Below are 56,783 nucleotides of genomic sequence, written 5' to 3'. Positions count from 1 at the left end.
GATGTCTTCCTTGCTCAGCACGCCCGAACCTTCGATCTCGGTACGACCGATACGACGGTTGAACTTCATGCGGCCTACGGCCGACAGGTCGTAACGCTCGGCGCTGAAGAACAGGTTGTTGAACAGGGTCTCGGCTGCATCCTTGGTTGGCGGCTCGCCTGGACGCATCATGCGGTAGATTTCGACCAGAGCTTCCAGCTGGTTGCTGGTGGTGTCGATCTTCAGGGTGTCGGAGATGAACGGACCGCAATCAATGTCGTTGGTGTACAGGGTCTCGATACGGACAACCTGCGCCTTGGCGACCTTGATCAGCAGTTCGGTGGTCATCTCGGTGTTGCATTCAGCGAGGATCTCGCCGGTAGCCGGATGCACGATAGCCTTGGCGGTAGTGCGACCCAGGACGTATTCCATTGGAACGTCCAGCTGCTTGACGCCGGCTTTTTCGAGCTGGTTGATGTGGCGCGCGGTGATACGACGGCCTTGCTCAACGATGACTTTGCCGGTTTCGTCATGGATGTCCATGACTGCAACTTCACCACGCAGACGCTGCGGCACCAGTTCCAGGCTGAGTTTCTCGCCGGAAATGTGGAACACGTTGGTGGTATAGAAGGTGTTCAGCACTTCTTCAGTGCTGTAACCCAGGGCGCGCAGAAGCACCGAGGCCGGCAGTTTGCGGCGACGGTCGATACGCACGAACACGCAGTCCTTCGGGTCGAACTCGAAGTCCAGCCAGGAGCCGCGGTAAGGGATGATGCGAGCGGAGTACAGCAGCTTGCCGGAGCTGTGAGTCTTGCCACGGTCGTGGTCGAAGAACACACCAGGCGAACGGTGCAGCTGGGAAACGATCACACGCTCGGTACCGTTGATAACGAAGGTACCGTTCTCAGTCATCAGGGGGATTTCACCCATGTAGACTTCTTGCTCTTTGATGTCCTTGATCGCTTTGTTCGACGATTCCTTGTCGAAGATGATCAGGCGCACCTTGACCCGCAGTGGGACCGCGAAGGTCACGCCACGCAGGACACATTCCTTCACATCGAAGGCGGGCTCGCCCAGGCGATAGCCTACGTACTCCAGGGCAGCATTGCCGGAGTAGCTGATGATCGGGAATACCGATTTGAAGGCCGCGTGCAGGCCGACGTCGCGGAAGTGATCCTTGGATGCTCCCGCTTGCAGGAATTCGCGATACGAATCCAGCTGGATGGCCAGGAGGTAAGGCACATCCATTACGTCCGGCAACTTGCTAAAGTCCTTGCGGATACGTTTTTTCTCAGTGTATGAGTAAGCCATCAGCGTTCCCCAGCTTGGTCACCTGCTTGTTTGGCTTCTCCCGGCGGGAGCAGCCAGAAAATCGTGCAAACCCCTTGGTTTGCGCCACCCACATGGGTGTCTTGCAGCTCGTTATCGGGACCGGCCTGACCGGCCACCAATAACGGAAAAAGGCCGGTGGCATAAGCCACCAGCCATCAGCCTTCGCTCAACGCTCAGGCTGGCATCGCACAGTCGAGATTACTTCAGCTCGACTTTGGCGCCTGCTTCTTCCAGCTTCTTCTTAGCGTCTTCAGCGGCTTCTTTCGAAACGCCTTCAGCTACTACCTGAGGAGCGCCATCGACTTTCTCTTTGGCTTCTTTCAGGCCCAGACCGGTCAGTTCGCGAACGGCTTTGATCACGTTCACTTTCTTGTCGCCGGCTTCAACCAGAACAACGTTGAACTCGGTCTGCTCTTCAACAACGGCAGCAGCAGCAGCTGGGCCAGCAGCGGCAACAGCAGCGGTAACGCCGAAGGTTTCTTCCATTGCTTTGATCAGCTCAACAACTTCCAGAACGGTTTTCTGGCCGATTGCTTCGATGATTTGTTCGTTAGTCAGAGACATGACTTAAATCCTGTATTGGGGTGACAGCCTACGCAGCCATCAAATTAAACGTATGATTTTGAAAGAGTTCGCGTGCCTTAGGCAGCGGTAGCTTCTTTCTGGTCGCGAATGGCTGCCAGAGTACGAGCCAGCTTGCTGGTGGCGCCTTGGATAACGCTCATCAGTCGTGCAATAGCTTCGTCGCGGGTCGGCAGGGTAGCCAACACGTCGATCTGGTTCGCTGCAATGAAATTGCCGTCAAACGCAGCTGCCTTGATCTCGAACTTGTCCTGACCCTTGGCGAACTCTTTGAACAGACGAGCAGCAGCGCCCGGGTGTTCGTTGGAGAAAGCAATCAGGGTCGGGCCTTTGAACGCGTCGTTGAGGATCGAAAATTCGGTGCCTTCAACAGCGCGCTTGAGCAGGGTGTTACGTACAACACGTACGTAAACGCCAGCTTCGCGGGCCTCTTTACGGAGTCCGGTCATTGCGCTTACAGTCACACCACGGGCATCGGCCACGACAGCGGACAGAGCGACTTTGGCAGCCTCGTTGACTTCAGCGACGATGGCCTTCTTGTCTTCGAGTTTAATTGCCACGGGTTTACTCCTGGTTTTTACCGTTTCATCTGGCCGAAGCCGGATGTCGTTTTGGTGTCTGATTCGGTAACGAATCGGGAGCACCATCTGCGTGGGCTGGTGTTTTAAGGCTTGCGCCGCCTACGGTCTTGGATAGCCCCCGCCAGGCAGGGACCCCAATTTTTGCTGGCGGCGCGACTGGTCGCGCCGCCATGTTCTTACACGTTCAGCGAGCTCTGATCGATGACCAGACCTGGGCCCATGGTGGTGCTCAGGGTAACGCGCTTGACGTAGATACCTTTCGAAGAAGCTGGCTTGATACGCTTCAGATCAGCGATCAGGGCCTCAACGTTTTCCTTCAGCTTGCCAGCTTCAAAGCCGACCTTGCCAACGGAAGTGTGGATGATACCGTTTTTGTCGGTACGGTAGCGAACCTGACCAGCCTTGGCGTTTTTCACGGCAGTGGCTACGTCTGGGCTAACGGTACCAACTTTCGGGTTAGGCATCAGGCCGCGAGGACCCAGAACCTGACCCAGTTGACCTACAACGCGCATGGCATCAGGCGATGCGATGACGACGTCATAGTTCAGGTCGCCGGCTTTCATTTCGGCAGCCAGATCGTCCATACCTACACGGTCAGCGCCGGCAGCCAGAGCGGCTTCAGCAGCTGGACCCTGGGTGAAGACAGCAACGCGAACGGTCTTACCAGTGCCGTGTGGCAGCACAGTAGCGCTACGTACGACCTGGTCGGATTTACGCGGGTCAACACCGAGGTTAACGGCGATGTCGTAGGACTCGACGAACTTGGCAGCAGGCAGCGAAGCCAGCAGAGTTGCCGCTTCTTCGAAGTTGTAGGACTTGCCTGCTTCGATTTTTTCGGCGATTGCCTTTTGGCGCTTGGTCAGCTTAGCCATTACACACCCTCCACGTTCAGGCCCATGCTGCGGGCAGAGCCAGCGATGGTGCGTACAGCAGCATCCAGGTCAGCGGCAGTCAGATCAGCCTGTTTAGCTTTGGCGATGTCTTCCAGCTGAGCACGGGTAACGGTACCGACTTTAACGGTGTTCGGACGAGCCGAACCACTGGTCAGGCCAGCAGCTTTCTTCAGCAGAACCGAGGCAGGGGTGCTCTTGGTCTCGAAGGTGAAGCTACGGTCGCTGTAGACAGTGATGATCACTGGAGTCGGCAGGCCGGCTTCTTGACCCTGAGTACGGGCGTTGAAGGCCTTGCAGAATTCCATGATGTTCACACCATGTTGACCCAGTGCTGGACCAACGGGTGGGCTTGGGTTGGCCTGGCCGGCCTTAACTTGCAGCTTGATGTAAGCCTGAATCTTCTTAGCCATGAGCTACTCCAAAATCGGGTACAAACGCCTGATGGCTCCCCGGATGACTTGCGTTTTATCCCAGTGACGACAAAACCCCGCAACACACAGGGCTGCGGGGTTTGGGATGCTTCGTCCGCCTAGACCTTTTCGACCTGGCTGAACTCGAGCTCCACCGGAGTAGAGCGACCGAAAATGAGCACTGCAACCTGCAGGCGGCTCTTTTCGTAGTTAACCTCTTCGACACTACCATTGAAGTCAGCGAACGGACCGTCAATGACTCGAACCACTTCACCTGGCTCGAACAGCGTCTTCGGCTTCGGCTTGTCGCTGCCGTCGGCAACACGACGCAGGATAGCCTCAGCTTCTTTATCAGTGATCGGCGCAGGCTTATCTGCAGTACCACCGATAAAGCCCATCACACGAGGGGTATCCTTGACCAAGTGCCAAGTCCCTTCGTTCATCTCCATCTGGACCAATACATAGCCAGGGAAGAATTTACGCTCACTCTTGCGCTTCTGGCCGTTGCGCATTTCGACGACTTCTTCGGTCGGGACCAGGATCTCGCCGAAACCGTCTTCCATGCCAGCCAGCTTGACGCGCTCAATCAGGGAGCGCATTACATGCTTCTCGTAACCCGAGTAAGCATGCACAACATACCAACGCTTAGCCACGGGACACCTTTAGCCAACGATCAAGGAGACCGCCCAGCCGAGCAGGGAATCAAGACCCCACAGCAGCAGTGCCATAACCAGCACAACAGCCACGACAATCAGCGTGGTCTGGGTGGTTTCCTGGCGGGTCGGCCACACGACTTTACGAATCTCGGTACGAGCTTCCTTCGCAAGCGAAAAGAACGACTTGCCCTTCGCAGTCTGCAGAGCTACAAAGCCCGCGACAGCAGCCAGGACGAGAAGTGCGAGAACGCGATACAGGATTGGAGAGGCGGAGTAGTATTGATTACCCACAACACCAACAACCACCAAAGCCACTACAGCCAGCCACTTGAACAGATCAAAACGCGATTCTTGGGCTTCAGTTTTGGGAGTCATCGAGGAGGATCCTGTAAGAAGAAAGCCATCACACCGAAGTGAAATGGCAGGTCAGGAGGGAATCGAACCCCCAACCTACGGTTTTGGAGACCGTCGCTCTGCCAATTGAGCTACTGACCTGTAACGCTGTATCAGGCCGGCAATTATACCGGCCTGATCAAGTAAATCAACTACTTATTCAATAATTTTTGCTACGACACCGGCGCCGACGGTACGACCGCCTTCACGGATTGCGAAGCGCAGACCGTCTTCCATTGCGATGGTCTTGATCAGGGTAACAGTCATCTGAATGTTGTCACCTGGCATTACCATTTCAACGCCTTCCGGCAGTTCGCAGTTACCGGTCACGTCAGTGGTACGGAAGTAGAACTGTGGACGGTAGCCTTTGAAGAACGGAGTGTGACGACCGCCTTCTTCTTTCGACAGAACGTAGACTTCTGCGGTGAACTTGGTGTGCGGCTTGACCGAACCTGGCTTGACCAGAACCTGGCCACGCTCAACGTCGTCACGCTTGGTACCACGCAGCAGAACGCCGCAGTTCTCGCCAGCACGACCTTCGTCCAGCAGCTTGCGGAACATCTCAACGCCGGTGCAGGTGGTGGTGGTGGTGTCACGCAGACCAACGATTTCCAGCGGATCCTGAACGCGGACGATACCACGCTCGATACGACCGGTAACAACGGTACCACGACCCGAGATCGAGAATACGTCTTCGATCGGCATCAGGAACGGCTGGTCGATGGCACGAACTGGCTCAGGAATGTAGCTGTCCAGAGTCTCTACCAGCTTCTTAACAGCGGTAGTGCCCATTTCGTTGTCGTCTTTGCCTTCCAGGGCCATACGAGCGGAACCGATGATGATCGGAGTGTCGTCGCCTGGGAAGTCGTAGGTGGACAGCAGGTCGCGAACTTCCATCTCGACCAGTTCCAGCAGCTCAGCGTCGTCTACCAGGTCAGCCTTGTTCAGGAAGACCACGATGTACGGAACGCCAACCTGACGGGACAGCAGGATGTGCTCACGGGTTTGCGGCATCGGACCATCGGCGGCCGAGCAAACCAGGATCGCGCCGTCCATCTGGGCAGCACCGGTGATCATGTTCTTCACGTAGTCAGCGTGACCTGGGCAGTCAACGTGAGCGTAGTGACGAATGGTCGAGTTGTACTCAACGTGAGCGGTGTTGATGGTGATACCGCGCGCTTTTTCTTCCGGAGCCGAGTCGATCTTGTCGAACTCAACGATTGCCGAACCGAAAACTTCGGAGCAAACGCGAGTCAGAGCTGCGGTCAGAGTGGTCTTACCGTGGTCAACGTGGCCGATAGTGCCGACGTTAACGTGGGGAAGGGAACGATCAAACTTTTCCTTAGCCATCGATACAATCCTCCGCAGAAGAAATAGTCTTGCGCTGATAAAACAAAGGCAGATATTTTCATATCTGCCTTGTTTATATGGAGCTCTTGAGCGGACTTGAACCGCTGACCTCACCCTTACCAAGGGTGTGCTCTACCAACTGAGCTACAAGAGCGAAACACTTTGTGCAAAACCCAGCAAACTTGGAGCGGGTAGCGGGAATCGAACCCGCATCATCAGCTTGGAAGGCTGAGGTTCTACCACTAAACTATACCCGCGGAGCTTGCGGCTCTCGCTAAAACTGGTGGAGGGAGAAGGATTCGAACCTTCGAAGCTCTCGCAACGGATTTACAGTCCGTCCCCTTTGACCGCTCGGGAATCCCTCCAGATGTGGCCGGCATTCTATTTGTCTGCCGTCCTAGTGTCAAGCGTTTTTTCAAATTTTTTCAATCAAATCTGAAACTTAGCTGCTTTGACACCGCTTCCAGCTCTACCACCTGAGTGGTGTTCCCTGTGAAGCGGGCGCCATTCTATCAAGCTATTCGCCAGTTGCAATACCCTGGCAGAAAATAATTTTATGTTTTAAGTCTTTGAAATCATTGGAAAGAGCCGAGAGTACCGTTTGGTCCAGCAAACGCTCGCTTTCCGGGGCCACCTTGAGCCAGCGCCCATCCGCTCCAGGCAACTGCCCCATCACTGGCAGGGTGGCAATATCCAGGCTCAGCAGGCGCTGGCGCAGTGCTTCCAACTGCTCCTGCTGCTCCACTCCCCCCACTACCAGGCATTCATCACGGCGCTTGGCTGGCGCCGACACACCCGTTTCACGTAACAGACGGATTTCTTGCTGATTCCCCTTGTACAGAGACAGTGGGGCGACTTCCTTGACCTTCAGCGGTGCTTCCTGCTGATGCCACACGTAATAGAAGACGTTAAGCACCAGTAACAGCAGAAACAACCAACGCATAGGCACCTCAATCCAATGGGCAGGCCATGGCCAGGCCAACGAAAACCAGGTCCGGTACGACACGCGCCTGCGGTACGGCCTCCCTCACCAGCGGTGCATCGCCGCCAGTAAGGAACACTGTGAATGCCTCCCCCCAAAGCGCGCGTGCCTGCTCGAGCTGGGTGCGGGCAAAGCCCTGAAGCATTAACACGCAACCGCGCTCTACCGCCTCGACGGTGGAGCGACCCGGTGACAAGCTAGTCAGTGCACGCTCAGCGGAAGCATCGTCATAGCGGATACGCCGGGTGTGAGTACGCAACTGGCTGCGCATCAAGGGCATCCCCGGGCAGATGTAGCCGCCCAGGTGCTCGCCGTCCGCAGCAACAAAGTCCGCTTTGGCGGCAGTCCCCAGGTCGATTACCAGGCACGCGCCCCCGGCCAGGTGAAATGCACCCAGCGCAGCCAGCCAACGGTCCATACCCAGGCGCTGATAGTCGTCATAACCGTTGCGCACACCGGCCATGCTCTGTGCCGGATGCGCAACGCGCGCCTGCACGGCAAAAGCCTGGGCAATCAACGCACAAAGCGCATCGGTTTCTTCCTCGCTGCGCACACTGACAATACGACAGCCCGTTAGACGCACTGAAGCCAGCGCCGCCACTGCAGCCAGCAGCGCTTGATCGGAATCGACGATCCCGCCACCTTCAATCACTGCGTCAGCAGCATGAATTACCCGCCACTTGATGAAGCTGTTACCGCAGTCGAGCTCAAGAATCATCACGCAACCTCAAACTGAGCTCACCACCACTGAAGCTCTTTTCAACTCCGTCCACCTCAAGGCGCAAGCCGCCCTGCCCGTCGACGCCAAGAACCACGCCATCAATACGCGTACTGCCGGCAACCAGTGAAACATTGCGCCCTTGCCAAAGGTGCGCCTGCTCCCACTCCTCTTGGAATGCGGCAAACCCATAGCGACGATGACGTGCCAATTCATGCTGCAATTGCTGATTGAGCGACGCTACCAAGTGGTTGCGATCTATTGCCGCACCCACCTCACGTCGCATCGAGGTCCACTCCTGGTCGACCTGGTCGTTGGCCTGCATGTTCACATTGATACCGATACCCAGTACCACATGACAGACGTCGGCCGGATCACCCACCAGCTCCAGGAGAATACCGGTGATCTTCTGCCCGCGAACCAACACGTCATTGGGCCATTTGAGCCCTACATCTTTTACGCCGAACGCCTGCAGAGTGCGCATTACCGCAACCCCCACCACCAGGCTCAAGCCTTCGAGCTGGCGCATGCCGCCATCCACACGCAAGACAAGGCTGTAATAGAGGTTCTCGGCAAATGGGCTGACCCATTGGCGGCCACGTCGACCGCGGCCGGCACTCTGCCGCTCAGCCAGCACCACAAATGGCGCTGCCTGCCCCTGATTGGCAAGCCTCAAGCCTTCGGCATTGGTCGAGTCGACGCTTTCATGGATGAAAACCGGCCACTGCTCGCTTTCGGCAAAGCCGGCTATTGCCTGAGCCTCGAGCAAAGCTAGTGGTGTCGCCAGCTGATAGCCGCGCCCACGAACCTTGTGAATGGTGAGGTTCAGCTCGCCTTCCAGGTGCTGCAGCTGTTTCCAAACGGCGCTGCGACTCACCCCGAGGGCTTCCCCCAGAGCTTCTCCGGAATGGAACCGGCCATCCTTGAGAAGATTCAACAACTTCAGCATGCCAGTCTCGACTTGGAATAAGGCAGGCATGATAGCCATGGGCTGTTGGCTTGCATAGGAAAAGGGCCTGCCGCCGGAGCGTTTGCAGATGCAGGCGCGAACACCGCGTCGCCTGCGTCGCAGGCTTGCCCGTTCCTACAGGCGCCAGAATTTTTTCGCCACAAAGACAAAACCCCTACCTGCATGCGCAGATAGGGGTTTTGCGAAATGAATCTTGACGATGACCTACTCTCACATGGGGAAACCCCACACTACCATCGGCGATGCATCGTTTCACTGCTGAGTTCGGGATGGGATCAGGTGGTTCCAATGCTCTATGGTCGTCAAGAAATTCTGTAGCCAGAATGTCCAGATGGACAGCCCAGCGAATTCGGATATGTGATTGTGTGGTTCGTTGCGAACTTTCGGTTCGTATCATCTTCACCACCGCAATTTGGCTGACGCACAAATTGCTTGGGTGTTATATGGTCAAGCCTCACGGGCAATTAGTATTGGTTAGCTCAACGCCTCACAGCGCTTACACACCCAACCTATCAACGTCGTAGTCTTCGACGGCCCTTTAGGGGATTCAAGATCCCAGTGAGATCTCATCTTGAGGCAAGTTTCCCGCTTAGATGCTTTCAGCGGTTATCTCTTCCGAACATAGCTACCCGGCAATGCCACTGGCGTGACAACCGGAACACCAGAGGTTCGTCCACTCCGGTCCTCTCGTACTAGGAGCAGCCCCTCTCAAATCTCAAACGTCCACGGCAGATAGGGACCGAACTGTCTCACGACGTTCTAAACCCAGCTCGCGTACCACTTTAAATGGCGAACAGCCATACCCTTGGGACCGGCTTCAGCCCCAGGATGTGATGAGCCGACATCGAGGTGCCAAACACCGCCGTCGATATGAACTCTTGGGCGGTATCAGCCTGTTATCCCCGGAGTACCTTTTATCCGTTGAGCGATGGCCCTTCCATACAGAACCACCGGATCACTAAGACCTACTTTCGTACCTGCTCGACGTGTGTGTCTCGCAGTCAAGCGCGCTTTTGCCTTTATACTCTACGACCGATTTCCGACCGGTCTGAGCGCACCTTCGTACTCCTCCGTTACTCTTTGGGAGGAGACCGCCCCAGTCAAACTACCCACCATACACTGTCCTCGATCCGGATAACGGACCTGAGTTAGAACCTCAAAGTTGCCAGGGTGGTATTTCAAGGATGGCTCCATGAGAACTGGCGTCCCCACTTCAAAGCCTCCCACCTATCCTACACAAGCAAATTCAAAGTCCAGTGCAAAGCTATAGTAAAGGTTCACGGGGTCTTTCCGTCTAGCCGCGGATACACTGCATCTTCACAGCGATTTCAATTTCACTGAGTCTCGGGTGGAGACAGCGCCGCCATCGTTACGCCATTCGTGCAGGTCGGAACTTACCCGACAAGGAATTTCGCTACCTTAGGACCGTTATAGTTACGGCCGCCGTTTACCGGGGCTTCGATCAAGAGCTTCGCTTGCGCTAACCCCATCAATTAACCTTCCGGCACCGGGCAGGCGTCACACCCTATACGTCCACTTTCGTGTTTGCAGAGTGCTGTGTTTTTAATAAACAGTCGCAGCGGCCTGGTATCTTCGACCGGCATGGGCTTACGGAGCAAGTCCTTAACCCTCGCCGGCGCACCTTCTCCCGAAGTTACGGTGCCATTTTGCCTAGTTCCTTCACCCGAGTTCTCTCAAGCGCCTTGGTATTCTCTACCTAACCACCTGTGTCGGTTTGGGGTACGGTTCCCAGTTATCTGAAGCTTAGGAGCTTTTCTTGGAAGCATGGTATCAACCACTTCGTCGCCTAAAGGCAACTCGTCATCAGCTCTCGGCCTTGAAATCCCGGATTTGCCTAAGATTCCAGCCTACCACCTTAAACCTGGACAACCAACGCCAGGCTGGCCTAACCTTCTCCGTCCCTCCATCGCAATAACTGGAAGTACAGGAATATTAACCTGTTTTCCATCGACTACGCTTTTCAGCCTCGCCTTAGGGACCGACTAACCCTGCGTCGATTAACGTTGCGCAGGAAACCTTGGTCTTTCGGCGTGCGAGTTTTTCACTCGCATTGTCGTTACTCATGTCAGCATTCGCACTTCTGATACCTCCAGCAAGCTTCTCAACTCACCTTCACAGGCTTACAGAACGCTCCTCTACCGCATCACCAAAAGGTGATACCCGTAGCTTCGGTGCATGGTTTGAGCCCCGTTACATCTTCCGCGCAGGCCGACTCGACTAGTGAGCTATTACGCTTTCTTTAAAGGGTGGCTGCTTCTAAGCCAACCTCCTAGCTGTCTAAGCCTTCCCACATCGTTTCCCACTTAACCATGACTTTGGGACCTTAGCTGACGGTCTGGGTTGTTTCCCTTTTCACGACGGACGTTAGCACCCGCCGTGTGTCTCCCATGCTCGGCACTTGTAGGTATTCGGAGTTTGCATCGGTTTGGTAAGTCGGGATGACCCCCTAGCCGAAACAGTGCTCTACCCCCTACAGTGATACATGAGGCGCTACCTAAATAGCTTTCGAGGAGAACCAGCTATCTCCGAGCTTGATTAGCCTTTCACTCCGATCCACAGGTCATCCGCTAACTTTTCAACGGTAGTCGGTTCGGTCCTCCAGTCAGTGTTACCTAACCTTCAACCTGCCCATGGATAGATCGCCCGGTTTCGGGTCTATACCCAGCGACTAAACGCCCTATTAAGACTCGCTTTCGCTACGCCTCCCCTATTCGGTTAAGCTCGCCACTGAATATAAGTCGCTGACCCATTATACAAAAGGTACGCAGTCACCTAACAAAGTAGGCTCCCACTGCTTGTACGCATACGGTTTCAGGTTCTATTTCACTCCCCTCTCCGGGGTTCTTTTCGCCTTTCCCTCACGGTACTGGTTCACTATCGGTCAGTCAGTAGTATTTAGCCTTGGAGGATGGTCCCCCCATATTCAGACAAAGTTTCTCGTGCTCCGTCCTACTCGATTTCATTGATAAGAGATTTTCGTGTACGGGGCTATCACCCACTATGGCCGCACTTTCCAGAGCGTTCCACTAATCTCAAACCAACTTAAGGGCTGGTCCCCGTTCGCTCGCCACTACTAAGGGAATCTCGGTTGATTTCTTTTCCTCAGGGTACTTAGATGTTTCAGTTCCCCTGGTTCGCCTCTTGCACCTATGTATTCAGTACAAGATAACCAGCTTATGCTGGCTGGGTTCCCCCATTCAGAGATCTCTGGATCACAGTCTGTTTGCCGACTCCCCAAAGCTTATCGCAGGCTACCACGTCTTTCATCGCCTCTGACTGCCAAGGCATCCACCGTATGCGCTTCTTCACTTGACCATATAACCCCAAGCAATCTGGTTATACTGTGAAGACGACATTCGCCGAAAATTCGCACGTCGCTCTTTCGAGCAGAACTCACAAATTTTACCTTAGCCTGATTAACCAGCAGTGAAACTGGCCATCAGTCTATTTCTATCACATATCCGAATTTTTAAAGAACGATCTGACAAAAGTCAGAAATCAACATTCGCAGGGAATGCTCATTTCTGAGTTCTGATCAGCAAATGAATCAAGCAATTCGTGTGGGAGCTCATCAGTAGGCTGATGTCGTCGATTAAGGAGGTGATCCAGCCGCAGGTTCCCCTACGGCTACCTTGTTACGACTTCACCCCAGTCATGAATCACACCGTGGTAACCGTCCTCCCGAAGGTTAGACTAGCTACTTCTGGTGCAACCCACTCCCATGGTGTGACGGGCGGTGTGTACAAGGCCCGGGAACGTATTCACCGCGACATTCTGATTCGCGATTACTAGCGATTCCGACTTCACGCAGTCGAGTTGCAGACTGCGATCCGGACTACGATCGGTTTTGTGAGATTAGCTCCACCTCGCGGCTTGGCAACCCTCTGTACCGACCATTGTAGCACGTGTGTAGCCCAGGCCGTAAGGGCCATGATGACTTGACGTCATCCCCACCTTCCTCCGGTTTGTCACCGGCAGTCTCCTTAGAGTGCCCACCATAACGTGCTGGTAACTAAGGACAAGGGTTGCGCTCGTTACGGGACTTAACCCAACATCTCACGACACGAGCTGACGACAGCCATGCAGCACCTGTGTCAGAGTTCCCGAAGGCACCAATCCATCTCTGGAAAGTTCTCTGCATGTCAAGGCCTGGTAAGGTTCTTCGCGTTGCTTCGAATTAAACCACATGCTCCACCGCTTGTGCGGGCCCCCGTCAATTCATTTGAGTTTTAACCTTGCGGCCGTACTCCCCAGGCGGTCAACTTAATGCGTTAGCTGCGCCACTAAAATCTCAAGGATTCCAACGGCTAGTTGACATCGTTTACGGCGTGGACTACCAGGGTATCTAATCCTGTTTGCTCCCCACGCTTTCGCACCTCAGTGTCAGTATCAGTCCAGGTGGTCGCCTTCGCCACTGGTGTTCCTTCCTATATCTACGCATTTCACCGCTACACAGGAAATTCCACCACCCTCTACCGTACTCTAGCTTGCCAGTTTTGGATGCAGTTCCCAGGTTGAGCCCGGGGCTTTCACATCCAACTTAACAAACCACCTACGCGCGCTTTACGCCCAGTAATTCCGATTAACGCTTGCACCCTCTGTATTACCGCGGCTGCTGGCACAGAGTTAGCCGGTGCTTATTCTGTCGGTAACGTCAAAACAGCAAGGTATTAGCTTACTGCCCTTCCTCCCAACTTAAAGTGCTTTACAATCCGAAGACCTTCTTCACACACGCGGCATGGCTGGATCAGGCTTTCGCCCATTGTCCAATATTCCCCACTGCTGCCTCCCGTAGGAGTCTGGACCGTGTCTCAGTTCCAGTGTGACTGATCATCCTCTCAGACCAGTTACGGATCGTCGCCTTGGTGAGCCATTACCCCACCAACTAGCTAATCCGACCTAGGCTCATCTGATAGCGCAAGGCCCGAAGGTCCCCTGCTTTCTCCCGTAGGACGTATGCGGTATTAGCGTTCCTTTCGAAACGTTGTCCCCCACTACCAGGCAGATTCCTAGGCATTACTCACCCGTCCGCCGCTGAATCAAGGAGCAAGCTCCCGTCATCCGCTCGACTTGCATGTGTTAGGCCTGCCGCCAGCGTTCAATCTGAGCCATGATCAAACTCTTCAGTTCAATACTGCTTGGGTTTTTAAGAAACCCTAAACTTGGCTCAGCAATCTCAAATGACTATGTGATTTCTCGCATGGCCACTTGTGATGCTGATAATCTTTTTGACTATCAGTCCGTACTCACAAGCACCCACACGAATTGCTTGATTCAATTTGTTAAAGAGCGTTTGGTTAAGAGCTTTTCGTCTCAACCGAGGCGCGCATTCTACGCTTTCCTCAGAGCCTGTCAAGCGTTTATTTTGAAGTTTTTTGCGAGAAACTCGTTTAGCTTCAAACACTTGGCTCGCTGCGATCCCTCGTAGCGGGAGGCGAATCATACAGCACCAAGAAGCGCTGTCAACCACCATTTCAACCGCTTGCGATCATTCGATCGTAGCCCTTCCAACACCACCTTAACTACTTAACTCATTGAATCTCAAGGAGTTTGTCGTTCCGATGTCGCTGGAAGTGGGGCGCATTATAAGGGGATTCGAAACCCCGTCAACCTTTAATTTCAATAAACCTTCATATCGCTGAAAAACAAAGCGGGGAGGCCTGACGGCCTCCCCGCTTCTATATAGCTACACCACCAGACGATCACTCGGCCTTAAGGGTAACCCGGCCAAACGACTTCTTCCCCGCCTGGCACACGTGAGTAGCACCGAGGACAAACATGAAGTCCTTGTCGACCACCGCACCATCAACCTTCACCGCACCGCCATTCAGCAAGTCACGCGCCTGTGCCGAGTTCTTCACCAGGCCAGCCCGGTTCAGCACGGCAGCGATCGGCAGGTCTTCCGACGCAGCCACTTCGATCTCCGGCAGGTCTTCCGGCAGCTCGCCTTCCTTCATGCGGTTACCCGCAGCACGGTGAGCATTGGCGGCAGCCTCTTCACCATGGAAGCGCGCAACGATCTCTTCTGCCAGCTTGATCTTGATGTCCCGCGGGTTGGCACCCTTGGCGACGTCGGCGCGGAACTGCTCGATCTCCTCCATCGAACGGAAGCTCAGCAGCTCGAAGTAGCGCCACATCAGGGTATCGGGAATCGATACCAGCTTGCCGTACATAACCCCCGGCGCTTCCTGGATACCTACATAGTTACCCAGCGACTTCGACATCTTCTTCACGCCATCAAGCCCCTCGAGCAGCGGCATGGTGACGATGTTCTGCGCTTCCTGGCCATAGGCGCGCTGCAGTTCGCGCCCCATCAACAGGTTGAACTTCTGGTCGGTGCCACCCAGCTCGACGTCCGCCTTCAGCGCCACCGAGTCGTAGCCTTGCACCAGCGGGTAGAGGAACTCGTGGATGGCAATCGGCTGGTTGGTGGTGTAACGCTTGTCGAAGTCATCGCGCTCGAGCATGCGCGCAACGGTATATTGCGACGCAAGGCGAATGAAGTCGGCTGGGGTCAGCTTGTCCATCCAGGTGGAGTTGAACGCGACCTCGGTCTTGGCCGGGTCGAGGATCTTGAACACCTGCTGCTTGTAGGTCTCGGCATTGTCCAGCACCTGCTCGCGAGTCAGCGGCGGGCGCGTGGCACTCTTGCCGCTGGGGTCGCCGATCATGCCGGTGAAGTCACCTATAAGGAAGATGACCTGATGACCCAGTTCTTGGAACTGGCGCAGCTTGTTGATCAGCACCGTATGGCCAAGGTGCAGGTCAGGTGCGGTCGGATCGAAGCCGGCCTTGATGCGCAGAGGCTGGCCGCGCTTGAGCTTCTCCACCAGTTCCGACTCGACCAGTACTTCTTCCGCACCGCGCTTGATAAGCGCCAGCTGCTCTTCAACCGACTTCATAGACAAACCCGCAAGGCTCAGATTCAGGGGGAGCCAACCATACAAGATCGGCCGTCAATTACAAGTTTCGCAAAGGAATGTGACCCGGACACAGGTTTGCGGCGTCTACGCGCCCTTGCGTGAAAATGGATTTGGTTATATTTTATACAGTTATTTCATCTTCATCATGTCATTCATCTTTTCCATTTCACCTTTTTCAAAGTCACCTTGCCCATGACCAACGAACCGCCTAAAGCGCCCCCGCTTTATCCGAAGAGCCATCTGTTGGCCGCCAGCGGCATCGCCGCCCTGCTCAGCCTGGCTTTGCTGGTATTTCCCTCCAGCGAAGTGGAAGCCAAGAAAACCACCCTCAACCTCGAGCTGGAAAGCCCTGCCGAGCAACTGAAAGACGAATCCCGCGCAGCGCCGCTGGTGCAGGCAGAAGGAGAGCAAGGCTCGCCGTTCGCCCAGATCGAGGACGCTGCCCCCGAAACCCAGAAGGCCGAACAGCAAACCCCCACCGCCGAACCCGTCGCAGAAGCCGCCAAGGAACCTGGCCACCGCGAGGTTACCGTGGCCCGTGGCGATACTCTGTCCACGCTGTTCGCCAAGGTTGGGCTGCCGGCCAATGCCGTGCATGACGTGCTGGCAAGTAACAAGCAGGCCAAGCAGTTCAGCCAGCTCAAGCACGGTCAAGTGCTGCAGTTCGAACTCGACAAGGATGGCCAACTGGCCAGCCTGCACAGCAAGGTCAGCAACCTCGAAACCATTCGCCTGACCAAGACCGCCAAGGGCTATGCCTTCAACCGTGAAATCAGCAAGCCGGTGGTGCGTACCGCCTACGCCCACGGTGTGATCAAGAGCTCGCTGTCGGCCTCGGCCCAGCGTGCCGGCCTGTCCCACAGCATGACCATGGACATGGCTCGCGTATTGGGCTACGACATCGACTTTGCCCAGGATATTCGCCCAGGCGACGAGTTCGACGTGGTCTACGAGCAGAAGGTGATGGACGGCAAGGTCGTCGGCACCGGCAACATCCTGTCCGCCCGCTTTACCAACCGCGGCAAAACCTACACCGCCGTGCGTTATACCAACAAGCAGGGCAACAGTACCTACTACACCGCAGACGGCAACAGCCTGCGCAAGGCCTTCATCCGTACCCCGGTCGACTTCGCTCGCATCAGCTCGCGCTTTTCCGCTGGCCGCAAGCATCCAATCCTGAACAAGATTCGCGCCCACAAAGGCGTTGACTACGCTGCCCCGCGCGGTACGCCGATCAAGGCTGCCGGTGACGGCCGCATCGAACTGGCCGGGCGCCGTGGTGGCTACGGCAATACCGTGATCATCCAACACGGCAACCGCTACAAGACGCTGTACGGCCATATGCAGGGCTTTGCCAAGGGCATCAAGACCGGCAGTTCGGTCAAGCAGGGCCAGATCATTGGCTACATCGGTACCACCGGCCTGTCCACCGGGCCGCACCTGCACTACGAGTTCCAGGTCAACGGTGTGCACGTCGACCCGCTGAGCCAGAAGGTACCAATGGCCGACCCGATCGCCAAGAACGAGCGCCAGCGCTTCCTGCAGCAGAGTCAGCCGCTGATCGCCCGCATGGATCAGGAAAAGGCCACTCTGCTCGCAGCGAACAAGCGCTAAACCATGGCGCTCTACCTGGGGGTAATGTCCGGCACCAGCCTCGATGGGCTGGACATCGCCTTGATCGAACAAAGCGAGCAGCTTGAACTGCTCGCCACCCTTTACCTGCCCATGCCCAGTGACCTGCGTCAGGAACTGCTTGCTCTGTGCAGCAGTGGCCCTGACGAGATCGCACGTGCGGCATTGGCAGAAAACCGCTGGGCCAGCCTGGCGGGCGATGGTATCCGCCAGTTGCTGGCCCGTCAGGGGCTCCAGGCCAGTGCCATTCGCGCTATCGGCAGCCACGGTCAGACCATCCGCCACGAACCCGCACGCGGGTTTACCGTGCAGATCGGCAACCCGGCGCTGCTCGCCGAGCTTACCGGTATCAGCGTGGTTGCCGACTTCCGGCGGCGTGATGTGGCTGCCAGTGGCCAAGGTGCGCCGCTGGTACCGGCGTTTCACGAAACCCTGTTCGGGCACCTGGGCCAGCGCCTGGCGATCCTGAACGTGGGCGGCTTCAGCAACCTGAGCCTGATCGAACAGGACAAGCCGGTTCACGGCTTCGACTGCGGCCCCGGTAACGTGCTGCTGGATGCCTGGATCGAACGCAAGCGCGGCCAGGCCTACGATGCCGACGGTGCCTGGGCGGCCTCGGGGGTGGTACAGGCTGGCTTGCTCAACGCATTGCTCGCCGACCCATTCTTCGCCGGTAGCGGCCCGAAAAGCACCGGCCGCGAGGTGTTCAACCTGCTTTGGCTGGATGGCCACCTGGCGCGCCTGCCCGCTTACCAGGACGAAGATGTACAGGCGACGTTGCTGGAGCTTACCGCTCGCAGCATCATCGACTCACTCGGCAGTGCCCAGCAGGGCACCGAAGCGTTGTTGGTGTGCGGGGGTGGCGCACGTAACGGCGCCCTGATGGCCCGCCTCGCCCAGCTGCTGCCCAGGGCCCGTGTCGCCAGCACCGGCGCCCATGGCGTAGATCCTGACTGGGTCGAGGCCATGGCCTTTGCCTGGCTGGCCCACTGCTGCCTGGAGGGCATCGCCGCCAACCGCCCCAGCGTCACTGCAGCCAAGGGCCTGCGGGTATTGGGCGCAATCTACCCGGCATAATCGCTACGCCAGACAGCAAAACGCCGCGCAATTGCGCGGCGTTTCGTTTTGGCCAGGCCTCAGATCGAGAACGACGACCCGCAACCACAGGTGGTGGCCGCATTCGGGTTCTTGATGACGAAGCGCGACCCTTCCAAGCCTTCCTGGTAGTCCACTTCGGCGCCGGCCAGGTACTGAAAGCTCATCGGGTCGACCACCAAGGAAACGCCCTCTCGCTCTACAATGGTGTCGTCTTCGGCCACGTCTTCATCGAAAGTGAAGCCGTACTGGAAGCCCGAGCAACCGCCACCGGTCACGAACACCCGCAGCTTCAGACGTTCATTACCTTCCTCATTGACCAGGTTCTTCACCTTCTGGGCTGCCCCATGGGTAAACTCCAGACCGGTAGGGGTGAAGGTTTCGACGCTCATGTTGATTCTCCCGGCGCGGTAGCCGCCATAAAACTCGATGACGCGCATTATCCGCTTTCCCGAGAAAATCGGTCAAGAATTGTGCGGCTTTAGTCGCGACATGCAAAAAGGCCCGCACGACGCGGGCCTTTTTCGAACGCAGGGTGATTAAGGCAGCAAGCCGGCATGGGACAGGCCCATGCGCTCATCCAGGCCGAACAGGATGTTGAGGTTCTGTACCGCCTGGCCAGAGGCCCCCTTGACCAGGTTGTCGATTACCGACAGCACCACCACCAGGTCACCACCCTGCGGGCGATGAACGGCAATGCGGCAGACGTTGGCGCCGCGCACGCTGCGTGTTTCCGGGTGACTGCCAGCGGGCATCACGTCGACGAACGGCTCGTCGGCATAACGCTTTTCGAATAACGCCTGGAGGTCGACCGACGTATCGACAACATTCGCGTACAGGGTGGCGTGGATACCCCGGATCATCGGCGTCAGGTGCGGCACGAAGGTAAGGCCGATGTCCTTGCCAGCAGCCAGGCGCAGGCCCTGGCTGATTTCAGGCAGATGACGGTGACCTTTCACTGCGTAGGCCTTCATGCTTTCGCCAGCCTCACAGAACAGCGAACCGACCGCAGCACCACGGCCAGCACCGCTGACACCCGACTTGCAATCAGCGATCAGGCGCGACGGGTCGGCCAGGCCCGCTTCCAGCAGCGGCAGGAAGCCCAACTGGGTTGCGGTCGGGTAGCAACCCGGCACCGCGATCAGGCGTGCCTGGCGGATCTTCTCGCGGTTGACTTCAGGCAGGCCGTACACCGCATCCTTGAGCAGTTCTGGCGCACCGTGCGGCTGGCCATACCACTTGCCCCACTCGGCGGCATCCTGCAGGCGGAAGTCGGCCGACAGGTCGATCACCTTCGTGCCAGCCGCCAGCAGTTCACCTGCCAGGGCGTGGGCAACACCATGCGGGGTAGCAAAGAACACCACATCGCAAGCAGCCAGGGCCTTGCTGTCGGGCACGCTGAAGGCCAGCCCGTCATAATGGCCGCGCAGGTTCGGGTACATGTCCGCCACCGCCACGCCCGCCTCGGAGCGCGAAGTGATGACCGCCACTTCGGCCTGTGGATGCTGTGCCAGCAGACGCAACAGTTCGACGCCGGTGTAACCCGTGCCGCCGACGATACCGACCTTGATCATAACGCTTGCCCCTTATCAACGAGCCGTCTGGAAAGCGCACGATAATAGGGGCGCAAGGCGCCTGTAACAACTCTTCGGGTGACCCTTCGGGCGCTTGACCACTACTATCTGACGACCGTGAATACCTGAAGGAACTCCCTCCATGCTTTACCTATGGATCAAAGCGCTGCACATCGTCAGCGTGGTCTGCTGGTTCGCCGGCCTGTTCTACCTGCCGCGGCTGTTCGTCTACCACGCCCAGAGCCAGGACAGCATCAGCCAGGAACGCTTCATCACCATGGAGCGTAAGCTGTACCGCGGCATCATGAACCCGGCGATGATCGCCACCTACGTGTTCGGTGCCTGGATGCTGTACCTCACCCCCGGCTGGCTGAGCCAAGGCTGGCTGCATGCCAAGCTGACCCTGGTGATCCTGCTGACCGGCTACCATCACGTATGCGGTGCCCAACGCAAACGCTTCGCCAGCGGCACCAATACCCGCAGCCACGTCTACTATCGCTGGTTCAACGAAGTGCCCGTGCTGTTCCTGCTGGGTATCGTAATTCTGGTGGTGGTCAAACCGTTCTGACATAGCCACCCGCTCAAGGAGCCTTGCCATGTCGTTACCTGCCTTGCTCGAACAACGCTTGCGCCTGCCTGTGGTCGCGGCGCCGATGTTCCTGATCTCCAACCCCAAACTGGTGCTGGCCTGCTGCGCCAGCGGTGTGGTCGGCAGTTTCCCGGCCCTTAACCAGCGCGACAGCGCCGGTTTCAAGGCCTGGCTGGAGGAGATCGAGGCGGGCCTGACGCAATTGCAGGCGCCAGCCCCCTATGCCGTCAACCTGATCGTGCACCCGACCAACCCACGCCTGCAGGCCGACCTGGCCTTGTGCGTAGAACATCGCGTGCCGATCGTCATCACCAGCCTGGGGGCGGTAAAGGAAGTGGTCGACGCCGTGCATGGCTATGGCGGCCTGGTGTTCCACGATGTCACCACTCGCCGCCATGCCGAGAAAGCCGCCGAAGCAGGTGTCGATGGCCTGATCGCCGTCGCCGCAGGTGCGGGTGGCCACGCCGGCACCTGGAGCCCGTTCGCCCTGGCAGCGGAAATTCGTCAGTTTTTCGACAAGACCCTGCTGCTGGCTGGTTGCATCAACCACGGCCACGAAATCCTCGCGGCACAATTGCTGGGCGCCGATCTGGCCTACATGGGCACGCGCTTCATCGCCACCGCAGAAAGCCACGCCCAGGATGCCTACAAGCAGATGCTGCTCGATGCCCATGCCGCCGACATCATCCACACCCCGGCAGTGTCCGGCATCCCTGCCAGCTTCCTGCGTTCGAGCCTGGAGCAGGCCGGCTATGACATGAATGCCCTCAAGAGCGGCCACGAGCAAGGCAAGCTCAAGCCGATCGACGACGAGGCTAAAGCCTGGAAGACCGTATGGTCGGCTGGCCAGGGCGTCGGCGAAATCCATGACCTGCCCAGCACCACTGAATTGATCGAACGGCTCCAAAAGGAGTACCGGGAAGCCTTGGAGCGCTGCCAGGTTCTGCGCATCCGCACCTTGTAGCAAAAGGCAACACCTTGCCCGGCCAAGCTGTACACTAGGCGCCCTCTTTAGCCCCCAGGAGCCTTGCATGACCCGTTACGCCATGATCACTGGTGCTTCCAGCGGCCTGGGCCTGGCCCTGGCGGAAGCGCTGGCACGGCGTGGGCGCAACCTGATCCTGGTAGCACGTCAGCGAGAAACACTGGAGCCTGTAGCCATCGAGCTTACCCAGCGCTTCGGGGTCGAGGTGCTGTTCCGCGCCTGCGACCTCAGCCAGCCGCTGCGCCTGTCTGGCTTCGTACTGGAACTGGAAGAAGGCGAACGGCGTATCGACCTGCTGGTCAACTGCGCGGGGTTACGCACCTACGGGCCGTTCCTGGCCCATGAGTGGGCCGACGAGCAAGACCTGCTGGAGGTCAACGTGCTGGCCCTGAGCCGCCTGTGCCACGCCATCGGCAACCTGATGGCCGTGCAGGGCGGCGGGCAGATCCTCAACGTCGCCGGCCTGGCCGGGATGGCACCCGGCCCGTGGATGGCAGCCTATGCCGCCAGCAAGGCGTATGTACTGAGTTTTTCCCAGGCGCTTCGCGAAGAGCTCAAGCGCACCGGCATCAAGGTCTCGGTACTGTGCCCCGGCCCAGTGCGTTCCGCGCGCCGGCGCATTGCGCGGCTCGACGGCAAACCGCGCTGCCTCAGCCCCGAGGAAGTAGCGCTGTACACCGTCCGCGCATTGGACAAGAACCGCGCGCTGATCATGCCCGGCCGGCGCAACCGCTGGCTGGCATTCGCCCCGCGCCTGCTGCCACGCTGGTTGGTGCGCAAGCTGGCCGGGGCCATCCACCGCCGCTATTGCCCGGTCGGCATGGAATAGCCACTGGGCGAGCGGCGCCCGGCTGAGTACACTCGGCCCGACCCTCACCATGGAGCAAGTGCTGTGGACGATCTATTCCTCAAAATCATCAACCGGGAAATCCCGGCGGATATCATCTACGAAGACGACCAGATCCTCGCCTTCAAGGACATTGCACCCGCGGCACCGGTACATTTTCTGGTCATCCCGAAAAAGCACATTCGTACGCTCAATGACCTGACCGAAGAAGACAAGGCCCTGGCTGGTCACATCCTCTTCACTGCCCAACGTCTAGCGGTCGAGCAAGGCTGCGAAGAGGGCTTCCGCGTGGTCATGAACTGCAACCCGAAAGGCGGCCAGACGGTCTACCACATCCATATGCACGTGCTTGGCCAGCGCCAGATGAACTGGCCACCGGGCTGATCCACGGCAAGCGACCCCGCTGCTATTGCGGTAAACTGTCGGGCACATTCTTGCGGAGGTGCCCGATGGCTACCGAACGTCACTACTCGCCGCTCGACCGCTTGTTGCTGCAGGCCGATACCGCCATGCGCACCTTGCTGCCCTTCAGCGGCCAACCCGCCCGCCCATCGCCGGCCATCATCCAGCCAGACGCCGACCTGGACGAGCAACAATCCCGCCACATTGCCGGGCTCATGCGCATCAACCACACCGGTGAAGTCTGCGCCCAAGCGCTGTACCAGGGCCAGGCACTGACCGCCAAGCTGCCCGAAGTGCGCAAGGCCATGGAGCATGCCGCCGAGGAAGAAATCGACCACCTGGCCTGGTGCGAACAGCGGATTCGCCAGCTGAACAGCCACCCGAGTGTGCTCAACCCTCTTTTCTATGGCATGTCGTTCGGCATCGGCGCACTCGCCGGGCTGGTCAGCGACAAGGTCAGCCTGGGCTTCGTCGCCGCCACCGAGCATCAAGTGTGCAAGCACCTCGACGAGCACCTGGAGCAGATCCCGCAGGAAGATGAAAAATCCCGGGCCATTCTCGAGCAGATGCGCATCGACGAAGAGCAGCACGCCGAGTCTGCACTGGAAGCCGGTGGTTATCGCTTCCCGGCTCCGGTCCGTTTTGGCATGAGCTTGCTGGCCAAGGTCATGACCAAGAGCACCTACCGCATCTGAAGGCATCACCATGACGGACCGTTTCGACGCCAAGGACCTGGCACGCGCAGTACACGCTGGCATTCTTCAACCGGGCCAGGACCAGACCTTGTTGGCATTCCTGCGCCAGCAACCGGCACCACGTGGCAGTTTTCAGCTGGCCCATGTTGCCTTCTACTTTGGCGCCATGTTGATCATGGCGGCCATGGGCTGGTTGCTCACCGAGGCCTGGATGAGCATCGGTGATGGCGCGCTGTTGATCATCGCCACCCTCTACATCCTGCTGATCACCCTGTTCGCCCTCAACCTGCAGCGCCGCGCCCAACCGGTAGCTGCCGGGGTACTGGCAGCAGTGGCGGTCAGCATCGTGCCGCTGGCAGTGTTCGCCATCGAACGCCTGGCAGGCTGGTGGCCACTGGACGACGCCCAGGCCAACTACCACCAGTACTACACCTACGTGCAAGGCGGCTGGCTGGCGATGGAAGCGGCCACGGTGCTGGCCGGGTTGCTGATGTTGCGGCTGATCCCCTACCCGTTTGTGGTCATGCCGATAGCCGTGGCCTTGTGGTTCATGTCGATGGACCTGAGCGAGTGGTTCTTCGGCTCGCCGTTCAGCTGGGAGCAGCGCCGGGAGGTTTCGCTGTGGTTCGGGTTGGCCTTGCTGGTGGTGTTCCTGGTGATAGACGGCCGCACGCGTGAGGACTACGCCCGCTGGGGCTACCTGGCCGGGCTGGCGGCATTCTGGGGCGGACTGACACTGGTGGACAGTGGCAGTGAGTTGGGCAAGGCCCTGTACTGCCTGATCAACATTGTGCTGATGGGCATGGCGGTGCTGCTGCGCCGGCCGGTGTTCATGGTGTTTGGTGCGCTGGGGGTGGCGGCTTACCTGGGGTACCTGTCGTACGAGGTGTTTGCCGAGTCGCTGCTGTTCCCGGTGGTGGTGACCTTGATCGGGCTGGGGGTTATCTGGCTGGGGCTGGTTTACCAGAAGCGGCGGGAGCGGTTGAGCCAAGTGATGCGAAGGTGGTTGCCGGGGTGGGTGCAAGCTGCACTGCCCGCGCTTCGGAGCTGATAGTGTCGGGGCCGCTCCTACAGGAAGTACGCGTTCCCCTGTAGGAGCGGCCTTGTGTCGCGATGGGCCGCGAAGCGGCCCCAAAATCTCAGCTTTAACCCAGTTCTACAATCTCGTAGCCATGGGTAATCTCAACCCCGGCACGCTCGAGCATGATCGAAGCCGAGCAGTACTTCTCTGCCGACAGCTCCACCGCCCGCTTGACCTGCGCTTCTTTCAGCCCACGCCCTTTCACCACGAAGTTCATGTGAATCTTGGTGAACACCTTCGGGTCTTCGCTGGCGCGTTCCGCCTCCAGGAACGCCTCGCAGCTTTCCACCGCCTGGCGCGACTTTTTCAGAATGCTCACCACGTCAAAACTGCTGCAACCACCCAGGCCCAGCAACAGCATTTCCATCGGGCGCACCCCCAGGTTGCGACCGCCGGCCTCGGGCGGGCCGTCCATCACGACGACATGGCCGCTCCCCGACTCGCCGAGAAACATTGCTTCACCGGCCCACTGGATACGTGCCTTCATCTACCCGGACTCCTGATTTTCGGAAAAGGGTGTCAGCTTAGACCTTGTGCGGCTGTGGGAAAAGCACGAGACGTGTCGGTTTAATACCGAAACATCCCGTAGTGTCTGATAAGCTGGCGCCAAATGACTGGCGCTTGCCGTCAGCCAACCTCTAAAAAAAGCCTATGCCTCGTATCGAACAGGATTTCGTGATGGTTGCCTCCGCCCTACCCGCCAAGATCAAGAACATCGACAAGTTGCTGGTGCACTGCCAGCGCCGCCGCTACACCGCCAAAAGCAACATCATCTGCGCCGGCGACCGGGCCGAGACTCTGTCGTTCATCATCAAGGGTTCGGTCACCATCCTCATCGAGGACGATGACGGCCATGAAATGATCATCGCCTACCTTAACAATGGCGATTTCTTTGGCGAGCTGGGCCTGTTCGAGCCCGTCGAGGGCGAACAGCAGCGCAGTGCCTGGGTGCGCGCCAAAACCGAGTGCGAAGTGGCCGAAATCAGCTACGAGAAGTTTCGCGAACTGGCGCGCCAGGACCCAGAAATTCTCTACGCCCTGGGCAGCCAGATGGCCCAGCGCCTACGCAACACTACGCGCAAAGTCGGCGATTTGGCATTCTTCGACGTGACCGGTCGAGTAGCCCGTTGCCTGCTGGAACTGTGCAAGCAACCCGACGCCATGACCCATCCCGATGGCATGCAGATCAAGATTACCCGGCAGGAAATCGGCCGTATCGTCGGTTGCTCGCGGGAAATGGTCGGCCGCGTCCTCAAGGACCTCGAAGAGCGCAGCCTGGTACAGGTGAAAGGCAAGACCATGGTGGTCTACGGTACCCGCTAGTCCTTGGGCAGCTCGGCCAGCACCTTGGCGTAGGCCTGTGAAAGGCGCTCGAACCAGGGCACCGCGGGCGCCACTTCGTGCAAGGCAATGTGCGCATCGGCGCGGCAGCGTTGCTCCAGCTCGCAGCATTCGTTGAAGCGGTTGACCGCCGCCACCATCGACTCACGCTCGTTGTCCAGCAGCAGCGCACCGTGCACCAGCACCACCGGGCGCTTGCCCCCCAAACCCTGGCGCCAGCGCTGGGCGGTGCCCACCAGTTTGCGGCCATTGAGGTTGACGTTGTAGCGGCCATCGCAGAAGGCCCCGTCGATTTCCCCCACCGATGCTACCCCGCCCCACTCGCGCAGCACATCGCACAGCGGCAGGCACAGGCGCTCGTAGGCATTTTCGATGCGACCGTGGTCGCCTTCACTGCGCGGGGCGGCGTAGACCAGTGCAACGTTTACCGTCGAATGCGACTGCGGCACCGGCTCACCACCCGTTTCACGCAACAGTACCGGCCAGCCGGCAATTGCCAGCTCCGCGCAGGCGGCCTCGAAGTTGTCCAGCCGGCTCATGCGTCGAGGCATGACCAGAGCGTGATCGGTCGGCCGCCAGAACAGCACGCCACTCTCGCGTTCGCCACGGCAGACAGCGGCCAGCAGTTCCTGTTCGGCGTGCAGGCCTTGTTCGACGGTCAAGGCCAGGGGTTGATCGGTCATTGATCCACCTTTGATATTGTTGTTGATGGCCCTTTCGCGGGTAAACCCGCTCCCACGGGGATATCACAGGTCCTACAGGCGGTGAACATCCTGTGGGAGCGGGTTTACCCGCGAAAGGGCCATTACAGGCATACAAAAAAGCCGGCAAGAACGCCGGCTTCGTTTGATCAGTCCAATGGCTGTACAGTTTTCTTCACCTGTTCTGGGAAGAACAACCGCTGCAATTCCAGGCCAGGCTGCTCCGCTCGCATGAACGCCTCGCCGACCAGGAACGAGTAAACCTCGTTGATCGCCATCAGTTCCACGTCCGCTCGGTTGAGAATACCGCTCTCGGTAATCGCCAAGCGATCACGCGGAATGCGCGGCAGCAGGTCGAGGGTGGTTTCCAGGCTCACCTCAAAGGTGTGCAGGTTACGGTTGTTCACCCCAACCAGCGGCGTGTCGAGGGTTTTCAAGGCGCGCTCCAGCTCATCGCCATCGTGCACTTCCACTAGCACATCAAGGCCGACATCCTTGGCAGTGGCGGCCAGTTCGGCCATCTTTACGTCGTCCAGCGCCGACACGATCAGTAGCACGCAGTCCGCGCCCAAGGCCCGGGCTTCGACGATCTGGTAAGGGTCGACCATGAAGTCCTTGCGGATTACCGGCAAGGAAACTGCTGCGCGAGCCTGCTGCAGGTACACATCGGCACCCTGGAAGTAATCGACATCGGTCAGCACCGACAGGCAGGTAGCGCCACCCTTCTCGTAGCTGACCGCGATTTCCGCCGGCACAAAGTGCTCGCGGATCACGCCTTTGCTCGGCGAGGCCTTCTTGATTTCAGCAATCACCGCCGGCTGCTTGCGCTTGGCCTGCTCGATCAGCGCGTTGGCAAAGCCACGCGGAGCATCGGCGGCCTTGGCCAGGGCCTCCAGCTCGGCAAGGCTGACGCGCGCGCTGCGCTCGGCCACTTCCTGAAACTTGCGGGCAATGATCCTTTCCAGCACTGTCGGCACACTCATGCTTCGTTCTCCACCTTGAATACTGCAGTAAAGGCACCCAGTTCCTGCAGCTTCTCCCAGGCCAGCCCGGTGTGCAGTACGTCGTGGGCCAGCTCCACACCTTGAGCCAGGGTCATTGCATGATCGGCGGCATACAGTGCCGCGCCCGCATTGAGCACGATCATTTCCGCAGCCTTCTGGCCGTTTTCGGTCTTGCGGCGGCCCAACGCATCGCGGATCAGCTCCAGCGACGCCTGCGGGTTGTCGACGGCAAGGCCATGCAAACTCTGGCTCTTCATGCCGAGGTCTTCCGGTTCGACCCAGTATTCGGTGATTTCGTCGTTCTTCAGTTCAGCAACGAAGGTGGGTGCAGCCAGGCTGAACTCATCCAGGCCGTCCTTCGAGTGCACCACCAACACATGCTTGCTACCCAGACGCTGCAGTACCTCGGCCAACGGGCGGCACAGGGCCTGGGCAAACACGCCGACCACCTGGTGCTTCACTCCGGCCGGATTCGTAAGCGGGCCGAGCATGTTGAACAGGGTGCGCAACCCCAGCTCGCGACGCGGGCCAGCGGCATGCTTCATCGCCGAGTGATGGCTTTGCGCGAACATTCACACCGCCATCGACAGCGGTACACCCTGCAGCCATTCCGGGTGGTAGCGCAACAGCATCTCCAGGCCGCGCTCCTGGTAGGCCGGGAAGCTGATCGCGACCAGCGTCTCGCCCTTGACCTTCTGCGGCGGGCCGAGGCGCTGGAGGATCACGCCGTTGCGAACGAAATAGCGCTCCATGGCCGTGGTGGTCACCGCCACCACCGAACTGGCCCCCAGGTACCAGCCGCATTGCAGGCTGGACCAGAATATCTTCATCGCCAGCTGCGGATCGTCCGCCGCGCTGGCGGCGTAGCGCGAAAGCTCCCAGACCGACGGATCGCTCGGCGGGGTTTCGCTGCACAGGTAGGCGAAGACGTCCTTGAGCAGGTAGGCGTCGGTCGTCGGCAGCAGGCGGGCGCAACCGCAGATGCCCTGGCGGCCCATGGCGACGATGTAGCGGGTTTGCGGATGGTCGAACTGGTCGAATTCCTGGTCGCGGACCCTGGAGGTGGAGACCACGTCCCAGCCCAGCTTCTCGATGAAGACTTGATGCCGGTAGCGTCCCAGCTCGGCGATCATGGCGGCGGAAAGCCCTTCCAGCGATTCAGAGAGCAATTCGATCATGAAGCCGATGCCCAGGCTGTCAATGCAGCGGGCCACTTGGGTTGGCGTCAGGTTCAGATAGATGCCGGCCGCTTCCAGCAAGTCGGCACTGCCGCTCTTGCCGGACACCGCGCGGTTACCGTGCTTGGCGACGGTGCAACCCGCCGCCGCCAGGACGAACGCGGAAGCAGTGGAGACGTTGAAGATATTGGCGCCATCGCCGCCGGTGCCGACGATGTCGACCACACCATCGAGGCTTTTGAGTTCAACCTTGTCGGCCAGCTCACGCATCACCGACACCGCACCGACAATCTCGTCGATGCTTTCACTTTTCATGCGCATACCCATCAGGAAGGCGCCGATCTGCGCCTCGCTGCATTGGCCGGTCATGATCTGGCGCATGACATCGCGCATTTCTTCGGTAGAGAGGTCCAGGTGGCCGACGATACGGGCCAACGCGCTCTTGATATCCATGTTCGATCCTTAGCGGCGGCCGCCGGTCTGCTTGAGGAAGTTGGCGAACAGCTCGTGGCCCTGCTCGGTCAAGATCGACTCGGGGTGGAACTGTACCCCTTCGATATTCAACGTTTTATGGCGCAGGCCCATGATCTCATCGACCGAACCGTCCTCATGGGCAGTCCAGGCGGTCACCTCCAGGCAGTCGGGCAAGGTCTCGCGCTTTACCACCAGCGAGTGATAACGGGTCACGGTCAGCGGGTTGTTAAGGCCGGCGAACACGCCCAGGTCGCGGTGATGTACCGGGCTGGTCTTGCCATGCATGACCTGGCGTGCACGTACCACGTCGCCGCCAAAAGCCTGGCCGATGGACTGGTGACCCAGGCATACGCCGAGGATCGGCAGCTTACCGGCAAAATGCAGGATAGCCTCGATGGACACGCCCGCCTCGCTTGGCGTGCACGGGCCTGGGGATACGACGATGCGCTCAGGGTTGAGGGCTTCGATCTGGGCGATGGTCATTTCGTCATTGCGAATGACCTTGACCTCGGCGCCCAGCTCGCCAAGGTACTGAACGACGTTGTAAGTGAATGAGTCGTAATTGTCGATCATCAGTAACATGGTGTTAAACCTCTTGAATCTACTGACTTCAGAATTCGAACCTTCCAGCACCAGCCACAGGCGCGGCTTTGCCACAAAGGGCGGTAAACGGGAAGGCAAACGGGGGCGGGCCGGACGGGCCGGCAGGGGATAAAGTCAGGCGCGCCAACGCCAACGGGCGTGGGCCTTGATTACGCGCATCAAGAGTTTGCTGACGATCAACACAGGATAGGTCTCGCTCATACGTCCCGGCACAGTAGCCTACCGGGGCGACGGGCGCAATATGCCCGTAAACACGGGGAAACGAATGGACTTGGGAGCGATGCACAGCGATTTGCTAAGGTCGATGGGGTTGTCCCAATAAAAACAAAGAAAAGGATGTTCCCTGATGCGAAAAGCCCCGTTATTGCGCTTTACTCTCGCTTCACTGGCCTTAGCTTGCAGCCAGGCATTCGCTGCCCCCTCGCCCTATTCCACCTTGATCGTGTTTGGTGACAGCCTCAGTGACGCCGGGCAGTTCGGCGGCATGCGCTTTACCAACCGCGATGCCGATGGCAATTATGCCCCCGTGTCGCCAATGATCCTGGGCGGACGGCTGGGGGTGAGCCCGATCGAGCTGGGTCCTTCTACCTCGCCTCTCAACCCGGCATTAGGGCTTCCCGACGGCAACAACTGGGCAGTCGGCGGCTACACGACCCAACAGATCCTGGACTCGATCACCAGCACATCCGAAACAGTCATCCCACCGGGGCGCACCGGCGCCGGGCAGGTACTGCGTGAAAAGCCGGGCTACCTGGCCAATGGCCTGCGTGCCGACCCCAACGCGCTGTACTACCTGACCGGCGGCGGCAATGACTTCCTGCAGGGCCTGGTCAACAGCCCGGCCGATGCCATCGCCGCTGGCGCCCGCCTGGCTGCCAGCGCCCAGGCCCTGCAACAAGGCGGCGCCCGCTACATCATGGTCTGGCTGCTGCCCGACCTCGGCCAAACACCGAACTTCAGTGGTACGCCACAACAAAACCCGCTGTCATTGCTGTCTGGCGCCCTCAACCAGTCGCTGCTCAGCCAACTGGGGCAGATCGATGCCGAGATCATCCCGCTGAACGTTCCCTTGCTGCTGAGCGAGGCATTGGCCAGCCCCAACCAGTTCGGCCTCGCCAGCGATCAGAACCTGGTCGGTACTTGCTACAGCGGCGAAGGTTGTGTGGCCAACCCGGTATATGGCATCACCGGCACCACCCCCGACCCAACCAAACTACTGTTCAACGACTCGGTGCACCCGACCATCGCGGGCCAGCAACTGATTGCCGACTACGCCTATTCGATCATTTCCGCACCTTGGGAGCTGACCCTGCTGCCAGAAATGGCCCATGCCAGCCTGCGCGCCCACCAGGATGAATTGCGCAACCAGTGGCAGACACCCTGGCAAGCCGTAGGTCAGTGGCAAGCCTTTGTCGCCACTGGCGCCCAGGACCTGGACTTCGACGGCCAGCACAGCGCGGCCAGCGGCGATGGACGTGGCTACAACCTGACTGTGGGCGGCAGCTATCGCCTGAACGACGCCTGGCGCGTGGGCCTCGCCGGTGGTGCATACCGACAGAAGCTGGAAGTCGGCGACCAAGACTCGGACTACAAACTGAACAGCTACCTGGCCAGTGCCTTTGCCCAATACCGCCAGGACCGCTGGTGGGCCGATGCCGCGCTGACCGCCGGGCACCTGGACTACAGTGACCTGAAACGCACCTTCGCCCTGGGCGTGAATGGCCGTAGCGAAAAGGGCGACACCGACGGCGAGGCCTGGGCGATGTCCGGGCGCCTGGGCTACAACCTGGCGGCCGACAGCAGCGACTGGCAGCTGGCACCCTTCATCAGTGCCGACTATGCGCGGGTGAAAGTGGATGGCTACGACGAGAAAAGCGGGCGCTCGACGGCACTGGGCTTCGATGACCAGGAACGCACGTCACGTCGGCTAGGCGTGGGGTTGCTGGGTAGTGTGCAGGTAATGCCAAGTACCCGGTTGTTCGCCGAGGTGGCGCAGGAACACGAGTTCGAGGACGACCAGCAGGATGTGACGATGCACCTGACCCGCTTGCCGGCCAATGACTTCACCCTGACCGGGTATACGCCACACAGCGACCTGACCCGAGCGAGCCTTGGGGTGAGCCATGAACTGGTGGCGGGGGTGCATGTGCGTGGGAACTACAACTGGCGCAAGAGTGATGAGTTGACGCAGCAGGGGGTGAGCCTGGGGGTGAGCGTGGACTTCTGAATGGATGGGGCCGCATTGCGGCCCCAATCCATTTATTTGGTCAACGTCTGCTCGGCCAGCGCCACCGCGCGGAACATCGCTCGGCGCTTGTTGATGGTTTCTTCCCATTCCAGCGCCGGTACCGAGTCGGCAACAATGCCACCACCGGCTTGCACATGCAGTTCACCGTCCTTGATCACGGCAGTACGGATGGCAATCGCGGTATCCATGTTGCCGTTCCAGGCAAAGTAGCCGACTGCACCACCGTAAACTCCACGCTTGACCGGCTCCAGTTCGTCGATGATTTCCATCGCGCGGATTTTCGGTGCACCCGACAGGGTGCCAGCCGGCAGGATCGCCCGCAGTGCATCCATCGCCGTCAGCCCTTCACGCAGTTGGCCGGTGACGTTGGAGACGATGTGCATCACGTTGGAATAACGCTCGATGACCATCTTCTCGGTCAGGCGCACGCTGCCGGTCGAAGACACACGGCCCACGTCGTTGCGGCCCAGGTCGATCAGCATCAAGTGCTCGGCAATTTCCTTGTCGTCCGACAGCAGGTCGTCTTCCAGGGCGCGGTCGGCCTCTTCGGTGGCGCCGCGCGGGCGGGTGCCGGCGATTGGGCGCACGGTGACCAGGTTGTCCTCGACACGTACCAGCACCTCGGGCGAGCTGCCGACCACATGGAAGTCACCGAAGTTGAAGAAGTACATGTACGGCGTCGGGTTGAAGCAGCGCAGCGCGCGGTACAGGTCGATAGGCGCAGCCTTGAAGTCGATCGACATGCGCTGTGACGGCACCACCTGCATGCAGTCACCGGCCAGAATATATTCCTTGATACGGCCGACCGCGTTCTCGTAATCCTCACGGGTATAGCTGGAGCGGAACTCCGGTTCGTCGACCTGTGGGCCGCTCAGGTCCAGGCCACGGCGCGGGGTGATCGGCTGACGCAGGGTTTCGAGCAAGCCTTGAAGGCGTGCCTGGCCCTGTTCGAAGGCCTGCTCCTCGGCCGGGTCAACCAGCACGATGGCGTGCATCTTGCCCGCCAGGTTGTCGAATACCACCACCGCGTCGGACACCATCAGCAGGATATCCGGCACGCCCAGCGGGTCCGGGTTGGGGCTGGCGCCCAGGCGCTTTTCCACATAACGCACGCAGTCGTAGCCGAAGTAGCCGACCAGGCCGCCGTTGAAACGCGGCAGGCCGGGAATGTCGGCAACCTTGTAGCGGTCCTTGAAGGTTTCAACGAACGCCAGCGGGTCTTCGACATCGTGGCTTTCCACTTCCACGCCATCCTGCAGGATGCTGACGTGGTAGCCATGCACACGCATCACCGTGCGCGACGGCAAGCCGATCATCGAGTAACGGCCCCACTTCTCGCCGCCCTGCACCGATTCGAGCAGGTACGAGTTGGGTTGGTCAGCCAGTTTCAGATAGATCGACAGCGGCGTGTCGAAGTCGGCCAGGGTTTCGCAGGCCAAAGGAATGCGGTTGTAGCCGGCAGCGGCCAGGCGCAGGAATTCTTCGCGGTTCATGAGTAGCCTCGTGGCAAGCAGCAGTAGGTCAGGCAAACGGACGGGCCGGCACGCGCCGGCAGGCAAAAGTCAGGCGCGCCAACGCCAACGGGCCAGGGCCTTGATGACTTTCATCCAGAATTTGCCGGTAACCACCACGGTGGGCTCTCTGTCTTGTGAGGCTTGAAGGTTCGCCAACGTTATCCCAGTGGCCGGGTCTGCGCAACCAGGCAGCAAAGCGCGCAGATCGTCGATCACCAGGTTGGGGGATTCGTCGTTGATCGGCCGGCCATGGTTGTAGCCGTAGGTCAGGCCCACGCATTGCACACCAGCTGCCTTGGCGGCCAGCACGTCACTGCGCGAATCGCCGACAAACAGCGACTGCTGCGGAGTAACACCGGCCATCTGCATGACGAACAGCAGCGCCGCCGGGTCGGGCTTCTTCTGCGGCAGGGTGTCACCGCCGATGATCCAGCGGAAGTAGTTGCCGATCTTCATCTGGTCCAGCAGCGGGCCAACGAAGCGCTCAGGCTTGTTGGTAATCAGCGCCATCTCCACACCCTGCTTGCGCAGCCAGCGCAGGGTGTCCCGCACGCCGGGGTAGACCACCGTCAGCTCATGGCTTTCGGCATAGGCGTCCATGAACAGCGCCAGCGCCTGCTCGGCCAGGGCGTCGTCCACTGTGGTGTGGTCGATGCCTCCGGCCAACGCCCGACGCACCAGCACCTGGGCACCATTGCCAACCCAGTGGCGCACGGCCTCAAGGCCTGCAGGCGGGCGCCCCAGTTCGAGCAGCATACGGTCCACGGCGGCGGCCAGGTCTGGCACGGAGTCGATCAGGGTACCGTCCAGATCGAACATCACCAGCCTCGGCAGCGTCCCCGGGAACAGCTGCTCGAAGCCACTCATGGGCGGGCCAGGGCCAGTTCGGCGCGCATCTTGGCGATGACTTCCTGGTAGTCCGGGGCGTTGAAGATCGCCGAGCCAGCCACGAAGGTGTCAGCGCCAGCGGCAGCGATCTCGCGGATGTTGTTGACGTTCACGCCGCCGTCGATTTCCAGGCGGATATCACGGCCACTGGCGTCGATCAGCGCACGCGCTTCGCGCAGTTTGTCGAGGGTGCCGGGGATGAACTTTTGCCCGCCAAAGCCTGGGTTGACGCTCATCAGCAACACCATGTCGATTTTGTCCATCACATACTTCAGGGCGTCCAGGCTGGTGGCCGGGTTGAACACCAGCCCAGCCTTGCAACCACCGTCCTTGATCAGTTGCAGCGAACGGTCGATGTGCTGTGTGGCTTCCGGGTGGAAGGTGATGTAGGTGGCGCCGGCTTCGATGAAGTCGCCGATGATACGGTCGACGGGGCTGACCATCAGGTGCACGTCGATCGGCGCGGTGACGCCGTACTTGCGCAGGGCGGTGCAAACCATCGGACCAATGGTCAGGTTGGGGACATAGTGGTTGTCCATGACATCGAAGTGAACGATGTCTGCACCCGCAGCCAATACCTTGTCGACGTCCTCACCCAGGCGGGCAAAATCGGCGGAGAGAATGGAGGGGGCAATAGCGTAGGGCTGCATGGCGCACCTGTTGGCAGAATCACGGTGGCGCGCATTGTAACTCAGGGAAACGGATAGAGGCTGATTGGTATCAATCCATGTCGACCAGCTGTTTCAACCTGTACCGGCCTCTTCGTGGCTAACGCCGCGAAGAGGCCGGTACAGGCACCTCCTCATCAGGCCGGCTGTTGGGTCCTCAGCTTCTCGCTGCGCCCACGCAGCCACTCCAGGGTCAGCAGCAACACCACCGAGAAAGCAATCAGCAAGGTTGCCGCCGCAGCAATGGTCGGGCTGAGGTTTTCGCGGATACCGCTGAACATCTGCCGCGGCAGGGTCGCCTGCTCCGGCCCGGCCAGAAACAGTGTTACCACCACTTCGTCAAACGAAGTGGCAAAGGCGAACAGCGCGCCCGAGATAACACCGGGTGCAATCAGTGGCAGGGTCACTCGGCGGAAGGTCAGCAGCGGCGAGGCACCCAGGCTGGCCGCCGCGCGCACCAGGTTGTAGTTGAAGCCCTGCAAGGTTGCCGACACGGTAATGATGACGAACGGCACACCCAGCACCGCATGCACCAGAATCAGCGAGGTAAAACTGTTGCCCATGCCCAGTGGGGCGAAGAACAGATAACTGGCGACCCCGATGATCACCACCGGGACCACCATTGGCGATATCACCAGCGCCATCACCAGCGACTTGCCGGGGAAGTCGCCACGGGTCAGCCCGATGGCCGCCAGGGTGCCGAACACCATGGCCAGCACCGTGGCCGCCGGGGCGACGATGATGCTGTTCTTCAACGCCCGCATCCACTCGGCCGAGCCGAAGAAGTCCTGATACCACTGCAGCGAGAAGCCCTGCAGCGGGTACACCAGGAAGCTGCCACTGTTGAACGACAGCGGCACGATCACCAGCACCGGCAAGATCAGGAACAGCAGGATCAAGCCACAAAGAATGCGCAGGCTATAGAACCAGACCCGTTCCACGGGCGACATGTATGGGCTCAGCATGACAGGCTCCTCAGCTCAGGCGCAGGCGGCTGGCGCCGACCAGCCAGCTATAGATCAAGTACAACAGCACAGTCGCCAGCAGCAGCAGCCCGCCCAGCGCGGTGGCCATGCCCCAGTTGATGCTGGTGTTGGTATAGAAAGCGACGAAGTAGCTGACCATCTGGTCGTTCGGGCTGCCGAGCAGCGCCGGGGTGATGTAGTAGCCGATGGCCAGGATGAACACCAGCAGGCACCCCGCGCCAACGCCGGCATAGGTCTGCGGGAAGTACACCCGCCAGAAGCTGGCGAACGGGTGGCACCCCAGCGAGATCGCCGCGCGCATATAGCTGGGCGAAATGCCCTTCATCACGCTGTACAGCGGCAGAATCATGAACGGCAGCAGAATGTGCACCATGGAGATGTACACACCGGTGCGGTTGAACACCAGTTCCAGCGGCTGGTCGATGATGCCCATGGCCATCAGCGCACTGTTGATCAGGCCGCCCGACTGCAGCAGCACGATCCACGCCGCCACCCGCACCAGGATCGAGGTCCAGAACGGCAGCAGTACCAAGATCATCAGCAGGTTGCTCTGGCGGGTCGGCAGGTTGGCCAACAGGTAGGCCAACGGATAGGCCAGCACAAGGCAGATGGCGGTAATCACCACACCCATCCACAGGGTGCGGGCGAAGATATCCAGGTAAATGGCCTGGTCCGGGGTGGCCTTGGCCAGTTCGCCAAGGTCGTCGATACGGTGGTCGACAGAGGCCAGCAGGTAAAAAGAAGTCACCGAACTGGTATTGCGGCGTATGGCCTGCCAGTAGGCCGGGTCGCCCCAACGCTCGTCAACGGCCTGCAAAGCGTCTTTGTAAGAGGCAGGCTCAGCCTTGAATGGCAGTGCCCGGGCTGTCTTGGTCAACAAGCTGCGGTAGCCAGCCAGCTCCATGTTCAAGCGCTTGGAAAGGTCGCCAAGGGTCTGGTTCTTGCGCGATTCGGCCAGGTCCTGGCTCAGTGCCTTGTACACATCCTCGCCCGGCAGGCTCTTGCCGTCCCACTGGGTGATGATGTCTACCGTGCGTGGCAAGCCACCGACCACTTCCGGGTTGCCGACGCTCTTGTACAGCAGCGCCGCGATCGGCACCAGGAACACCAGCAGAAGAAACAGCGCCAACGGCGCGATCAACGCCTGCGCCTTCCAGCGGTTGACCCGCTCGGCGTGTTTGAGGCGCTGCTTGAGACTTGGACCTGCGCCTTCTTTTAGGGGCACTGCAATGGCCATGGCGAACTCCGCGAAACAGGGAAACGGGGAGCGCGGACCCAGCGGCCAGCGCCCCTTTGATGCGCCTTACTTCTTCGCCGCCCAGGCGTTGAAGCGTTGCTCCAGCTGCTCGCTGTTGTCAGCCCAGAAGGCCACATCGATCTGCACCTGGTTGGCGATGTTTTCAGGCGTGGTCGGCATGTCCTTCTTCACGTCTTCCGACAGCAAGCTCACGGCCTTGGCGTTGGCCGGGCCGTAGGCGATGTTCTCGGAGTAGATCTTCTGCTGCTCGGGTTTGACGCTATAGGCAATGAATTTCTTGGCTTCTTCGGCGTTCTTGGCACCTTTAGGAATCGCCCAGGCATCAAAGTCGTAGATACCGCCGTTCCACACCACTTTGAGGTTGCTTTCCTTCTGCACAGCGGCAATACGGCCGTTGTAGGCAGAACTCATGACCACGTCACCGGAGGCCAGGAACTGCGGTGGCTGCGCGCCAGCTTCCCACCACTGGATGTTGGGCTTGAGTTCATCGAGCTTCTTGAAGGCGCGGTCCTGGCCTTCCTTGGTGGCCAGCACTTTGTAGACGTCCTTGGGCGCAACGCCATCGGCCATCAGTGCGAATTCCATCGTGTACTTGGCGCCCTTGCGCAGGCCACGCTTGCCCGGGAACTGCTTGGTGTCCCAGAAGTCGGCCCAGCTGGTGGGGGCGGTCTTGAGCTTGTCGGCGTTGTAGGCCATGACCGTGGACCATACGAAGAAGCCTACGCCGCAAGGCTGGATGGCCCCAGGTACATAGTCGGCGTCATCGCCGAACAGTGCCGGGTCGAGTTCTTCGAACATGCCCTCATCGCAACCGCGCGCCAACTCCGGCGACTCGACCTCTACCAGGTTCCACGACACGCTCTTGGTGTCGACCATCGCCTTGACCTTGGCCATTTCGCCGTTGTACTCGCCTGCGACGATCTTGCCATTACCCGCCTTTTCCCATGGCTCGTAGAACGCTTTGACCTGGGCAGCCTTGTTGGCGCCCCCGAACGAGATCACGGTGAGGTCCGCGGCCATGGCCTGGCCAGCGGCGAACAGCCCCAGGGCCAGGGCGGTCAGTTTCAACTGCTTGCGCATTATTATTCTCTCCACAGTACAGGGTTGGTGAAGCAATCCATCAATGGGCTTCGGCAATCGGATCGAGCGCGCGGGCGTGCTCCACCTCCCAGCCCAGCGGTACCACATCGCCCACGGCCAATGCCGGGTCGAGCTCGGCAATCGGCTGTTTCACGAAGAAGTCGCCCTTGCCGCAAACTTCCAGGCGCACCCGCACGTGGTCGCCCAGGTAAATGAACTCGGCCACCCGTCCAGAGAAGCGGTTGACGCAGCTTTCGCTGTGGCCGTTCAGGCGCACACGCTCCGGGCGAATCGACAGGGTTACCGGCTCGCCGGCCTGGCCGACGTTCACCGCCAGCGCCTCGACCCGTTCACCGCGCGGCAACTGCACCTGGCAGCGTTTGCCATCGCTGGCCAGCAGGGTGCCGTTGATGCGGTTGTTTTCGCCGATGAAGTTGGCGACGAAGGTATTGCAGGGCTCTTCATACAGCGTGCGCGGGTCGGCAATCTGCTGGATTTCGCCCTGGTGGAACACCGCCACGCGGTCGGACATGGTCAGCGCTTCGCCTTGGTCGTGGGTCACGTACACCACGGTCACACCCAGGCGCTGGTGAATATGCTTGATCTCCATCTGCATGTGTTCACGCAGCTGCTTGTCCAGCGCACCGAGCGGCTCGTCCATCAGCACCAGCTGCGGCTCGAACACCAGCGCCCGGGCCAGCGCCACTCGCTGCTGCTGGCCGCCGGACAGCTGGCCGGGGTAGCGCTTGGCGAAGGCATCGAGCTGGACCATGTTCAGCACGCGCTTGACCCGCTCGCTGATGTCGGTCTTGCTCAGATTGCGCACGGTCAGCGGAAAGGCCAGGTTCTCGGCCACGGTCATATGCGGGAACAGCGCGTAGTTCTGGAACACCATGCCGATATCGCGCTTGTGCGGCGGCACGTTGTTGATCGAGCGCCCGGCCAGCTGGATTTCACCGGCGGTGGGGGTTTCAAAACCGGCCAGCATCATCAGGCTGGTGGTTTTACCGGAGCCGGACGGGCCAAGCAGGGTAAGGAACTCGCCCTTGCGGATATCCAGGTTGAGGTCTTTGACGATCAGCGACTCGCCGTCGTAGCTCTTCTGCACACCACGGAAGCTGACCAGCGTTTCGCTGGTTGCAGCGTTCGACTTCGCCTCGCTCATGCCTGCACCTTCTTGTTGGATGACTGCGTAGGCAAAAGAGTAGAAGAGGCGCAAGCGCCCGAAAATCGGGGGTGCTGAGAGAATGCCATCATCCGGATGGAAGATTCGCTGTAGGGATTGCCCTACAAAGATGACGCTTTCAGGACACTGCCGCAGTCCTTGCCGGAGCGGCCTTGTGCCGCGAAAGGGCTACGAAGCCCCCCCACAATTCAAGCGAAAGCGCTGAAACAAAGGGGCCGCTATGCGGCCCTTTCGCGACACAAGGCCGCTCTCACAAGGACCGCGAAACCACTCATTGTCGCAATCAGACCAGCTTGTGCTCCATGGCGTACTTCACCAGCTCCGCCAGCGAGTTCACCTTCAGTTTTTGCATCAAGCGCGCTTTGTGGGTGCTGATGGTCTTGCTCGACAGCGCCAGTTGCTGGGCAATGTCGTTGACGTTGGCGCCCTGAGCCAGGCGCTCGAACACCGAGAACTCCCGCTCCGACAGCAGCGTGTGCAATGGCCGAGACTCGGTCAGGCCCACTTCGAACACCATACGGTCGGCCAGCGACGGGTCGATATAACGCCCGCCACCCGCCACCCGGCGAATCGCGGTCAGCAACAGCGCCGGGTCGCTGTCCTTGGTGGCATAACCCGCCGCGCCAGCCTTCAACGCCCGCGCCGCCATCTGTGCCTCGTCGTGCATCGACAGCATCAGGATTGCCGGAGCGTCGTGCAACGCACGGATCCGCGGGATCGCTTCCAGCCCATTCACCCCCGGCATCGAGATATCCAGCAACACCACCTCGCACGGCGTGTGCCGCAGGGTTTCGAGCAACTGCTCGCCATTACCGGCCTCCCCCGCCACCTGCATGTCCTTGGCCAGGCCGATCAACTGCTTGATACCTTCACGGACAATGGTGTGGTCTTCGGCCACCAGCACTCGAATCACGCTCGCTCTCCTACTCCAACGGAATGGCCACGCTCAGGCTGGTGCCCTCGCCCGGTTGACTGTCCAGCGCCATGCTGCCACCCAACATCAGCACGCGCTCGCGCACACCCACCAGGCCAAACGAGGTGGGCCGGGGCTGGTCGCGGCAAAAGCCCTGGCCGTCGTCACTGACCGTCATGCGCAACTGACCGTCCTGGCGTACCAGCTCGATCTCCACGCTGTGCGCCTGGGCGTGACGCATCACGTTGGTCAGCGCCTCCTGCAGGATACGAAACAATCCAGTGGCCTTGGCATCGCTCAATGCTGGCAGATTATCCGGTACTTGCACCAGACAGGGGATTTGTGTGCGCGCCTCGAAGCGCCGCGCCTGCCATTCGATGGCCGAGGCAATGCCGGCATCGAGAATCGGCGGGCGCAAAGCGGTGGCCACATCGCGCACCAGCTGGAACAGCTGCGCGATCAGGCGCTTCATGCTGCTCAGGCGTTCGTTAAGACCTGGGTCCAGCTCGGCGAATGCCAGCTCGCACATCGACACTTCCAGCTTGAGCACGGTCAGCATCTGCCCCAGTTCGTCGTGCACTTCCCGGGCGATACGGGCCTTTTCTTCTTCACGCACGCTCTCCAGGTGGGCCGACAGTTCGCGCAGCTGCTCCTGAGATTTCGCCAGGGCCAACTCTGCCCGCTTGCCTTGGGTGATGTCCCACACCACACCGTCCCACACCACCTGGCCGTTGCCCAGGCGCCGAGTACTGGCCTTGATGTCGGCCCAGCGCTGTTCACCCTGGCGAGTGAGGATGCGCCCCTGCCAGGACCAGTCCTGGTCGCTGGCCAGGGCCAGGTCCTGTACCCGATGGTAATCGGCGCGGTCCTCGGGGTGCACCAGGTTGCGCAGGCCCATCTGCGGGTGCTGAATCTCGCTGGGCGCATAGCCCACCAGGGCCTCGCTGCCCTCACTGATATAGGGGAACTCCAGGTCGCCCTCGGCCGGGTCGCGCTCCAGACGAAACACCAGCCCCGGCACGTTACCGGCAATGCCCTTGAGCCGTGCCTCGCTCTCGCGCAAGGCCGCCAGGGCGCGGTGGCGCTCGGTGACGTCGGCGAGATAGACCACCAGATATTCGGAATCACGAAAGCGCAGAAAACTCAGCGACAGCTCCACCGGCAGCACGCTGTGATCGGCCCGCCGGCACTGCGCCTCGAACTGGCCGGTACCCCCTGCCCCCGTACGCGCGCCCTTCCACAGCTCCAGCCAGCGGTCCATGTTCAGGCTTGGTTCGAAGGTACTCAGCGGCCGCTCCAGCAGCTCGCCCTCGGCATAACCCAGCATGCGCTCGGCAGCGTGGTTGGCGTAGCGCACGTGGCTGTCCCAATTGACCCAAAGGATACCCACCGTACTCTGGTCGATGGCGAACTGGCTCAAGCGCAACGCCTCTTCGCGCACCTGCCGTTCCACAAGGCTTTCTCGCGTGGCCAACAGGCTACGCTCCAGCTGGCGCTGCTGCCGGCGTTGCCATAGCAATGTGGCCAACGCGCACAGCAGCAGCATGCCGAACAACAAGGCCAGGTTCTGCCAGAAGCCCGGCGATTCACTCAGCCGTGGGTATTTGGGCTGTAACCAACGCTGGTGCAGTTGTTCCAGCTCCTTGGCTGGCAGCGCTTGCAAGCCACGCTCCAATACATCGGCCAACAGTGGCCAGTCGCGCCGTGAACCAATGCGCAGCAATTGCGGCAGGCCGATATCGCCGACCACTGCCAGCTCACTGAACTCGCTTTCGCGTGACAGACGGCTGAGCTGCGCTTCATCCAGCACCGCAAAGGCGGCCTGGCCGCCTACCACCAGTTGCAGGGCCTCACGCTCGTTGGGCACCCCCTGCAGGTTGAGGTTGCTGTAGTTGGCGCGCAGGTAGTCCGCCAGCTGGCTGGGCATGCGCACGGCCACCCGCTGTTCGGCTTCGAGTTTTTCCAGCTCCACGGCCATGGCCCCGGTGCGCGGCCCCACCACCAGTTGCGGCACACGCATGTATGGGTCGCTGAACAACCACAGGCGCAGGCTGGCCGGCGTCTGCGTAAGCCCAGGGGCGAAGTCGATTTCGCCGCTCTGCAGGGCATGTTCCAGGCTGGCCTGGTCGCTGAAGTTGCGCCAGGTGAGGTCCAGCCGCAGCGCCTGCGCCAGGCTGCTCACCAGCTCTACGTTGGCCCCGTACAGTTGCTGCAAGCGCCGGTCGAACTGGGCGTACGGCACCTGCAGCACCAGGCCCACCCGCAGGCTGCGGTGGGTATCCAGCCACTGCTGCTGAGCGGGTTCCAATACCACGGCGGGCGGCGCCTCGGGCCTGGCCAATGCAATCAAGGGCAGCCACAAACAGCCGATAACCAACAGGCGACGCACTCGCTTCATCTACACGCTCGTCTTGGCAAAGGCGGCCATGCAGCATGGCCGTCACGGGCAAATACTATTAGGCTGCCGGTATCATTCTGGCCTTGGGTTGACGCATGTCCACACTTTATCGCACGGGGCTGGCAGTGTGCTGCCTGGCTTCGCTCCTTCCACTCGGGGCCTTGGCCGCCGACGCCGAAAAACCACGCGCGACTACCGCGACGCCTGCTGCCGAGCCCCCACGCCCGCCCTTGCTGGAGCGCAGCCAGGAGGATGCCCAGGCGCTCGAAAGGCTGGTGCCCAAGGCCGAACAGCAGACCCTGCAGGCGGGCGCCGACAGCTTCCTGGCCCTGTGGAAGCCGGCCAACGACAGCGACCCGCAAGGGGCGGTGATCATTGTTCCCGGTGCTGGCGAAACGGCCGACTGGCCCAATGCAGTTGGCCCGCTGCGGCAAAAATTCCCTGATGTCGGCTGGCACAGCCTGAGCGTCAGCCTGCCAGATCTGCTCGCCGACAGCCCCCAGGCGAGGGTCGAAGCCAAACCCGCTGCCGAGCCAGAAAAAGCCAAGGGCGAAAGTGCGCCGGCCAAGGATGTACCTGCCGACGCCAATGCCAATATCGCCCAAGCCACCGCGGCCGATGCCGACGCGGCGCAATACACTGACGCCGAACAGGCCAGCGAACAGGCCGACCCAGCCGACGCCGAGCGCATTTTCGCCCGCCTGGACGCCGCAGTGGCGTTTGCCCAGCAGCACAACGCACGCAGCATCGCGCTGATCGGCCATGGCAGCGGCGCGTACTGGGCGGCCCGCTACCTGAGCGAGAAGCAACCGCCGCAGGTACAGAAACTGGTGATGGTCGCCGCACAGACACCGGCTCGCGTGGAGCATGACCTGGAGAGCCTGGCGCCAACCTTGAAGGTGCCGACTGCCGATATCTACTACGTTACCCGCAGCCAGGACCGCAATGCAGCCGAGCAGCGCCTGCAGGCCAGCAAACGGCAGAAAGACAGCCAGTACCGGCAGTTGTCGCTGATTGCCATGCCGGGCAACAAGGCTGCGGAGCAAGAGCAGTTGTTCCGCCGCGTGCGAGGATGGATGAGCCCGCAGGGTTGAGCTGAAATCGACGGGGGTGCTTCGCCCCCCTTTCGCGGCGCGAGGCCGCACAAGTGTGGGAGCGGCCTTGTGTCGCGATGGGCGGCAAAGCGGCCCCGTTTTTACAGCCCCCGCCGCTTGCGGATCATGGCATACGCCTGATGCAACTCACGGGTACGCTCGGTCGCTTCACGCACCTGCGCGTCGCTGGCACCGGTACCCGCCAGTTTGTCCGGGTGATGCCGACTGACAAGCCGACGATACGCCTGCTTGACCTTGTCACTATCGGTATCCGCCTCCACCGCCAGCAAGCGCAACGCTGCCGCATAGGTCATGGGGACGCCTTCGGCTGCCGTCGCCTTGCGCGGCTCGTACTCCAGCGACATGGCCTGCACCTGGCGCCTGCTCATGCCCAGCTTCTGCCCCCAGTCCAGCAACAACTCACGCTCCTTGTTGCCCATCTTGCCGTCGGCCCAAACCATGCGCCAACAGGCACGCAAGGTGCCTTCCGCGGCATGCGGCTGCTGGCGGATACGCCGCAGGTGCCCGCCCAGCCGGTCCTTGCCTGCCTTGCCGCGGTTGAACGCATTGATAGCGCGCAGCCGGGCTGCCTCGGCCAGGTCCAGGCGCACCATTTCCTGACGCGCCTGCTGGATATGCAGCTCACCCACCCGACCATCGCACTTGGCCAGGCGCCCGAGCATCACGAACAGCAACTCGTCGTCGCGCAAGGCCGAGCGCCCGCCCAAGCGTTCGCGCATATCGTCCCAGCCTTGCAAGCGCAGCCGGCGGTCCATGGCCTGCCCAAGCAGCGCACCGAGCAAGGCACCCGGTATGCTCGCAACAGCAAAGCCGGCACCCACACCAATCACCGTGCCTGGCCACCACATGTCAGGCGCGCTCGCCAATCAAACGCTCAACCTCGGCCAGGCGTTCGAGCGTACCGACATCCACCCAGTGCCCACGGTAGTGTTCGCCAGAGACCTTGCCGGCCGTCATGGCCTGGCGCAGCAACGGTGCCAGCTTGAAGGCGCCCGCCTGGCAACCATCGAACAACGCCGGGTGCAGCAGCGAAATGCCACTGAACGTCAAGGTGCCCGGCGCGTCGTCACCATCGACCACCCGCTCACCCACCAGACGGAAGTCACCGCGCCCGTGATGGCCAGGGTTGTCGACCAGCACCAGGTGAGCCAGGCCTTGCAGGGGAGCCTGCAGACGCGCGAAATCGTAATCGGTCCAGACATCACCGTTCACCAACAGGAAAGGCGCATCACCCAGCAAAGGCAGTGCCTTGAAGATACCGCCGCCGGTTTCCAGCGGCTCACCTTCAGGTGAATAGCGGATGTTCAGGCCGAAGCGGCTGCCGTCACCCAGATGGTCTTCGATCTGCTGGCCGAGCCAGGCGTGGTTTATCACCACGTCAGTGACGCCCGCTGCCGCCAGGGCGCGCAGGTGGTATTCGATCAGCGGCTGGCCGGCGACCGGGACCAACGGTTTGGGGGTGTGCAGGGTCAGCGGGCGCATGCGCTCGCCCTTGCCCGCTGCCAGGATCATTGCCTTCATGCACGCGCTCCGGCCTGCAACTGCGCAATCAGCTCACCCAGCTCCGCCAATTCGGGCCGGCGACCGATCACTTCATTTATATAGGCGAAGAAACGCGGCACGTCGCCCAGGTAACGCGGTTTGCCGTCGCGGTGGCAGATACGGGCGAAGATGCCGATCACCTTCAGGTGGCGCTGCACGCCCATCAGGTCACTGGCGCGCTGGAAAGCTTCGAACTCAGCGTGCACCGGGATGCCGGCAACCTGCGCCTGCTGCCAGTAGTCACGCAGCCAGGTCTCGACCCGCGCCTGCGGCCAACTGACAAAGGCGTCCTTGAACAGGCAGGTGATGTCGTAGGTGACCGGGCCATACACCGCATCCTGGAAATCCAGCACACCGGGGTTTGGGGTGCTCTGCATCAGGTTGCGCGGCATGTAGTCACGGTGCACCAGCACCTTGGGCTGGGCCAGGGCACTGTCGATCAGCAGCTGGCTGACGCGCTGCCAGGTGGCTTTCTGCGCTTCGCTCAAGGCCAGGCCAAGCTCACGCCCCACGTACCATTCGGGGAACAGCTCCACTTCGCGGCGCAGCAGGGCATCGTCGTAGCTGGGCAGCGGGGCGTCCATCGGCAAACGCTGGAATTTCAAAAGCGCATCGATGGCATCGGCGAACAGGCCATCGGCGTTGTCGGCATTGATGATGTCAAGGTATGTCTGAGTGCCGAGATCCCCAAGCAGCAGGAAGCCACGTTCCAGGTCCTGGGCGTGGATCAGCGGCACATGCACGTCGGCGCTGGCCAGCAGGTGGTCAATGGCGACGAACGGTCGGCAGTTTTCCTGCGGGGGTGGCGCATCCATGATCACGAAACTGTGGCCAGCCCCCTGCCAGCGGAAGTAGCGGCGAAAGCTCGCGTCGCTGCTGGCAGACGTCAAGCTGCCTGCAGGCACTTCGCCCCAGGCATTGTTGCGGAAAAGTTCATTGAGCTGCTCTTCGAGCCAGACCGTCAGTTGTTGCAGGCGTACATCGTGTTCAGGCATTACAAGGGTCTCCGACGGCCCTAGCCGTCAAGCGGGTCATGCTTTATTATCCAGCATCTTTTTCAGACCATCGAGAGGCGTGCGGCCCCACACGCGGGCAGATGGCACGCAGGAAGCCCGGACTAATAAGATGGCATTGAAATCCCCCGCGTTTCGTAGAAAGTTTCCGTTGCTGGTAACCGGCGGTCTGCTGGCCCTGCAACCTCTGGCCACCTCATATGCAGTGGCAGCCGAACAGTTCGACTGCCAAGTGTCCGCCGCCGGTGGCTGGGACTGCAAGCCCAAGGCCCCAGTCAACAACCTGCCGCCACGCCCGGTGCACGAAGGTGCGGCCGTCAGCTCCGGCACTGAAGCCGCCAGCGAAGGCGAAACCGCGGACCGGCCGATGCTGGTTACCGAGGCCAAGGGCCGTGCCCTGAAGTCGCGCAGCGAAGACTACAGCCACCTGGACTGGGTGCCGCGTGAAAAGCTCACCGCCGCGCAGCTGGCCGAAACCGGCCCGTACTGCGGTGGCGCCTATGTCGAGCCAACCCGCCCGGGCATGGCCGACACCACGCCGAAGGATGAGTCGCCGACCTACATCAACGCCAAGGTATCCAAGTACCAGCAGGAGCAGCAGATCGCTACCCTCGCCGGTGACGTGGTGATGCGCCAGGGCAGCATGCAGGCCGAGGCCGACGAGGCCAACCTCTACCAGACCGAAAACCGTGGCGAGCTCAAAGGCAACGTCAAGATCCGTGACAACGGGTCGTTGGTGGTCGGTGACGAGGCGCAAATCCAGCTCGACACCGGCGAAGCCCAGGTAGACAACGCCGAATACGTGATGCACAAGTCGCACATCCGCGGCAGTGCCCTGTACGCCAAGCGTGGCGAAAACGCCATCATCCGCCTCAAGGACGGTACGTACACCACCTGCGAACCGGGCAGCAACGCCTGGCAGCTGAAGGGCAACAACATCACCCTGAACCCGGCCACCGGCTTCGGTACCGCGACCAACGTTACGCTGCGGGTCAAGGATTTCCCGGTGTTCTACACACCGTACATCTACTTCCCGATCGACGACCGTCGCCAGTCCGGCTTCCTGCCGCCATCGTTCAGCACCAGCAGCGACACCGGCTTCATGCTGGTCACGCCGTACTACTTCAACCTGGCGCCGAACTACGACGCCACGTTGTACCCGCGTTACATGGCCAAGCGCGGCCTGCTGATGGAAGGCGAATTCCGCTACCTGACGCCTTCGAGCGAAGGCCAGTTCGGCGGTGCGTACCTGAACGACAAGGACGATGATCGTAAACTCCAGACGGATTACGAAGATCAGCGCTGGATGGTCAACTGGCAGCACAAGGGTGGCCTGGACGAGCGCCTGATGGCCGAGGTCGACTACACCGACATCAGCGACCCGTTCTACTTCCAGGACCTGGAGTCTGATCAGATCGGTGTGGAAAGCCGTGACCTGCTGAACCAGCAGGGTGCTTTGACCTATCGTGGCGACAGCTACACCGCGCGTTTGAACGTGCATGCCTACGAAATGGCCACTATCTCGCAGATCACGCCGTATGATCGTCTGCCGCAAGTCACCCTCAACGGTATGCTGCCGTACCACCCGGGTGGTTTCGACTTCAGTTACGACACCGAAGCCGTGCGCTTTGATCGCGACTTGAAGACTGGTCCGGTCTTCAACAAGGATGGGGTGCTTGACACCACCGCTGGTACCAATGGCCAACGTCTTGATGAGAACATCTTCGGTCTCGCAAGGGCTAACGGTACCCGCCTCAACGTTGCACCTTCCATCAGCTTACCGATGGATGCCAGCTATGGTTACCTCAAGCCTAAGCTGACTTACATGTACACCCATTACGATCTGGACCTGGATAGCGAAGGCAAAAGCGACCTGGCCAATGCCTCGCAAGCCACCCGCGACCTACGCGGTGATTTCTCGAGCACCCAGAACCGCGATATCCCGATCTTCAGTGTCGACAGCGGCTTGTACTTTGACCGCAACACATCTCTGTTCGGTACGAACTACAAGCAGACCCTCGAACCGCGCCTGTTCTATCTCTATGTTCCGTACAAGGATCAGATGGACATTCCGCTGTTCGACTCAGGCGAAAGTCTGTTCAGCTATGACTCGTTGTTCCGCGAGAACCGCTTCAGTGGCACAGACCGCATCGGGGACGAGAACAAACTTTCGCTGGGGGTAACCACCCGCTGGATCGAAGAAAACGGCTTCGAACGCCAGAACTTCAGCATTGGCCAGGCGTACTACTTCAAGGACCGCAAGGTCCAGCTGCCAGGTATCGACTACCGTACCCGCAAAGACTCGCAGTCCGACGTTTCTCCATACGCGCTGATGTACAACTACTTCTTCAACCGCGACTGGCGCTTCAACTCGGACTTCAACTGGGACCCAGACAGCCGCAGCACCCGCTCGGGCAGCGCGATGTTCCACTACCAGCCTGAAGACAACCCGAACAAGGTGGTCAACCTCGGTTATCGCTACCGTAACGACACCATTGCCTACGACTCCCAGACCGGTACTTGGAAAGTGGGCGGTGGCGACTACGGCACCCCAGGTAGCCCGAACTACATCAAGGACTACTACAAGATCCAGCAGCATGACTTCTCGGTCATCTGGCCGATCGTTCCGCAGTGGAGCGTCATCGCTCGCTGGCAGCATGACTACAACCGCAACCGCACCCTGGAAGCCATGGGCGGTTTCGAGTACGACAACTGCTGCTGGAAGCTGCGCCTGATCAACCGCTACTGGATCGATTACGACGACTTCAGCCAAGCCCTCCCGGCGAACGAAAAAGGCGACCACGGTGTCTTCCTTCAGATCGTCCTGAAAGGCCTCGGTGGCGTAGTTGGCAACAAGGTCGAGTCTTTCCTCGACCAAGGCATTCAAGGTTACCGTGAACGTGAAGACCAAGCTTATTGATCGTCTGCGCCCAGTGTTGCTGGGCGCCGCTTTGCTGAGTGGCGCGGTGCATGCCGCGGTACAACCTCTTGATCGCGTGGTGGCCATCGTCGACAACGACGTGGTCATGCAAAGCCAGCTGGACCAGCGCGTCCACGAGGTGCAGCAAACCATCGCCAAGCGTGGCGGCGGCGTGCCACCCACTGGCGCCCTGGAACAGCAGGTACTGGAACGCCTGATCGTCGAGAACCTGCAACTGCAGATCGGCGAGCGCTCCGGTATCCGCATCACCGACGAGGAACTGAACCAGGCCATCGGCACCATCGCCCAGCGCAATGGCATGTCGCTGGACCAGTTCCGCGCCGCCCTGGCCCATGACGGCCTGTCGTTCGACGACGCTCGCGAGCAGGTCAAGCGCGAGATGATCATCAGCCGTGTACGCCAGCGCCGCGTGGCCGAGCGTATCCAGGTGTCGGAGCAGGAAGTGAAGAACTTCCTCAACTCCGACATGGGCAAGATGCAGATGTCGGAAGAGTACCGCCTGGCGAACATCCTCATCCCTACCCCGGAAGCCGCCAACTCGGATGATATCCAGAAGGCTGCGCGCAAGGTCGGTGACGTGTACCAGCAGCTGCGCCAGGGCGCTGACTTCGGCCAGATGGCGATTGCCAACTCGGCCAGCGAAAACGCCCTGGAAGGCGGCGAGATGGGCTGGCGTAAAGCCGGCCAGCTGCCACCTGACTTCGCCAAGATGCTCAGCAGCATGCCGGTGGGTGAGATCACCCAGCCCATTCGTATCCCCAACGGCTTCATCATCCTCAAGCTGGAGGAGAAGCGCGGTGGCAGCGAGAACGTGCTGCGTGACGAAGTGCATGTACGCCACATCCTGATCAAGCCAAGCGAGATCCGCAGCGAAGCAGCCACCGAGCAACTGGCCGAGCGCCTGTACGACCGCATCAAGAACGGCGAAGATTTCGGCGAGCTGGCCAAGAGCTTCTCGGAAGACCCAGGTTCTGCGCTCAACGGCGGCGACCTCAACTGGGTAGACCCGAACAGCCTGGTACCGGAGTTCCGTGAACAGATGGCCAACGCCCAGCAAGGCGTCGTGACCAAACCGTTCAAAACCCAGTACGGCTGGCACGTTCTGGAAGTGCTGGGCCGCCGCGCCACCGACAGCACTGAGCAGGCACGTGAGCAACAGGCCCTGAGCGTACTGCGCAACCGCAAGTACGACGAAGAGCTGCAAACCTGGCTGCGCCAGATTCGCGACGAAGCCTACGTTGAAATCAAGCTGCCTGGCGCTGACCAGGCCGCCCAGTGAAGCCCCTGCGCTTCGCCGTCACGCCCGGCGAGCCGGCCGGCATAGGTCCCGACCTGTGCCTGCTGCTCGCCGCAGACGCCCAGCCTCATCCCCTGATCGCCATCACCAGCCGTGACCTGCTCGCCGAGCGGGCCACGCAGCTGGGGCTGGCCGTCAACCTGCTGTCAGTAGCCCCAGGCCAATGGCCTGAGCAGCCGGCGCCAGCCGGTAGCCTGTACGTTTGGGATACCCCCCTGGCAGCGCCCGTAACATCAGGCCAGCTCGACAAAGCCAACGCCGCGTTCGTGCTGGAAACCCTGACCCGCGCGGGCCAAGGCTGCCTGGACGGGCACTTCGCCGGGATGATCACCGCCCCGGTGCACAAGGGTGTGATCAATGAAAGCGGTATCGCCTTTTCCGGGCATACCGAGTTCCTTGCCGAACTGACCCATACCGCGCAAGTGGTGATGATGCTGGCGACCCGTGGCCTGCGCGTGGCGCTTGTAACCACGCACCTGCCGCTGCGTGATATTGCCGACGCCATCACAGCCGAGCGCATCGAACGTGTAACCCGTATCCTGCATGCCGACATGCGCGACAAGTTCGGCATTGCCAACCCGCGTATTCTGGTGTGTGGCCTCAACCCGCATGCGGGCGAGGGCGGCCACCTGGGCCGCGAGGAAATCGACATCATCGAGCCGACCCTGGCCCGCCTGCGCACCGAAGGCATGGACCTGCGCGGGCCGCTGCCGGCCGATACCCTGTTTACCCCCAAATATCTGGAGCACTGCGATGCGGTGCTGGCGATGTACCACGACCAGGGCCTGCCCGTACTCAAGTACAAAGGCTTCGGCGCTGCAGTGAACGTGACCCTGGGCCTGCCGATCATCCGTACATCGGTCGATCACGGCACCGCCCTGGACCTGGCCGGCACCGGCAAGGTCGACACCGGCAGCCTTCGCGTCGCGCTGGAAACCGCCTACCAGATGGCCGAGAACCGACCATGAACGAGCAATACCAACACCGGGCGCGCAAGCGCTTCGGCCAGAACTTCCTGCACGACGCCGGCGTCATCGACCGCATCCTGCGTGCCATCAACGCCAAGGCCGGCGAACACCTGCTGGAAATCGGCCCAGGCCAGGGCGCCCTGACCGAAGGCCTGCTGGGCAGCGGCGCACAACTGGACGTGGTGGAGCTGGACAAGGACCTGGTACCGATCCTGCAGCACAAGTTCGCTGATCGCGGCAACTTCCGCCTGCACCAGGGCGACGCCCTGAAGTTCGACTTCAACCAGCTGGGCGTGCCGCCACGCAGCCTCAAGGTAGTGGGCAACCTGCCCTACAACATCTCCACCCCGCTGATCTTCCACCTGCTCAGCCATGCCGGGCTTATCCGCGACATGCACTTCATGCTGCAGAAGGAAGTGGTCGAGCGCATGGCAGCCGGCCCTGGCGGGGGTGACTGGGGGCGCCTGTCGATCATGGTGCAGTACCACTGCCGCGTGGAGCACCTGTTCAATGTCGGCCCTGGCGCCTTCAACCCACCGCCAAAAGTCGATTCAGCCATCGTCCGCCTGGTGCCGCACGAAGTGCTGCCCCACCCGGCCAAGGATGCGAAGCTGCTGGAGCAGGTGGTACGCGAGGCGTTCAACCAGCGTCGCAAAACCCTGCGCAACACCATGAAGGGCCTGCTCGACAGCGCGGCCATCGAGGCCGCTGGTGTGGATGGCAGCCTGCGTCCTGAACAGCTGGACCTGGCAGCCTTCGTGCGCCTGGCCGACCAACTGGCTGATCAGCAAGCCTGATATCACCTGTACCGAGCTCTTCGCGGTTAAACCCGCGAAGAGACCGGCACCGACAACAGAAAACCCCAAGCCCCTGCACCGCTGGCCCTCGCCCCTCCCAATGGCCTAGACTGCGTTATTGCGTCAGTTCGCCCAAGGCCCTTGCATGTCCGACCCCCGCTATCAAATCGACGTCAGCGTCGTGACCCGCTACCTGAAAGAACAATCCGACCCCGAAAACAGTCGTTTCGCTTTCGCCTACACCATTACCGTGCAGAACAACGGCTCGCTCAAAGCCAAGCTGCTGTCACGCCACTGGCTGATCACCAACGGTGACGGCGAAGTCGAGGAAGTGCGCGGTGCCGGCGTGGTCGGCCAACAGCCCAACATCGACCCGGGCCAGAGCCACACCTACAGCAGCGGCGCCGTCATCAGTACCCGCGTGGGCACCATGCAGGGCAGCTACCAGATGTTTGCCGAAGACGGTAAACGCTTCGACGCCGAGATCGCCCCGTTCCGCCTGGCGGTACCGGGGGCGCTGCACTGATGGCCACTTACGCCGTCGGCGACCTGCAGGGCTGCCTGCAGCCACTCAAGTGCCTGCTCGAGCGCGTCAGCTTCAACCCCGCCGTCGACCGCCTGTGGCTGGTCGGCGACCTGGTCAACCGCGGCCCTGAGTCACTGGAAACCCTGCGCTTCCTCTACTCGATCCGCCAGTCACTGGTCTGCGTGCTGGGCAACCATGACCTGCATCTGCTGGCCGCCTGGCACAACGTAGAGCGCCTCAAGAAAAGCGACACCCTGCGCGAAATCATCGAAGCGCCGGACGCCGACCCGCTGTTCGACTGGCTGCGCCAGCAGAAGCTGCTGCATTACGACGAGGCACGCGGCATCGCCATGGCCCACGCCGGCATTCCACCACAGTGGACGCTCGGCCAGGCCCTTGGCTATGCGGCCGAGGTGGAAGAAGCGCTACGCGATGATAGCCGCCTGAAGCTCTACCTGGACGGCATGTACGGTAACGAGCCGAACAAGTGGAGCAAGAACCTCACCGGTGTCGAGCGCCTGCGGGTCATCACCAACTACCTCACGCGCATGCGCTTCTGCACCGCCGAGGGCAAGCTTGACCTCAAGAGCAAGGAAGGCCTGGGTACCGCGCCCAAGGGTTACAAGCCCTGGTTTGCACACAAGGGCCGTCGCTCGCGGCACGTGACAATCATCTTCGGCCACTGGGCCGCCCTCGAAGGCCGCGTCGACGAACCGGGCATCATTGCCCTGGACACCGGCTGCGTGTGGGGCGGCGCCATGACCCTGTACAACGTCGACAGTGGCGAATACCACCGCTGCGATTGCGCCGACGACGGCACCCTGCGCCAACCGGCACAACCCACTACACTCAACGACCACACCTGAAGGAAGTAGTACCCATGAGCGAATTCAAGCGCATCCCTCCCGAGCAGGCCTTGGAGCTTCGCAAGCAAGAAGGTGCGGTTGTCGTCGACATTCGCGACGCACAAGCCTTCGCTGCCGGCCATATCACCGGTGCCCGGCACCTGGATAACCATTCGGTCGCCGATTTCATCCGCGGCGCCGACCTCGACGCCCCGACCCTGGTGGTCTGCTATCACGGCAATTCCAGCCAGAGCGCTGCCGCCTACCTGGTCGGCCAGGGCTTCTCCGACGTTTACAGCGTGGACGGCGGCTTCGAACTGTGGCGCGCCACCTACCCGGCCGAGACCGCCCAAGGCGCCGCCGAATAATTTTTTCATTTTTCCCGCAGCCCGCGCCCCGTGCGGGCTGGCGGGTTATCTGACGAACGGTAGTTGGTAACTTCTGCCCTCCTCGCCCCTTGACCTTGCAGATAACCAACTACGCTTAAGCTCAGGCCATCCAAAAAAGGGGAGAGCCGGTACACCGGCGTGCGGGTCATCGGTAGCGTTACAGGGTGTTCTGGGGGGTATACAGCAATCGGCGAACCCGGTTGCATGCCAGCATCAGCTGACTGATCCGGCGTCGTCTCCACGTATCGAGCGAGGTGACGTCATGAGTATTTTTAGCCACTTCCAACAACGTTTCGAGTCTACGCGCCAGGAAGAACTCTCGCTGCAGGAGTACCTCGAGCTGTGCAAAGGGGATCGCAGTGCCTACGCATCGGCGGCCGAACGGCTGTTGCTGGCCATCGGTGAGCCAGAGCTGATCGACACCTCTACCAACTCCAGGCTGTCGCGAATCTTCTCCAACAAGGTTATCCGCCGCTATCCGGCCTTTGCCGACTTCCATGGCATGGAAGAGTGCATCGACCAGATCGTGTCGTACTTCCGCCACGCCGCCCAAGGCCTGGAAGAGAAGAAACAAATCCTCTATCTGCTGGGCCCGGTAGGCGGCGGCAAGTCGTCGCTGGCGGAAAAGCTCAAGCAGCTGATGGAAAAGGTGCCGTTCTATGCGATCAAGGGCTCGCCGGTATTCGAGTCACCGCTGGGACTGTTCAACGCTACCGAAGATGGGGCCATTCTCGAGGAAGAGTTCGGTATCCCACGGCGCTACCTGAATACCATCATGTCGCCTTGGGCCACCAAGCGCCTGCAGGAGTTCGGCGGCGATATCTCCAAGTTCAAGGTGGTGAAACTCTACCCGTCGATTCTCAACCAGATCGCCATTGCCAAGACCGAACCCGGCGACGAGAACAACCAGGACATCTCTGCCCTGGTCGGTAAGGTGGATATCCGCAAGCTTGAAGAATACCCACAGAACGACGCCGATGCTTACAGCTACTCGGGCGCACTGTGCCGGGCCAACCAGGGCCTGATGGAATTCGTCGAAATGTTCAAGGCGCCGATCAAGGTGCTGCACCCCTTGCTCACCGCTACCCAGGAAGGCAACTACAACAGCACCGAGGGCCTGGGGGCGATTCCCTATACCGGCATCCTGTTGGCGCACTCCAACGAATCGGAGTGGCATACCTTCCGCAACAACAAGAACAACGAAGCGTTCATCGACCGTATCTACATCGTCAAGGTGCCGTACTGCCTGCGCGTCAGCGATGAAATCAAGATCTACGACAAACTGCTGGTCAACAGCTCGCTGTCCAAGGCTCATTGCGCACCGGATACGCTCAAGATGCTGGCCCAGTTCACGGTGCTTTCACGCCTGAAAGAGCCAGAGAACTCCAACATCTACTCGAAGATGCGTGTCTACGACGGAGAAAACCTCAAGGATACCGATCCGAAGGCCAAGTCGATCCAGGAATACCGCGACTCGGCAGGCGTTGACGAGGGCATGAACGGCCTTTCCACTCGCTTCGCCTTCAAGATCCTCTCCAAGGTGTTCAACTTCGACCCACACGAAATTGCCGCCAACCCAGTGCACCTGCTGTACGTGCTGGAGCAGCAGATCGAGCAGGAACAGTTCCCGGCCGAGGTGCGCGAACGCTACCTGCGCTACCTGAAGGAATACCTGGCGCCGCGCTACATCGAGTTTATCGGCAAGGAAATCCAGACAGCCTACCTGGAGTCCTACAGCGAATACGGCCAGAACATCTTCGACCGCTACGTGCTGTATGCCGACTTCTGGATCCAGGACCAGGAATACCGCGACCCGGAAACCGGCGAGATCCTCAACCGTATCGCCCTCAACGAGGAGCTGGAGAAGATCGAGAAACCGGCCGGCATCAGCAACCCGAAAGACTTCCGCAACGAGATCGTCAACTTCGTACTGCGCGCACGCGCCAACAACAACGGCAAGAATCCAAGCTGGCTGAGCTATGAAAAGCTGCGGGTGGTGATCGAGAAGAAAATGTTCTCCAACACCGAAGACCTGCTGCCTGTCATCAGCTTCAACGCCAAGGCCAGCAAAGAGGATCAGAAGAAACACAACGACTTCGTCACCCGGATGGTGGAGCGTGGTTACACCGACAAACAGGTACGTCTGCTGTCGGAATGGTACCTGCGGGTCAGGAAATCGCAATAAAGCGGCAAGCTACAAGCCGCAAGCTTCAAGCTGCC

50 protein-coding genes, 4 tRNA genes, 3 rRNA genes and 2 pseudogenes (1 of these 59 running past the window's edge) are annotated in these 56,783 nt (G+C 60.3%); 19 read left to right on the top strand and 40 right to left on the bottom strand.

All coding sequences use genetic code 11. The features are described from left to right. The 19 genes from rpoB to tyrS all read right to left on the bottom strand — a co-directional run. Window positions 1-1,290 carry the 5' end (the start) of a DNA-directed RNA polymerase subunit beta gene (gene rpoB, locus ACNQP3_RS02330; protein WP_012270233.1) on the bottom strand. Its footprint begins 2,784 nt before the window's first position, so 1,290 of the gene's 4,074 nt are visible here — the first part of the coding sequence; the start codon lies at window positions 1,288-1,290; the stop codon falls past the left edge of the window. A 219-nt stretch (window positions 1,291-1,509) separates the two neighbouring features. Next, window positions 1,510-1,875, bottom strand: coding sequence for a 50S ribosomal protein L7/L12 (gene rplL, locus ACNQP3_RS02325; RefSeq protein ID WP_003255496.1), 366 nt, complete (start codon window positions 1,873-1,875; stop codon window positions 1,510-1,512). A 77-nt stretch (window positions 1,876-1,952) separates the two neighbouring features. Beyond that, the gene (gene rplJ, locus ACNQP3_RS02320) at window positions 1,953-2,453 is read right to left on the bottom strand and encodes a 50S ribosomal protein L10 (protein ID WP_003255497.1); all 501 of its coding nucleotides are present in this window, start codon (window positions 2,451-2,453) and stop codon (window positions 1,953-1,955) included. Between the two features lie 197 nt (window positions 2,454-2,650). Further along, window positions 2,651-3,346, bottom strand: coding sequence for a 50S ribosomal protein L1 (rplA, locus tag ACNQP3_RS02315; RefSeq protein ID WP_012270232.1), 696 nt, complete (start codon window positions 3,344-3,346; stop codon window positions 2,651-2,653). After that, window positions 3,346-3,777: a 50S ribosomal protein L11 gene (gene rplK, locus ACNQP3_RS02310; RefSeq protein ID WP_003255500.1), complete on the bottom strand. Its 432-nt coding sequence runs from the start codon at window positions 3,775-3,777 to the stop codon at window positions 3,346-3,348. The genes rplA and rplK overlap by 1 nt, the downstream gene beginning before the upstream one ends. 119 nt (window positions 3,778-3,896) lie before the next feature. Further along, the gene (gene nusG, locus ACNQP3_RS02305) at window positions 3,897-4,430 is read right to left on the bottom strand and encodes a transcription termination/antitermination protein NusG (protein WP_003255501.1); all 534 of its coding nucleotides are present in this window, start codon (window positions 4,428-4,430) and stop codon (window positions 3,897-3,899) included. Between the two features lie 9 nt (window positions 4,431-4,439). Continuing rightward, entirely contained in the window at window positions 4,440-4,808 is a 369-nt protein-coding gene (secE, locus tag ACNQP3_RS02300; RefSeq protein ID WP_012270231.1) for a preprotein translocase subunit SecE, read from the bottom strand. Window positions 4,809-4,852: 44 nt separating this feature from the next. Further along, window positions 4,853-4,928, bottom strand: a tRNA-Trp gene (locus ACNQP3_RS02295). Window positions 4,929-4,982: 54 nt separating this feature from the next. Then, entirely contained in the window at window positions 4,983-6,176 is a 1,194-nt protein-coding gene (gene tuf, locus ACNQP3_RS02290) for an elongation factor Tu (protein WP_003255489.1), read from the bottom strand. 78 nt (window positions 6,177-6,254) lie between these two features. Beyond that, a tRNA-Thr gene (locus ACNQP3_RS02285) sits at window positions 6,255-6,330 on the bottom strand. Between the two features lie 29 nt (window positions 6,331-6,359). Continuing rightward, window positions 6,360-6,433 (bottom strand) — tRNA-Gly (locus tag ACNQP3_RS02280). Window positions 6,434-6,457: 24 nt separating this feature from the next. Continuing rightward, window positions 6,458-6,541, bottom strand: a tRNA-Tyr gene (locus ACNQP3_RS02275). A 152-nt stretch (window positions 6,542-6,693) separates the two neighbouring features. After that, window positions 6,694-7,119: a hypothetical protein gene (locus tag ACNQP3_RS02270; RefSeq protein ID WP_012270230.1), complete on the bottom strand. Its 426-nt coding sequence runs from the start codon at window positions 7,117-7,119 to the stop codon at window positions 6,694-6,696. 7 nt (window positions 7,120-7,126) lie between these two features. Next, window positions 7,127-7,876 (bottom strand): pantothenate kinase, encoded by a 750-nt coding sequence (locus tag ACNQP3_RS02265; RefSeq protein WP_012270229.1) that lies wholly within the window; start codon window positions 7,874-7,876, stop codon window positions 7,127-7,129. Beyond that, on the bottom strand, window positions 7,866-8,825 hold the full coding sequence (gene birA / locus ACNQP3_RS02260) for a bifunctional biotin--[acetyl-CoA-carboxylase] ligase/biotin operon repressor BirA (RefSeq protein WP_012270228.1): 960 nt from the start codon (window positions 8,823-8,825) through the stop codon (window positions 7,866-7,868). The genes ACNQP3_RS02265 and birA overlap by 11 nt, the downstream gene beginning before the upstream one ends. Before the next feature lie 212 nt (window positions 8,826-9,037). Then, window positions 9,038-9,153, bottom strand: a 5S ribosomal RNA gene (rrf, locus tag ACNQP3_RS02255). Window positions 9,154-9,289: 136 nt separating this feature from the next. Continuing rightward, window positions 9,290-12,182: ribosomal RNA gene (locus tag ACNQP3_RS02250) — 23S ribosomal RNA — on the bottom strand. Between the two features lie 278 nt (window positions 12,183-12,460). Next, window positions 12,461-13,997: ribosomal RNA gene (locus ACNQP3_RS02245) — 16S ribosomal RNA — on the bottom strand. The 16S, 23S and 5S rRNA genes sit together here, the layout of an rRNA operon. A gap of 572 nt (window positions 13,998-14,569) precedes the next feature. Next, window positions 14,570-15,769, bottom strand: coding sequence for a tyrosine--tRNA ligase (gene tyrS / locus ACNQP3_RS02240; protein WP_012270227.1), 1,200 nt, complete (start codon window positions 15,767-15,769; stop codon window positions 14,570-14,572). A gap of 213 nt (window positions 15,770-15,982) precedes the next feature. Here tyrS and ACNQP3_RS02235 point away from each other — a divergent pair, with 213 nt between their 5' ends. Together ACNQP3_RS02235 and ACNQP3_RS02230 are read left to right on the top strand one after the other, a co-directional pair. After that, on the top strand, window positions 15,983-17,404 hold the full coding sequence (locus tag ACNQP3_RS02235; RefSeq protein WP_012270226.1) for a peptidoglycan DD-metalloendopeptidase family protein: 1,422 nt from the start codon (window positions 15,983-15,985) through the stop codon (window positions 17,402-17,404). 3 nt (window positions 17,405-17,407) lie between these two features. Then, a complete protein-coding gene (locus ACNQP3_RS02230) occupies window positions 17,408-18,499 on the top strand; it encodes an anhydro-N-acetylmuramic acid kinase (protein WP_264316756.1) in 1,092 nt (363 codons plus the stop codon). 59 nt (window positions 18,500-18,558) lie between these two features. On the opposite strand, the gene erpA is transcribed toward ACNQP3_RS02230, so the two are convergent. After that, a complete protein-coding gene (gene erpA, locus ACNQP3_RS02225; RefSeq protein ID WP_003255511.1) occupies window positions 18,559-18,909 on the bottom strand; it encodes an iron-sulfur cluster insertion protein ErpA in 351 nt (116 codons plus the stop codon). Between the two features lie 147 nt (window positions 18,910-19,056). Beyond that, a complete protein-coding gene (gene argC / locus ACNQP3_RS02220; protein WP_012270224.1) occupies window positions 19,057-20,091 on the bottom strand; it encodes an N-acetyl-gamma-glutamyl-phosphate reductase in 1,035 nt (344 codons plus the stop codon). A gap of 142 nt (window positions 20,092-20,233) precedes the next feature. On the opposite strand from argC, the gene hemJ reads away from it, so the two are divergent. The 6 genes from hemJ (at window position 20,234) to ACNQP3_RS02190 (ending at window position 24,660) form a co-directional block, all read left to right on the top strand. Continuing rightward, complete coding sequence (hemJ, locus tag ACNQP3_RS02215) at window positions 20,234-20,659, top strand: protoporphyrinogen oxidase HemJ (protein WP_012270223.1); 426 nt, start codon at window positions 20,234-20,236, stop codon at window positions 20,657-20,659. Window positions 20,660-20,687: 28 nt separating this feature from the next. Then, window positions 20,688-21,644: an NAD(P)H-dependent flavin oxidoreductase gene (locus ACNQP3_RS02210; RefSeq protein ID WP_012270222.1), complete on the top strand. Its 957-nt coding sequence runs from the start codon at window positions 20,688-20,690 to the stop codon at window positions 21,642-21,644. 67 nt (window positions 21,645-21,711) lie between these two features. After that, complete coding sequence (locus tag ACNQP3_RS02205; RefSeq protein ID WP_060494469.1) at window positions 21,712-22,494, top strand: SDR family NAD(P)-dependent oxidoreductase; 783 nt, start codon at window positions 21,712-21,714, stop codon at window positions 22,492-22,494. 63 nt (window positions 22,495-22,557) lie between these two features. Continuing rightward, complete coding sequence (locus ACNQP3_RS02200; RefSeq protein ID WP_003255518.1) at window positions 22,558-22,896, top strand: histidine triad nucleotide-binding protein; 339 nt, start codon at window positions 22,558-22,560, stop codon at window positions 22,894-22,896. 65 nt (window positions 22,897-22,961) lie between these two features. Continuing rightward, on the top strand, window positions 22,962-23,609 hold the full coding sequence (gene coq7 / locus ACNQP3_RS02195; RefSeq protein WP_069943216.1) for a 2-polyprenyl-3-methyl-6-methoxy-1,4-benzoquinone monooxygenase: 648 nt from the start codon (window positions 22,962-22,964) through the stop codon (window positions 23,607-23,609). Between the two features lie 10 nt (window positions 23,610-23,619). Then, window positions 23,620-24,660: a hypothetical protein gene (locus tag ACNQP3_RS02190; RefSeq protein WP_060515753.1), complete on the top strand. Its 1,041-nt coding sequence runs from the start codon at window positions 23,620-23,622 to the stop codon at window positions 24,658-24,660. Window positions 24,661-24,754: 94 nt separating this feature from the next. Here the strand turns inward: ACNQP3_RS02190 and ACNQP3_RS02185 are convergent, their stop codons facing one another. Further along, window positions 24,755-25,177 carry an OsmC family protein gene (locus ACNQP3_RS02185; protein WP_004376171.1) on the bottom strand — a complete coding sequence of 141 codons (423 nt, stop codon included), beginning with the start codon at window positions 25,175-25,177 and terminating at the stop codon, window positions 24,755-24,757. A 191-nt stretch (window positions 25,178-25,368) separates the two neighbouring features. Here ACNQP3_RS02185 and crp point away from each other — a divergent pair, with 191 nt between their 5' ends. Continuing rightward, complete coding sequence (gene crp / locus ACNQP3_RS02180) at window positions 25,369-26,013, top strand: cAMP-activated global transcriptional regulator CRP (protein WP_012270218.1); 645 nt, start codon at window positions 25,369-25,371, stop codon at window positions 26,011-26,013. Here the strand turns inward: crp and ACNQP3_RS02175 are convergent. The 6 genes and pseudogenes from ACNQP3_RS02175 to ACNQP3_RS02150 form a co-directional block, all read right to left on the bottom strand. Beyond that, the gene (locus ACNQP3_RS02175; RefSeq protein WP_264316755.1) at window positions 26,010-26,714 is read right to left on the bottom strand and encodes a lipoate--protein ligase family protein; all 705 of its coding nucleotides are present in this window, start codon (window positions 26,712-26,714) and stop codon (window positions 26,010-26,012) included. The genes crp and ACNQP3_RS02175 overlap by 4 nt on opposite strands. Before the next feature lie 167 nt (window positions 26,715-26,881). After that, window positions 26,882-27,715 (bottom strand): indole-3-glycerol phosphate synthase TrpC, encoded by an 834-nt coding sequence (gene trpC / locus ACNQP3_RS02170; protein WP_012270216.1) that lies wholly within the window; start codon window positions 27,713-27,715, stop codon window positions 26,882-26,884. Continuing rightward, window positions 27,712-28,308, bottom strand: a pseudogene (gene trpD, locus ACNQP3_RS02165) (anthranilate phosphoribosyltransferase); the annotation flags it as partial. The pseudogene trpD (ACNQP3_RS02165) and the gene trpC, both read right to left, overlap by 4 nt. Then, a complete protein-coding gene (gene rhlI / locus ACNQP3_RS02160; RefSeq protein WP_416467489.1) occupies window positions 28,309-28,869 on the bottom strand; it encodes an acyl-homoserine-lactone synthase in 561 nt (186 codons plus the stop codon). It lies immediately after the preceding pseudogene. Next, window positions 28,852-29,367: pseudogene (trpD, locus tag ACNQP3_RS02155) on the bottom strand (anthranilate phosphoribosyltransferase); the annotation flags it as partial. The gene rhlI and the pseudogene trpD (ACNQP3_RS02155), both read right to left, overlap by 18 nt. Before the next feature lie 9 nt (window positions 29,368-29,376). Beyond that, window positions 29,377-29,970, bottom strand: coding sequence for an aminodeoxychorismate/anthranilate synthase component II (locus ACNQP3_RS02150; RefSeq protein ID WP_012270214.1), 594 nt, complete (start codon window positions 29,968-29,970; stop codon window positions 29,377-29,379). A gap of 367 nt (window positions 29,971-30,337) precedes the next feature. Between ACNQP3_RS02150 and estP the strand changes: the two genes are divergently transcribed. Further along, window positions 30,338-32,218: an esterase EstP gene (gene estP, locus ACNQP3_RS02145; protein ID WP_264316754.1), complete on the top strand. Its 1,881-nt coding sequence runs from the start codon at window positions 30,338-30,340 to the stop codon at window positions 32,216-32,218. Between the two features lie 32 nt (window positions 32,219-32,250). On the opposite strand, the gene trpE is transcribed toward estP, so the two are convergent. The 9 genes from trpE to ACNQP3_RS02100 form a co-directional block, all read right to left on the bottom strand. Beyond that, a complete protein-coding gene (gene trpE, locus ACNQP3_RS02140) occupies window positions 32,251-33,732 on the bottom strand; it encodes an anthranilate synthase component I (RefSeq protein WP_012270212.1) in 1,482 nt (493 codons plus the stop codon). Between the two features lie 69 nt (window positions 33,733-33,801). Next, window positions 33,802-34,620, bottom strand: a complete 819-nt coding sequence (locus ACNQP3_RS02135; protein ID WP_012270211.1) for a phosphoglycolate phosphatase — start codon at window positions 34,618-34,620, stop codon at window positions 33,802-33,804. After that, window positions 34,617-35,291: a ribulose-phosphate 3-epimerase gene (rpe, locus tag ACNQP3_RS02130; RefSeq protein ID WP_003255539.1), complete on the bottom strand. Its 675-nt coding sequence runs from the start codon at window positions 35,289-35,291 to the stop codon at window positions 34,617-34,619. Before rpe ends, ACNQP3_RS02135 begins: the two co-directional genes overlap by 4 nt. Before the next feature lie 155 nt (window positions 35,292-35,446). Continuing rightward, the gene (locus ACNQP3_RS02125; RefSeq protein WP_003260880.1) at window positions 35,447-36,274 is read right to left on the bottom strand and encodes an ABC transporter permease; all 828 of its coding nucleotides are present in this window, start codon (window positions 36,272-36,274) and stop codon (window positions 35,447-35,449) included. 10 nt (window positions 36,275-36,284) lie between these two features. Beyond that, the gene (locus ACNQP3_RS02120; RefSeq protein WP_012270210.1) at window positions 36,285-37,532 is read right to left on the bottom strand and encodes an ABC transporter permease; all 1,248 of its coding nucleotides are present in this window, start codon (window positions 37,530-37,532) and stop codon (window positions 36,285-36,287) included. Between the two features lie 66 nt (window positions 37,533-37,598). Then, a complete protein-coding gene (locus ACNQP3_RS02115; RefSeq protein WP_012270209.1) occupies window positions 37,599-38,633 on the bottom strand; it encodes an ABC transporter substrate-binding protein in 1,035 nt (344 codons plus the stop codon). Window positions 38,634-38,673: 40 nt separating this feature from the next. Then, a complete protein-coding gene (locus ACNQP3_RS02110; RefSeq protein ID WP_012270208.1) occupies window positions 38,674-39,798 on the bottom strand; it encodes an ABC transporter ATP-binding protein in 1,125 nt (374 codons plus the stop codon). A gap of 304 nt (window positions 39,799-40,102) precedes the next feature. Further along, window positions 40,103-40,732 (bottom strand): response regulator transcription factor, encoded by a 630-nt coding sequence (locus ACNQP3_RS02105; RefSeq protein WP_003255549.1) that lies wholly within the window; start codon window positions 40,730-40,732, stop codon window positions 40,103-40,105. Window positions 40,733-40,742: 10 nt separating this feature from the next. Further along, entirely contained in the window at window positions 40,743-43,130 is a 2,388-nt protein-coding gene (locus ACNQP3_RS02100; RefSeq protein WP_060494200.1) for a PAS domain-containing sensor histidine kinase, read from the bottom strand. 95 nt (window positions 43,131-43,225) lie between these two features. On the opposite strand from ACNQP3_RS02100, the gene ACNQP3_RS02095 reads away from it, so the two are divergent. Continuing rightward, window positions 43,226-44,224 carry an alpha/beta hydrolase family protein gene (locus ACNQP3_RS02095; protein ID WP_264316753.1) on the top strand — a complete coding sequence of 333 codons (999 nt, stop codon included), beginning with the start codon at window positions 43,226-43,228 and terminating at the stop codon, window positions 44,222-44,224. Between the two features lie 101 nt (window positions 44,225-44,325). Here the strand turns inward: ACNQP3_RS02095 and ACNQP3_RS02090 are convergent, their stop codons facing one another. The 3 genes from ACNQP3_RS02090 to ACNQP3_RS02080 are packed head-to-tail and all read right to left on the bottom strand — an operon-like array spanning window position 44,326 to window position 46,782. Then, on the bottom strand, window positions 44,326-45,093 hold the full coding sequence (locus ACNQP3_RS02090; RefSeq protein WP_012270205.1) for a TerB family tellurite resistance protein: 768 nt from the start codon (window positions 45,091-45,093) through the stop codon (window positions 44,326-44,328). 1 nt (window position 45,094) lies between these two features. Then, on the bottom strand, window positions 45,095-45,766 hold the full coding sequence (gene murU / locus ACNQP3_RS02085) for an N-acetylmuramate alpha-1-phosphate uridylyltransferase MurU (protein ID WP_060494198.1): 672 nt from the start codon (window positions 45,764-45,766) through the stop codon (window positions 45,095-45,097). Continuing rightward, window positions 45,763-46,782: an aminoglycoside phosphotransferase family protein gene (locus ACNQP3_RS02080; protein WP_012270203.1), complete on the bottom strand. Its 1,020-nt coding sequence runs from the start codon at window positions 46,780-46,782 to the stop codon at window positions 45,763-45,765. Before ACNQP3_RS02080 ends, murU begins: the two co-directional genes overlap by 4 nt. 130 nt (window positions 46,783-46,912) lie before the next feature. On the opposite strand from ACNQP3_RS02080, the gene ACNQP3_RS02075 reads away from it, so the two are divergent. The 8 genes from ACNQP3_RS02075 to ACNQP3_RS02040 all read left to right on the top strand — a co-directional run bounded on the left by ACNQP3_RS02075 (window position 46,913) and on the right by ACNQP3_RS02040 (window position 56,748). Then, window positions 46,913-49,720 (top strand): LPS-assembly protein LptD, encoded by a 2,808-nt coding sequence (locus tag ACNQP3_RS02075; protein WP_179027086.1) that lies wholly within the window; start codon window positions 46,913-46,915, stop codon window positions 49,718-49,720. After that, complete coding sequence (gene surA / locus ACNQP3_RS02070) at window positions 49,701-51,020, top strand: peptidylprolyl isomerase SurA (protein WP_041166352.1); 1,320 nt, start codon at window positions 49,701-49,703, stop codon at window positions 51,018-51,020. The genes ACNQP3_RS02075 and surA overlap by 20 nt, the downstream gene beginning before the upstream one ends. Further along, entirely contained in the window at window positions 51,017-52,006 is a 990-nt protein-coding gene (gene pdxA / locus ACNQP3_RS02065; RefSeq protein ID WP_060494196.1) for a 4-hydroxythreonine-4-phosphate dehydrogenase PdxA, read from the top strand. The genes surA and pdxA overlap by 4 nt, the downstream gene beginning before the upstream one ends. Then, the gene (gene rsmA, locus ACNQP3_RS02060) at window positions 52,003-52,803 is read left to right on the top strand and encodes a 16S rRNA (adenine(1518)-N(6)/adenine(1519)-N(6))-dimethyltransferase RsmA (RefSeq protein ID WP_012270199.1); all 801 of its coding nucleotides are present in this window, start codon (window positions 52,003-52,005) and stop codon (window positions 52,801-52,803) included. The genes pdxA and rsmA overlap by 4 nt, the downstream gene beginning before the upstream one ends. Window positions 52,804-52,948: 145 nt before the next feature. Then, window positions 52,949-53,329, top strand: a complete 381-nt coding sequence (gene apaG, locus ACNQP3_RS02055) for a Co2+/Mg2+ efflux protein ApaG (protein ID WP_012270198.1) — start codon at window positions 52,949-52,951, stop codon at window positions 53,327-53,329. Beyond that, complete coding sequence (locus ACNQP3_RS02050) at window positions 53,329-54,195, top strand: symmetrical bis(5'-nucleosyl)-tetraphosphatase (protein WP_012270197.1); 867 nt, start codon at window positions 53,329-53,331, stop codon at window positions 54,193-54,195. The genes apaG and ACNQP3_RS02050 overlap by 1 nt, the downstream gene beginning before the upstream one ends. Window positions 54,196-54,209: 14 nt before the next feature. After that, window positions 54,210-54,542, top strand: coding sequence for a thiosulfate sulfurtransferase GlpE (gene glpE / locus ACNQP3_RS02045; RefSeq protein ID WP_060494195.1), 333 nt, complete (start codon window positions 54,210-54,212; stop codon window positions 54,540-54,542). A gap of 283 nt (window positions 54,543-54,825) precedes the next feature. Beyond that, complete coding sequence (locus tag ACNQP3_RS02040; protein ID WP_012270195.1) at window positions 54,826-56,748, top strand: PrkA family serine protein kinase; 1,923 nt, start codon at window positions 54,826-54,828, stop codon at window positions 56,746-56,748. Window positions 56,749-56,783: the final 35 nt, after the last annotated feature.

This window comes from Pseudomonas sp. LFS074, assembly GCF_047978165.1.
In the GTDB taxonomy this organism is placed as follows: domain Bacteria; phylum Pseudomonadota; class Gammaproteobacteria; order Pseudomonadales; family Pseudomonadaceae; genus Aquipseudomonas; species Aquipseudomonas putida_P.
The sequence above is the reverse complement of the archived record's forward strand: the minus strand, read 5'-3'. Positions and strand labels throughout refer to the sequence as shown.

What these genes read in the sequence shown, in the direction of transcription:
- birA (WP_012270228.1), bottom strand. Translation starts at nt 8,825, where the DNA reads ATGCTGAAGTTGTTGAATCTTCTCAAGGATGGCCGGTTCCATTCCGGA.
- ACNQP3_RS02235 (WP_012270226.1), top strand. Translation starts at nt 15,983, where the DNA reads ATGACCAACGAACCGCCTAAAGCGCCCCCGCTTTATCCGAAGAGCCAT.
- argC (WP_012270224.1), bottom strand. Translation starts at nt 20,091, where the DNA reads ATGATCAAGGTCGGTATCGTCGGCGGCACGGGTTACACCGGCGTCGAA.
- ACNQP3_RS02095 (WP_264316753.1), top strand. Translation starts at nt 43,226, where the DNA reads ATGTCCACACTTTATCGCACGGGGCTGGCAGTGTGCTGCCTGGCTTCG.
- coq7 (WP_069943216.1), top strand. Translation starts at nt 22,962, where the DNA reads ATGGCTACCGAACGTCACTACTCGCCGCTCGACCGCTTGTTGCTGCAG.
- estP (WP_264316754.1), top strand. Translation starts at nt 30,338, where the DNA reads ATGCGAAAAGCCCCGTTATTGCGCTTTACTCTCGCTTCACTGGCCTTA.
- ACNQP3_RS02270 (WP_012270230.1), bottom strand. Translation starts at nt 7,119, where the DNA reads ATGCGTTGGTTGTTTCTGCTGTTACTGGTGCTTAACGTCTTCTATTAC.
- ACNQP3_RS02090 (WP_012270205.1), bottom strand. Translation starts at nt 45,093, where the DNA reads ATGTGGTGGCCAGGCACGGTGATTGGTGTGGGTGCCGGCTTTGCTGTT.
- erpA (WP_003255511.1), bottom strand. Translation starts at nt 18,909, where the DNA reads ATGAGCGTCGAAACCTTCACCCCTACCGGTCTGGAGTTTACCCATGGG.
- ACNQP3_RS02100 (WP_060494200.1), bottom strand. Translation starts at nt 43,130, where the DNA reads ATGAAGCGAGTGCGTCGCCTGTTGGTTATCGGCTGTTTGTGGCTGCCC.
- ACNQP3_RS02080 (WP_012270203.1), bottom strand. Translation starts at nt 46,782, where the DNA reads ATGCCTGAACACGATGTACGCCTGCAACAACTGACGGTCTGGCTCGAA.
- ACNQP3_RS02040 (WP_012270195.1), top strand. Translation starts at nt 54,826, where the DNA reads ATGAGTATTTTTAGCCACTTCCAACAACGTTTCGAGTCTACGCGCCAG.
- secE (WP_012270231.1), bottom strand. Translation starts at nt 4,808, where the DNA reads ATGACTCCCAAAACTGAAGCCCAAGAATCGCGTTTTGATCTGTTCAAG.
- rhlI (WP_416467489.1), bottom strand. Translation starts at nt 28,869, where the DNA reads ATGATCGCCGAGCTGGGACGCTACCGGCATCAAGTCTTCATCGAGAAG.
- ACNQP3_RS02185 (WP_004376171.1), bottom strand. Translation starts at nt 25,177, where the DNA reads ATGAAGGCACGTATCCAGTGGGCCGGTGAAGCAATGTTTCTCGGCGAG.
- crp (WP_012270218.1), top strand. Translation starts at nt 25,369, where the DNA reads ATGGTTGCCTCCGCCCTACCCGCCAAGATCAAGAACATCGACAAGTTG.
- glpE (WP_060494195.1), top strand. Translation starts at nt 54,210, where the DNA reads ATGAGCGAATTCAAGCGCATCCCTCCCGAGCAGGCCTTGGAGCTTCGC.
- ACNQP3_RS02205 (WP_060494469.1), top strand. Translation starts at nt 21,712, where the DNA reads ATGACCCGTTACGCCATGATCACTGGTGCTTCCAGCGGCCTGGGCCTG.
- ACNQP3_RS02150 (WP_012270214.1), bottom strand. Translation starts at nt 29,970, where the DNA reads ATGTTACTGATGATCGACAATTACGACTCATTCACTTACAACGTCGTT.
- ACNQP3_RS02210 (WP_012270222.1), top strand. Translation starts at nt 20,688, where the DNA reads ATGTCGTTACCTGCCTTGCTCGAACAACGCTTGCGCCTGCCTGTGGTC.
- ACNQP3_RS02125 (WP_003260880.1), bottom strand. Translation starts at nt 36,274, where the DNA reads ATGCTGAGCCCATACATGTCGCCCGTGGAACGGGTCTGGTTCTATAGC.
- ACNQP3_RS02135 (WP_012270211.1), bottom strand. Translation starts at nt 34,620, where the DNA reads ATGAGTGGCTTCGAGCAGCTGTTCCCGGGGACGCTGCCGAGGCTGGTG.
- ACNQP3_RS02230 (WP_264316756.1), top strand. Translation starts at nt 17,408, where the DNA reads ATGGCGCTCTACCTGGGGGTAATGTCCGGCACCAGCCTCGATGGGCTG.
- apaG (WP_012270198.1), top strand. Translation starts at nt 52,949, where the DNA reads ATGTCCGACCCCCGCTATCAAATCGACGTCAGCGTCGTGACCCGCTAC.
- ACNQP3_RS02050 (WP_012270197.1), top strand. Translation starts at nt 53,329, where the DNA reads ATGGCCACTTACGCCGTCGGCGACCTGCAGGGCTGCCTGCAGCCACTC.
- tuf (WP_003255489.1), bottom strand. Translation starts at nt 6,176, where the DNA reads ATGGCTAAGGAAAAGTTTGATCGTTCCCTTCCCCACGTTAACGTCGGC.
- ACNQP3_RS02175 (WP_264316755.1), bottom strand. Translation starts at nt 26,714, where the DNA reads ATGACCGATCAACCCCTGGCCTTGACCGTCGAACAAGGCCTGCACGCC.
- ACNQP3_RS02190 (WP_060515753.1), top strand. Translation starts at nt 23,620, where the DNA reads ATGACGGACCGTTTCGACGCCAAGGACCTGGCACGCGCAGTACACGCT.
- rplL (WP_003255496.1), bottom strand. Translation starts at nt 1,875, where the DNA reads ATGTCTCTGACTAACGAACAAATCATCGAAGCAATCGGCCAGAAAACC.
- rpe (WP_003255539.1), bottom strand. Translation starts at nt 35,291, where the DNA reads ATGCAGCCCTACGCTATTGCCCCCTCCATTCTCTCCGCCGATTTTGCC.
- trpE (WP_012270212.1), bottom strand. Translation starts at nt 33,732, where the DNA reads ATGAACCGCGAAGAATTCCTGCGCCTGGCCGCTGCCGGCTACAACCGC.
- rplK (WP_003255500.1), bottom strand. Translation starts at nt 3,777, where the DNA reads ATGGCTAAGAAGATTCAGGCTTACATCAAGCTGCAAGTTAAGGCCGGC.
- tyrS (WP_012270227.1), bottom strand. Translation starts at nt 15,769, where the DNA reads ATGAAGTCGGTTGAAGAGCAGCTGGCGCTTATCAAGCGCGGTGCGGAA.
- ACNQP3_RS02120 (WP_012270210.1), bottom strand. Translation starts at nt 37,532, where the DNA reads ATGGCCATTGCAGTGCCCCTAAAAGAAGGCGCAGGTCCAAGTCTCAAG.
- ACNQP3_RS02115 (WP_012270209.1), bottom strand. Translation starts at nt 38,633, where the DNA reads ATGCGCAAGCAGTTGAAACTGACCGCCCTGGCCCTGGGGCTGTTCGCC.
- rplA (WP_012270232.1), bottom strand. Translation starts at nt 3,346, where the DNA reads ATGGCTAAGCTGACCAAGCGCCAAAAGGCAATCGCCGAAAAAATCGAA.
- ACNQP3_RS02265 (WP_012270229.1), bottom strand. Translation starts at nt 7,876, where the DNA reads ATGATTCTTGAGCTCGACTGCGGTAACAGCTTCATCAAGTGGCGGGTA.
- ACNQP3_RS02110 (WP_012270208.1), bottom strand. Translation starts at nt 39,798, where the DNA reads ATGAGCGAGGCGAAGTCGAACGCTGCAACCAGCGAAACGCTGGTCAGC.
- hemJ (WP_012270223.1), top strand. Translation starts at nt 20,234, where the DNA reads ATGCTTTACCTATGGATCAAAGCGCTGCACATCGTCAGCGTGGTCTGC.
- trpC (WP_012270216.1), bottom strand. Translation starts at nt 27,715, where the DNA reads ATGAGTGTGCCGACAGTGCTGGAAAGGATCATTGCCCGCAAGTTTCAG.
- murU (WP_060494198.1), bottom strand. Translation starts at nt 45,766, where the DNA reads ATGAAGGCAATGATCCTGGCAGCGGGCAAGGGCGAGCGCATGCGCCCG.
- rsmA (WP_012270199.1), top strand. Translation starts at nt 52,003, where the DNA reads ATGAACGAGCAATACCAACACCGGGCGCGCAAGCGCTTCGGCCAGAAC.
- ACNQP3_RS02075 (WP_179027086.1), top strand. Translation starts at nt 46,913, where the DNA reads ATGGCATTGAAATCCCCCGCGTTTCGTAGAAAGTTTCCGTTGCTGGTA.